The sequence below is a fragment of the Bradyrhizobium manausense genome (genome assembly GCF_018129685.1).
Taxonomy (GTDB): domain Bacteria; phylum Pseudomonadota; class Alphaproteobacteria; order Rhizobiales; family Xanthobacteraceae; genus Bradyrhizobium; species Bradyrhizobium manausense_D.
In genome coordinates this window covers 335783-391888 of sequence record NZ_JAFCLG010000003.1, presented here as the reverse complement: position 1 = coordinate 391888, position 56106 = coordinate 335783, and the positions used below count along the sequence as shown (strand labels likewise).

The following is a 56106-nucleotide window of genomic DNA, read 5'->3' as shown; positions in this document are numbered from 1 at the left end:
GCAGCGCCCGATCATCGGTGACGAGACGGACGCGAAAGCCGCGCCGGATCAACTCGACGCCGAGCGCCTCGGCCGGAAACAGATGGCCGCCGGTGCCGCCCGCGGCGAGAAGAATCAGAGGGGATTGGTCCATGGATCACGTTTTACAGTGTCTCCCCCGTCATTGCGAGCGGAGCGAAGCAATCCAGAATCCCTCCGCGGGGGCAGTCTGGATTGCTTCGCTGCGCTCGCAATGACGGCTTACGCGTAACTCCGCATCGCCTCGGCGTGGCCAATCGACTCCACCTCGGTGCGCGGACGCAGCCGCGTCAGGGCCAGCATCATGCCGACGCCGTAAGCCAGCGACACGATCGAGGAGCCACCATAGGAGATGAACGGCAGCGTCATGCCCTTGGCAGGGATGAGTTGGAGGTTCACCGACATGTTGATCGCCGCCTGCACGCCGAACAGGATCGCAAGACCCGACGCCGCAAAGCGCGAGAACATGTCCTCGTTGGCATAGGCGCGCGACAGCGTGCGGATCACGACGAAGGCGAACAGCGCCAGCATGGCAAGGCACAGGACGATGCCGAACTCCTCGGCGGCGACCGCGAACACGAAATCGGTGTGACTGTCCGGCAGGCTGCGCTTGGCGATACCCTCGCCCGGTCCGAGGCCGAACCAGCCGCCGTTGTAGAAAGCCTCCATCGCGGTATCGACCTGGAAGGTGTCGCCGGAGGCCGGATTCATGAAGCGCTTGATGCGGCCGGCAACGTGCGGGACGAACAGATAGGCGCTGAACAGGCCGGCCGCGCCAATGCCGGCGAGGCCGAACACCCAGATCATGCGCATGCCCGCGATGAAGAACAGCGAGCCCCACACCATCAGGATCAGCATGGTCTGTCCGAAGTCCGGCTCCATCACCAGCAGCGACACCAGCATCAGCAGCAGCACCAGCGCCATCGAGGTCGCCGGCATCTCCGGCCGCTTGGTCGATTCCGCGAACAGCCAGGCCGCGATGACGACGAAGGACGGCTTTGCGATTTCGGAGGCCTGGATGTTGACGCCGAGCAGCGTGATCCAGCGGCGCGAGCCCTTGACCTCGGGGCCGATGGCGAGCGTCACCACGATCAGGATGATGCTGAGCGTGAAGATGATCAGCGCGGAACGGCGGATTGCGCGCGGCGACAGGAAGGAGACGCCGAGCAGCACCATGAAGGACGGCGCCAGGAACATCACGTGCCGGCTGAAGAAGTGGAAGGGATCGAGCCCGATGCGGGTCGCGACCGACGGGCTCGCCGCCAGCGACAGGATCACGCCGGTCAGCATCAGCAACAGGATCGCGCCGAACAGCGGCTTGTCGACGGTCCACCACCACTCGGAAAAGGGGGTGCGTTCTTCACGGGAGAGCATGGGCGGCCGCTTTCGGACAGAGATAGTCCATTGGTCGCCGAGGTTGGTTACCGCAGGGTTAAGGAAGTGGGGATGATTGGAGATGATCTCCGCTGCCGCGGCAAAACACGCTGTCATGCCCCGGCTTGACCGGGGCATCCAGTACGCCGCGGCCTCTCGGCTCAATCATGACCGCCTCTGGAATACTGGGTCGCCCGGTCAAGCCGGGCGACGACAGCGGAGATTGTGACGGCGAGCTTCGCTACACACCGCTGGTCGATGCCAGCGCGCTCACTCGTAATTGATCGTGACATCCCCCGCGCGCGGATCGCGCTTGTAGATCTCGGCTGCCTCCGGAATGAAACCGACCCTGACCGCCCGCTCGCTGCTCCAGGCGCCCACGACCTCGAGATGCCCACGCACGCTGACAAAAGTCGGCGTGCTCTCGGGCGAGAATGTCCGGCCTCGGGCGACGATGCTGGCTTGCGTGCTGTCGGGCACCGTCGCGCCGCACGACTTCCAGACCACGACGACCAACTGACTGCCACTTGGCGAGGCGAACAACTTCTGGCGAACGACGCGGCACGCACCGAATTGGTCCATGACATTGTCGATCAGCACGACGCAGAGGAAACCGATGGGAATAGCGAGAGCGGCGACGACAATTGCGATCCGGCGTCGCCGCGACATTCTCACACCACCGGCTTCACGCCCGGCAGCGCCTGCACCAGTTCGCGGAACCTGGTGCCGCGGATCTCGAAATTGCGGTACTGGTCAAAGGACGCGCAGGCCGGCGACAGCAGCACCACCGGGTCCTTCAAGCCCGATGCTTCCGCATCGCGCGCAGCGTGCTCGACCGCGACATCAAGGGTCTGGCTGATCTCGTGCGCGACGGTGCCGAGCGTTCCCGAAAATTCCTGCGCCGCCTCGCCGATCAGATAGGCCTTGCGGATGCGGGGGAAAAAGCCGGACAGGCTGGTGATGCCGCCCGCCTTGGGCTTGCCGCCGGCGATCCAGAAGATGTCGGCGAAGGACGACAGCGCATGCGCGGTGGCATCCGCATTGGTGCCCTTGGAATCGTTCACGAACAGCACGTTGCCGCGGCGGCCGACCTGCTCCATGCGATGCGCCAGGCCGGGAAAACTGCGCAGGCCGTTCTGCAGCACATCGAGGCTGATGCCCATCGCAAGCGCGGCCGCAGCGGCGCACGCGGCATTCTGCGCATTGTGCAGACCGCGCAGCGAACCGATGCCGCCGAGCGTGGCGATCTCGCTGCGGGCGCCGCCCGAGGTGCGCACGATGGTGCCGTGCTCGACATGGATGCCTGACGCCAGCGGATTCCTGACGGAGATGCGCACCACATTCCTGCCGGCACGATCGAGCCGGTCGGCGATGTCGCGGCAATAGCCGTCGTCGACGCCGACTATGGAAGTGCCGCCGGCCTGCACGGCCGCAACGAGGCGCTCTTTCACTGCCGCGTAGTGCTCGATCGTGCCGTGGCGATCGAGGTGATCCTCGCTGACATTGAGCAGGATACCGACGGACGGATCGAGCGAGGGCGTGAGGTCGATCTGGTAGGACGACATCTCGATCACGTGGACGCGGCCCATTCCGGGCGGCTCCAGCGACAGGATCGCGGTGCCGATATTGCCGCCCATCTGGGTGTCGTAGCCGGCAACTTTCGTCAGATGCGCGATCAGCGCCGTCGTGGTCGATTTGCCATTGGTGCCGGTGATGGCCACGAACGGCGCGTCGGGCGCGTGCCGCCGCCGCTCGCGGCAGAACAGCTCGATGTCGCCGATCACCTCGACCTCAGCCTCGCGCGCCTTCAGCACGCTCCAGTGCGGCACCGGATGGGTGAGCGGCACGCCCGGCGCGAGCACGAGCGCCGCGAAATTCGCCCAGGAGACGTTGCGCAGATCGGCGCTGATGAAGCCGGCCTGCACCGCCTTGGCGACGTTCTCGGTATTGTCATCGGCGGCGATCACCTCGGCGCCGCCCGCTTTCAGCGCGTGGCAGGAGGCAAGTCCCGAACCGCCGAGGCCGAACACCGCGACCGTCTTGCCGGCAAAGGAGGTGACCGGGATCATCGATCGATCACCGCAGCTTCAGCGTGGACAGGCCGGCGAGCGCCAGCATCACCGAGATGATCCAGAAGCGGATCACGATCTGTGGCTCGGTCCAGCCGAGCTGCTCGAAATGGTGGTGGATCGGCGCCATGCGGAAGATGCGCTTGCCCGTCAGCTTGAACGACACCACCTGCACGATCACCGAGACCGCCTCCAGCACGAACAGGCCGCCGATCACGGCGAGCACGATCTCGTGCTTCACCGCGACCGCGATCGAGCCCAGCATGCCGCCGAGCGCGAGCGAGCCGGTGTCGCCCATGAAGATCGAAGCTGGTGGGGCATTGAACCAGAGAAAACCGAGCCCTGCTCCCAACAGCGCGCCGCAGAGCACGGCGAGTTCGCCGGTGCCCGCGACGTATTTGATCTGGAGATAGTCGGCGAACACCGCGTTGCCGGCGAGATAGGCGATCATCGCAAAGCTCGCGGTCGCGATCATCACCGGGACGATGGCGAGGCCGTCGAGACCGTCGGTGAGGTTCACCGCATTGCCGGCACCGACGATGACGAAGGCGCCGAATACGACGAAGAACCAGCCGAAATGCAGCACGGTGTCCTTGAGGAAGGGGATCGTCAGCGCGGTCGAGGCGGGATCGCGGTTCAACCGCACCAGCGCATAGCAGGCGACCAGCGCGATGATGGCCTCGATCAGAAGGCGCAGCTTGCCGCCGAACCCGCTCGTGGTCTGCTTGGTCACCTTGAGGTAATCGTCGTAGAAGCCGACGAAGCCGAAGCCGAGCGTCACCGCAAGCACGATCCAGACATAGGGATTGAGCGGATTGCACCACAGCACCGTGCCGACCGTGAGGCCGGACAGGATCATCAGCCCGCCCATGGTGGGCGTGCCCTTCTTGGCCAGATGCGATTGCGGACCGTCGGTGCGGATCGGCTGGCCCTTGCCCTGCCGGATACGCAAATGGTCGATGATCCAGGGCCCGAACAGGAACACGAACAGCGCGCCGGTGACGATGGCCCCGCCGGTGCGGAAGGTGATGTAGCGGAAGACGTTCAAAACGGTGCGCACTGCACCGAAACCCGGAAATGTGTTGGAGAGCTCGATCAGCCAGTAAAACATTCAGTCGGTCCTATGGCGCCTTTCGCGCATGACATTCGCGATGGCCTCGACGTGTCTCACGCCCCTTCGCTGATCTTCATCGTGGGTCGGGCGACCCTGGAGAAACCGGACGACGGCGCGCCGCAAGGGGCGGGATTCGGGAACTGCGCCTTCCAAGCAGTTTACGCCTTTGCCTGCAAGGCGGCCACTAGGCCCGGGACAAACTTGTTGACCCAAAACATCTTCTTGCTGCCCTTGACAACCACGACATCGCCTGCCTTCAGCAGGCTGGCGACCTCGCCGGCTTTCAGCGTCGCAGGATCGTCGTGCCAGCCGAGGCCCTTGCCGGCGGGAAGCACGTCGTAGAGGTGACGCATCAGCGGCCCGACGCAATAGATGCCGTCGATGCCGTCGAGATGCTTGGCAAGGCCGGTGTGATAGCCCGGCGCATCGTCACCCAGTTCCAGCATGTCGCCGAGCACCGCGATGCGGCGGCCGCCTGTGACGTTGCGCGCCTGCAGGCTTTGCAGCGCGGCGGCAATGCTCGCCGGATTGCCGTTGAAGCTGTCGTCGATCACGGTGACGCCGCCGGCCGCCTGCTCCACACCGCGACCGGTCATGATGCCGACGCGGTCGAGCTTGATCGCGAGCGTCGCGACATCGAGATGCGCGGCATGGACGGACGCCAGCGCGGCGAGCGCATTCTGCACGCGGTGCGGCGCGCCCGGCGTCAGGCTGAAGGCGATCTCCTTCTTGCCGATCGCGGCCACGACCTGCCAGCTCTCGCCATGCGGGGCATGCGCGACCTCATGCACCTCGGCCTTCTCGCCGAAGCGCACCACCTTGCCCTTCCAGTCCGGCGCCTTGATGCCTGATGGCAGCACCAGCACGCCGCCCTCGGGCAGTCCGAGCGCGATCGACACCTTCTCGCGTCTGATCGCATCGAGCGAGCCGAGCTTTTCCAGATGCACCGGCTGGACGTTGACGACGAGCGCGACGGTCGGCCGCGTCAATTCGCTCAGCCGCGCGATCTCGCCCGGCTGGTTCATGCCCATCTCGACGACCCAGAGGCTGGCATCGGGCCGGGCATTGCACAGCGTCAGCGGCACGCCCCAGAAATTGTTGAAGCTCGAGGGGCTGGCATAGGCATTGGGATAGGCCGCCAGGAATTCCTTCGTGCTGGTCTTGCCCGCGCTGCCCGTCAATCCGATCACCGGGCCCTTGAAACGCGCGCGCGCGGCGCGGGCGAGGCCCCAGAGGCCGTCGATCAGCGTGTCCTTCACGACGATCTGTGGAATGCGGATGCCCGCGATCTCGTGCGGCACGATCATCGCGGCCGCGCCGGATGCCTCCGCCTTGTCCGCGAACTCCCAGCCGTCGCGCGCGCTGGCGAAGGCGGAGATGAAACCGCCGCTCGGCGTGCCCGATAGCGCCACGAACAGGCTGCCCGGCTTCACCAGGCGGCTGTCCTGGGTGACGAAATCGATCGGGGCATCCGGGAACGATCCTGTTGCGCCCAGTGCACGCGCCACCTCGGCAACCGTCCATAATGGCCCGCTCATGCGCCCCTCGCTGCTAACGCGGCGGCAACCGCTTCGTGATCACTGAACGGCAGGACCTCGCCGCCGACGATCTGCCCGGTCTCGTGGCCCTTGCCGGCGATCAGCAGCGCATCGCCCTCTTCCAGCTCCTCGATCGCAGCGCGGATCGCGGCCGCACGGTCGCCGATCTCGCGCGCGCCCCTGGCGGTGGCGAGAATCGCGGCACGAATGGACTCCGGCTTCTCGCTGCGCGGATTGTCGTCGGTGATGATGATCCCATCGGCATTCTCCGCCGCGATCTCGCCCATGATCGGACGCTTGCCGGCATCGCGATCGCCGCCGGCGCCGAACACGACGATCAGCCTTCGTTTGGCGTAGGGCCGCAGCGCCTGCAGCGCCTTCGCCAGCGCATCGGGCTTGTGCGCGTAGTCGACGAACACAGGCGCGCCGTTGCGCTCGCCGACGCGCTCGAGCCGGCCCTTGGCGCCTTCGAGATGTTCGAGACTTGCGAACACATCGGTGGCATCGCTGCCGGTCCCGATGGCGAGGCCGGCCGCGACCAACGCGTTCTCGATCTGGAATTCGCCGACCAGCGGCAGCCGGACCGTGGTGCGCCTGCCGCAATGTTCGAGCTCAAGGACCTGCGAGAAACCGTCGACCGCGGCGCCGGAAAGCCGAATGCCCTCGCCCGCCCCGTCCCCTTTGGAGCCGACCGCTATCACGCGCAGGCCGCGCGAGGTCGCGGCCTCGATCGCCTCGGTCGAGCACTCATGATCGGCGGAGATCACCGCGGCACCGCCCGGCGGCACGAGCTCGCGGAACAGCCGGAGTTTTGCCGCGAGGTAATGCGCGACGGTCGGATGGTAATCCATGTGGTCGCGCGTGAGATTGGTGAAGCCGCCGGCGGCAACGCGCACGCCATCGAGACGATATTGATCGAGGCCGTGGGACGACGCCTCGAACGCAAGATGCGTGACGCCCTCGCGCGCGATCTCGTCGAGCTGCCGGTGCAGCGCGATCGGATCAGGCGTGGTCAGCGAGCCATAGACGGTGCGCTTTGATGAGACGAGACCGATGGTGCCGATGCTGGCCGAGGCATGGCCGAGCCGCTCCCAGATCTGGCGCGTGAAAGCGGCCACCGAAGTCTTGCCGCTGGTTCCGGTGACCGCGGCGATCGTCGCAGGCTGGCCCGGGAAAAATCGTGCCGCAGCGAGCGCCAGCGCGCGGCGCGGATTGTCGACGGCGACGAACGGCACCTTGCAGCCATCGGGGGCATGATCTCCGACCACGGCGACCGCACCGGCCGCAATGGCCGCGTCGATGAAGCGCGCACCGTCGGTCTTGCTGCCGGCGAGTGCGAAGAAGAGATCGCCCGGCTTGACCACGCGGCTGTCGAGGGCAATGCCTGTTACCTCGAGCGCAGTAATTGCGGGCTCGAGCGCGGCATCATTGCCCAAAACGTCCTGGACTAAGAGATCACGCAGCTTCATGGTCTTCCAGTCGCCGTGTCCGGCCGAATCCAGAGGGAAATCCCCGACTCAGCAGCGACTACGGCCCACCCGATTGATTACTGGGTTGTCCTGGATGTCGCAAGAATAAGGCGGTCCGCGGGCGGCAGGTCGTAGCGGGGCTCGATGCCGAGAAGCGGTCCGATACGGGTAATGACGTTGCCCGCGGTCGGAACGGCGTTCCAGCCCGAGGTGATGAAGCCGTAGGTTTCCTTCAGCGGCTGCGGCTCGTCGAGCATAATCAGGAGCTGGTATTTCGGCTTGTCAGCCGGCAGGATCGCGGTGAACGCGGTCAGCACCTTCTTCTTGGCATAGCGGCCGTTGATCACCTTTTCGGCGGTGCCGGTCTTGCCGCCGATATAATAACCGGGAACATTCGCCTTCTTGGCGGTGCCGATCTCCGCGTTCAGTCGCATCAGGAACCGCATCTTGTCCGACGTCTCGGGCTTGATCACGCGCTTGGCGATCGCCCGCGCCTCGTCCTCGGAGCGCTTGAGGAAGGTCGGCGGAATCAGAAGTCCACCGTTCGCAAGCGCGCTGACCCCCATCACGGCCTGCAGCGGCGCGACCGCCATGCCGTGGCCGAAGGCGATGGTAATGGTGTTCAGATCGCTCCAGCGGCGCGGCAGGATCGGCGAGGCGCTCTCCGGAAGCTCGGTGCGCAGCCGCTCCGTCTGCCCCATCTTGCGCAGGAACGCCTTGTGCGCCTCCACGCCCTGCGACAGCGCGATCCGCGCCGCACCGACGTTGGAGGAGAAGGTGAACACCTCTTTCATATTCAGGAAGCGGCCCTTCGGCTCGTCGTCATGGATCGCGAACTTGCCGTAGTGCAGCGGCCCGCGCGCATCCCACAGCGAATCGAGGCCGTACTTGCCGGTGTCGAGCGCCATCGCAAGCGTGAACGCCTTGAAGGTCGAGCCCATCTCGTAGACGCCGGTGGTCAGGCGGTTGATGCGGTCGGGGTCGTGCGCTTCCTTCGGATTGTTCGGATCGAAATCGGGCACCGAGACCATCGCGATGATCTCGCCGGTGTTGACGTTGGTCACGAGGCCGGAGGCCGCCTTGGTGTGAAACTTTTCCTTGGCCTTCAAGAGCTCGTCACGCAGCGCATGCTCGACGCGCAGATCGACCGACAGCTCGATCGGCTTCTGCAGCCGGTCGATGGCAAAGCCGGCGCGATGGAGATCGGCGAGGCCCTGATTGTCGAGCCACTTCTCCATGCCGGCGATGCCCTGGTTGTCGATGTTGACCAGACCAATGAGGTGGGCGACCTCGTTGCCGGTCGGATAGACGCGCTTGTTCTCGCGCAGGAAGCCGATGCCGGGAATGCCAAGCTTGTGGATGTCCTGCTGCTGCTTCGCCGTGATCTCGCGCTTGAGCCAGACGAAGCCCTTGCGCGACGACAGGCGCTCGCGCACCTCTGCCTCGTCGAGGTCGGGCACGGTCGCGGTCAGCAGCTCGATCGCCTCGTCCTTGTCGATGATGCGGCGCGGTTCGCCGAACATGCTGGCCGCCTTGACGTCGGTCGCGAGGATCGCGCCGTTGCGGTCGACGATGTCGGGCCGCGCGGTCGCCACCACCTCCTGCGCGGCGGCGCGCCGCGCTCCATGCGCGTCGGCGCCGACCGCGAACATCACGAGCCGGCCGCCGATCAGGGCGTAGACGGTTCCAAAGGCCAGCATTGCGAGGCCTACGCGCGCGCGCGCCTTCGCGGCGCGATCGACGTTGCGCCCGTAGAGCAGGCTGCGGATCAGGCGCTGGCGCCAGGGTTCGGTAGGTTTGGCCGGAGGCGTACCGCTCATTGCTTGTCCTCGGGCTGAGGTACGGAGCCCGTCACGCTATCGGGATCGCTCGCGGCTTCGATGGTGTTGATCATGGACCCGATCGGATCGGGCTCGCCCGGCCTGAACATCCGCGGCGGACGGTCCGGCAGGTTCTTCAGCGAGTCATATTGCGTACCGTTGACGGGCTTGAGCGGCAGATGCCGCTCGGCGAGGCCTTGCAGGCGCAAGGGCGCATCGAGCCTCGCCCATTCGGAGCGCAACACCGCGATCGCATCGCGCTGCTCGCGGATCTCGGCATGCAGCCGCAGCACCTTCTCGGTACGCGCGGTGGAATCCATCTTGATCCGGTAGACATAGGCGGCCGCGAAGATCAGCGCGCCGATGACGAGAAGGTGGATGAAGCGCATCTGCTAGCCGCCCCTCATCACGTCGGAGAGCTGCGGCCAGGACGACGGCTCCTCGTCACGATGCGCGGGCGCCGCGGTGCGCTCGGCGGCGCGCAGCTTGGCGGACCGGGCGCGCGGATTGCGCGCAACCTCTTCATCGCCGGCGATCACAGGCCGCCGCGTCAGCAGCTGGAAGCTCGGCGCTGTCTGCGCCACCTCCGGCAGATGCCGCGAGCCGCCGCCGGTCTTTGAACGCTCGGAGAGGAAATTCTTGACGATGCGGTCTTCCAGCGAATGGAACGAGACCACGACCAGACGACCGCCGGGCTTGAGCACGCGCTCGGCGGCGGTGAGCGCGCTCTGGAGCTCCTCGAGCTCTTCATTGACGAAGATGCGCAGCGCCTGGAACGTCCGCGTCGCCGGATGAATGTCGCCCGGCTTGGAGCGCACCACGCGGCCGACGAGATCGGCGAGCGCGCGCGTGGTGGTGAACGGCGTCTCCTGCCTGTCGGCCACGATGGCGCGGGCAACGCGGCGCGAATGCCGCTCCTCGCCGAAGAGATAGATGATGTCGGCGAGATCGCTTTCCGAGGCGCGCGCGACGACGTCGGCGGCCGTCGGCCCCGTCTGCCCCATGCGCATGTCGAGCGGACCGTCGAGACGGAACGAGAAACCGCGACCAGCCTGGTCGAGCTGCATCGAGGAGACGCCGACATCCATCACGACGCCGTCGACGGCATCGACACCCTGCGCGGCGCAGACTTCGGCGAGATTCGAAAACCTGTCTTCGACCAGCGTGAGCCGGCCGCCCGAGCGCGCAACCAAGTCGGCGCCGCCGGCGATCGCGGTGCGGTCGCGATCGATCGCGATCACCCGGGTTCCCGGCACACCGAGGATGGCGCTTGTGTAGCCGCCAGCGCCAAAGGTGCCATCGACATAGATGCCGCCCTCGCGCGGCGCGAGATGCGCGATGGCCTCGCGGCCAAGCACGGGAATGTGCGGCGCGTCGCTCATGCGACGCGCCTGGCTTGCGCGCAGGTAAAATCGGGGGCGAAGCAGCCCATCACGCCTCGAATAATTCCATGTCGCGGCGGTTCCACGACAAAGCCCCGGTACAGTCGATGCGCCGAGCCCGGCCCCAGGCGGCAGACCCGGTGTTCCCAGCGGAATATGTCGGGCAACCATGGGATTTCGAGCCAGAAACGCTTGTTGGCCGCCTCAGGACGCGGGTCGGCTCTTCACCTCTCAGTAACGGCGCTTAGCGTTAAGAAAGCGTTGATCGGCTCGTTACATCTCGAAAAGGTCGGGGAACGGTGATGCCTCATCCACACACTGGCCCAAAATGCACCCGTTAACCGACCTGCGCGATTGCGCGGACCGGAGGGTAAAGGAATAGTAAAGAGAAGGGCTTGCTCCACTCTTCGTCCGATTCCGAGTTGTTTATGCCGTCCCGTTCGTCCACGCCGCCAGGAACTGATTCGAAGCGTCAACGCGTTCTCCCGGTTCCCAAGACCGCGGCGCACCTGCGGACGTTCGAGCCGGATTCGTCGATCGTCTCCGACATCATCCCCTCGCCCAACCATGGCGAGCGCAGCAAGGGACGGCAGCCCGACATGATCCTGCTGCACTACACCGGCATGCCCGACGTCGAGGGTGCGCTGGCGCGGCTGTGCACCGCGGGCACCGAGGTGTCGGCCCATTATGTCGTGCTGGAGGATGGCCGCATCGTGCAATGCGTGCCGGAGTCGCGGCGCGCCTGGCACGCCGGCGTCTCGTCCTGGGCCGGCGAGGACGACATCAATTCCTGCTCGATCGGGATCGAGATCATCAATCGCGGCCACGATTGGGGCTATCCGGACTATCCGCTGCGCCAGATCGCAGCCGTCATCGCGCTGTGCCGCGGCATCATTCTCCGCCGCAAGATCACGCCGCAGCGCGTGCTCGGTCATTCCGACGTTGCGCCCGCGCGCAAGAAGGATCCCGGCGAAAAATTTCCCTGGCACTCCCTCGCCAATTCCGGCGTCGGTCACTGGGTGACGCCGGCACCTGTCGTGCGCGGCGAAAGCCTGATGCTAGGCACCATCAGCGACGAAGTTCTGAGCCTGCAGCAGGCGCTCGCACGCTATGGCTATGGCGTGCCGCTATCGGGCAAGTACGACGCAGCTACGATGGAAGTCGTGACCGCCTTCCAGCGCCACTTCCGCCCCGCGCGGCTCGATGGTGTTGCGGATCACTCGACATTGTCGACCCTGCAGGCGTTGCTGGCGAGCTTGCCGCCGGAAGGGACGGCTGTCGCGTCGAAGTGACGGCGCTAAAGCGCGATGGAGTCAGGTTCGATCGACGTCCGGGATCACCTCTCCCCGACGGGGAGAGGTGATCTGAGCTCTCGGTTCGCATCAATTCAACCAAAACACATCATGCTTTAGCCGTCATCGTGCAATGTGTGCGACTACTCCATCTCACGCACACGCCGGGCATAGAGCCGCCGCAACGGCTCGAGCTGCGTGGCTTCCGTTGCCAGGCGATAAGCCTCGCGCGCATCGTCCTTGCGACCGAGCCGCCGCAACAAATCGGCACGCACCGCCGGCACCATGTCGTAGCCGCCCAGCCCGCCGCGTGCGGCGATCGCGTCGACCAGGTCGAGCGCACGCGCCGGACCGTCGACCATCGAGATCGCGGCGGCATGGTTGAGCTCGATGACCGGCGACGGGCTGATGCGCAGCAGCACTTGGTAAAGGCCGGCGATCTGCGGCCAATCGGTCTGCTCAAAGCTCGGCGCACGGGCATGCAGCGCGGCAATCGCGGCCTGCACCGCATAGGCCTGCGGCCGGCCCGGCACACGCAACGCGTCATCGACGAGACGCAGGCCTTCCTCGATCTGCGCGCGATCCCAGAGTGAGCGGTCCTGCTCCTCCAGCAGCACGATGTCGCCGGCCGCGGTTTCGCGCCCGGCGCGGCGCGCATCGTGCAGCAGCATCAACGCCAACAGGCCCTTGATCGCGGCGCGATCCGGCATCAGGCGGTCAAGCAGGCGCGCAAGCCTGATGGCTTCGGCCGCGAGATCGGGCCGCATCAGGTCCGTGCCTGAGGTCGCGACATAACCCTCCGTGAAGACGAGATAGATCACGGCGAGCACACCGTCGAGCCGTGGCGCCAGCGCGTCGCGCTCGGGCACTTCATAGGGAATGCCGGCGAGCCTGATCTTCTGCTTGGCGCGGACGAGGCGCTGCGCCATCGCGTCCTCGCCGACGAGGAAGGCGCGCGCCACCTGCCCGGCGGAGAGGCCGCAGACGGTACGCAGCGTCAGCGCGACCTGAACCTCGGCCGCGAACGCCGGATGGCAGCAGGTGAAGATCAGCCGCAGCATGTCGTCGTCGAGCATCGCGGGCGGTTCGGCCGGCGCCTCTGCATTGAGCTCGAGCTCGTGCAGGAGCGCCTGCTGCTTGCCGCGAAACGCCGCCTGGCGGCGGATGCGATCGATCGCCTTGTTGCGGCCGACATTGACGAGCCAGGCACGCGGATTGTCAGGGAATTCGCCAGCCGACCAGCGCTCCAGCGCCACCGCGAACGCATCCTGCAGCGCGTCCTCGGCCAGATCGAAATCACCGACGAGGCGGATCAGGGTGGCCAGCGCCCGCCCCGCCTCGTCGCGGAAGATCTTGTCGATGTCGGCCGGGCAGATCACTTGTAGATCATGACGGGCCGGACCTCGATCGAGCCCCGCTTGGCTTCGGGAATGCGCGCCGCCAGCGCAACGGCATCGTCGATATCCTTGGCTTCGACCAAATAATAGCCGCCGAGCTGCTCGCGCGTTTCCGCGAACGGACCGTCGGTGGTCATGGTCTTGCCATCCCGTACGCGCACCGTGGTTGCCGTCGTCGTCGGCTGCAGCCCGTCGCCGGCCTTGAAGTGGCCGCTCTGGATGATCGACTGCGTGTAGGCGCCGTACTCTCCCGCCAGCTTCTGACGGTCCGCAGCGCTCATCTCGGTCATGTAGTTTTCGTTCCGGTAGATCAGCAGCAGATATTGCATCGCTTAACTCCTGTGGTTCGGGGGGTCACCGACATCAGTCGAACGGGCCAAGCCCCGAACGACATCCCCCGCGGAATTATTTTCGAGATCATTTGTAGATCATGACCGGCCGGACCTCGATTGAGCCGTTCCTGGCGCCGGGAATGCCCGCAGCCAGCGCGATCGCCGCATTGAGGTCCTTCGCCTCGACGAGGTAGTAGCCGCCGAGTTGCTCACGGGTTTCCGCGAACGGACCGTCGGTGGTCAGTATCTTGCCCTCGCGGACACGAACCGTGGTCGCGGTCGATGTCGGTTGCAGTCTATCCCCGGCCTTGAAATGGCCGCTCTGGACGATCGATTGCGTGTAGGCGGAATATTCCGTCAGCAGCTTCTGGTGGTCTGCAGGCGTCAACTGGCTCTGTTGCGCTTCGTTGCGGTAGATCAGCAGCAGATACTGCATTGCGTAAGCTCCTGTTGTCCGGCGGGATCGCCTGCATCCAGTCGAGCCGGGTCCGCGCCCAACGACATCTTCAGGATAAATTATTTACGCTGCCGCGTGCCACGATCTCTGCTTGACGAAACCGTCACAAATGCCCATTGCGTAACCGTCAGTCGGCCGGACGGCCGCTCCGGCACGGGCTGAAAGGCCGCCGGGGAGGAAAGTCCGGGCTCCCTTGACATACGGTGCCGGATAACGTCCGGCGGGGGCGACCCCAGGGAAAGTGCCACAGAGAACGAACCGCTCCCTCCTCGGAGGAAGTAAGGGTGAAAAGGTGCGGTAAGAGCGCACCGCGGGTCCGGCAACGGGGCCGGCATGGTAAACCCCACCGGGAGCAAAACCGAATAGGGACGGCGTAGCGGGCTGTTCGCGAAAGCGATAACGCCGCGGGGCGATGTCAGGCCCGCTGTCCGGGTAGGTTGCTCGAGACCATGTGCAAACATGGTCCCAGAGGAATGGCCGTCACGTATCGCTTGCGCAAGCAGGCGGTGCCCTACAGAACCCGGCTTACAGGCCGGCTGATATCTTGCAACGAGGGGTCTGGCGCAAACGCGCCGGGCCCCTCACCATTTTCACGGTGTCATTCCACGATTTCGCTTAACACAGCCATCAACGCCTCCGGCGCCGTCACATTCGGCGCGTGGCTGGCGTCGAGCTCGAAATAGCGCCAGCCATCTTCGCTCTTCGCGCGCCGTGCGAACTGCCCGAACACGTCGCCCGGCGGCGTGCGTTTGCAGTAGATGTAGCTGCGCGGCATCGTGGGCTCGCCATACGCGAGCTTCAGCTTGGTCTCGAAACATTTGAGCGGCATGTTGATGCGGCGCGCGTTGAGCCAGTCGAGATCAGCCTGCGGCGTATCTGATGGCGGCGGGTTCGGCGGGATGCGATAGCCGTCGGCAGCGGCGGCCGCCTTGCGCATCGGCTCGCGTCCACCCTCGTTGAGATCGAATAGCGACTGGCCATCGCGCGGCACGAACGCGTCGAGATAGATCAACTGTGTCACGCGCTCACGGGCGCGATCGGCAACGCCGGTGGCGACCATACCGCCATAACTGTGGCCGAGCAGAACGAGATCGTTGAGATCTTCGAACTTGATGACGTTGAGCACGTCCTGGATATGCGTCTCGAGATCAATAGCGGCACTGGCCAGATGTGAGCGCTCGCCGAGTCCTGTGTAGGTCGGCGCAATCAGGCGATGACCGGCCTGCGCCATCAACGGATGCATCTTCTTCCAGGACCATCCGCCGGACCATGCGCCATGACAGAGCAGGAAGGTTTTCGCAGGTGCGGCCATCGGCGTTTCCATCGTTCTTGTTCTGATGCGATGGAGTGTAGCGATGGCCTGCGCGATGTAAACGCCGCCAAGGAGTTCAGGCCGCGCGCGGCGCCTTGACGAACACCGGCGCGCGCTGGCCGGCGTCGCGCCGCAGCTTGCTCGCCTCGAAGCCGTGCATGCCGATCTGCCATTGCAGGCCGACGATGGCGCCCTTGGTCGGTTGCAGCAGCGCCAGCGAGGCCAACAGCGTCACCGGCAGCCACACCGCCAGTTGCAGCCAGACGGGCGGAGCATAGGCGGTCTCGACCGCGAGGATCGCCGGCACCACGAGATGGCCGACCACGACCATCACGAGATAGGCCGGGAAGTCGTCGGCGCGCTGGTGAAAAAGCTCCTCACCGCAATGGTCGCAGCTGTCCGCGACCTTCAGGAAACGGCCGAACATATGCCCTCGGCCGCAGTTCGGGCACTTGCCGCGAAACCCACGCCACATCGCCTTTGCCAAAGAGATTGAACCGGCCGCCATGACGACACCTCTTCCGTTTTTCTGATCCATACAATAATATCTCGTATCCATACATTCAAAGGATATGGGCCTAAATTGCATGGATTGGACGCCTACAATCTCGGAGCTGTCAGGGCCGCGCTACCAGCGCATCGTCGAGGCTATGGAGGCGGACATCGCCGCCGGACGGCTGGTGCGCGGCCAGCAATTGCCGACGCAGCGCGCTCTCGCCAAGGCGCTCGGCATCGACCTGACCACGGTGACGCGCGCCTACACCGAGGCGCGGCGCCGCGGCATCATGGAGGCGCGCGTCGGCCAAGGCTCCTTCGTGTCGGAAACCAGCGCCCGCCGTGCGGCCGACCTGCCGCAGCCTGTTACGATCGACCTGTCGATGAACGTGCCGCCGCATCCGCTGGAAGCGCAGCTCGACGAGCGTATCATCGCCGGCCTCGAGGCCATTCGCGCGCAATCAGGTCTGACCGCATTCCTGAATTACCAACCGCCCGGCGGCAGCGCCCATGAACGCGAGGTCGCCGCGCGCTGGATGCGCACCCGCGTTCCTCACGCCCACGCCGACAAGCTCGTGATCTTTCCGGGCGCTCAGACGATCCTGTTCAACCTGCTCGTTCATCTCGCGCGGCCGGGTGACATTGTGCTGACGGAGGCGCTCACCTTCCCCGGCATCAAGGCCGCGGCGGCGCAACTCGGCGTCAAGCTCGTCAGTGTCGCCATGGACGACGGCGGCATCCTGCCCGAGGCATTGGCGAAGGCCTGCCGCACGCACAGGCCCAAGGCCGTCTATCTCATTCCAACGCTGCACAATCCGACCACGGCGACGCTTGCCCCCGAGCGACGCAGCGCAATCGCAAAAATCATCCGCGATGCCGACACTGTTCTGATCGAGGACGATGCCTACGGGCTGCTCGACAAAACGGCCTCTCCGATCGCAAACCTGATCCCCGAGCGGACATATCTTGCGACCACGCTGTCGAAATGCATCGCACCGGCATTGCGCGTCGCCTACCTGCTGACGCCTGACAGCGACGCGCAGCTTCAGATGCGCGGGCATCTTCAGGCCACGGTGCAGATGCCGGCGCCGCTGATGGTCGCGCTTGTGACCCACTGGCTCGAGACCGGCGTTGCCGACCGGATCATCGCTGCGATCCGCAACGAGGCCGTCGGCCGCCAGCAATTGGCGCAGCGCGCGCTGAAGGGCTTCCAGTTCCAGGCCAGGCCCGCCGCCCATCACCTGTGGCTGCGCCTGCCGGACGGATGGGGCCGCCGCGAGGTCACCGCGCAGTTGTTACGCAATGGCCTCGCCGTCGTGGCCAGCGACTCCTTCGCGGTCGATGGCAACCCGCCGCATGCCGCGCGGCTCTCGCTCGGCGCCGCGCGCAATCGCGCGGAGCTCACGCAGGCACTTCGGATTCTCACCGGCGCGCTGCAGCGGCCCGCCGATACCAGGCAGATCGTCTAAAGCATGATCGGGGATCTAACCACCTCGTCTCACACTGTCGAGAAATTGCTCTCGTTCGCCGGGCGCATAACCCTGGGAAGCGCCCGGATAGAGGTCGTTGTTTTCACCGTAGGGTGCCGAGCGGATCGTCGGCCCGGAGGGCGTATAAGCAAAACTCGAGGCGGGGCCTGTGGCGATCCCTCCCTGATCGGGACGAATGGCGTGCTGCCGGTGCGCGTGGTGCACCGTGGCCGCATTCGCAGAGCCCGCCAGGGCAATCAGAAAGTTCAACGCCAAAAGAGAACGCATCGCTTTTTCTCCTATCGAGACTTGCGGATCAGCGTGCTGGGCGCGTCGAGCCGCGACAATCGAATGCTATGCGGGTTATCCATGCGTGTCGTTCGATAATGCCCGACTTTGCAGGTCGCGCTTGCAGGCGGCATGCATTGACCGCCACGCCCGCGGCTGTGCTATGCCCGGTGCGTGATCACGAACTCGCGACAACAGGAACTCCAGGGGTGGAAACCTTCACGATTGCGCTGCTTTTGTTCGGCGCGTTGGCCGGCGGCTTCGTCTCGGGGCTGGCGGGATTCGGCACGGCGCTGATGGCGCTCGGCATCTGGCTCTACGTGCTGCCGCCCTCGCTCGCAGTGCCCTTGGTGCTGATCTGTTCGGTGATCGCGCAGACCTCGACGCTGCCCTCGATGTGGAAGAGCTTTGATCTCTCGCTGGTGTGGCCGTTCCTGATCGGCGGGCTGATCGGCGTGCCGATCGGGACCACCCTGGTCGCCTCCGCCGATCCGAAGGTGTTCAAGCTCAGTGTCGGCGTGTTGTTGCTGATCTTCTCGAGCGCGCTCTACCTCAACAAGAGACAATTCGCCGTCACCTTCGGCGGGCGCATCGCCGATGGCGCGGTCGGCTTTGCCGGCGGCATTCTGGGCGGGCTCGCTGGACTGTCCGGGCCGCTGCCGATCCTGTGGGCCAATATCCGCGGCTGGAACAAGCACGAACGACGCGGCATCTTCCAGCTCTTCAATTTTACGGTGCTCGCCACCGCGCTGGTGTTGCAGACCGCGTCGGGCCTGGTCGCCTTCAAGGTGGTCTGGCTCGCGATGGTCGCCTTTCCCGGCACGCTGATCGGCGCATGGGCCGGCGCGCGCGTCTATCACGCGCTCAGCGACAAGCATTTTGGCGATGTCGTGCTCGGCCTGCTGTTCCTGTCGGGCGCCACGCTCGTCTGGAACAGCATCGGGGCGCATTAGAACATGATGTGTCTTGGTTGAATCGATGCGAACCGAGAGCTCAGATCACCTCTCCCGCAGGGAGAGGTGATCCCGGACGCCGATCGAACCTGACTTGATCGCGCTTTAGTGACCGGCAGGCGTGCCTCGCTACGCAGGCTCTCGCACCGCAGGTGCCGCGAGCTCGGGCGGCGCTGGGCTGGGAGCCTCCTCCCGGCCGCCCGTCACCAGGCGCTTCCTGAACTCGCGGCGCAGCAGCCACAGGCTCTGGACGGCCTGCAGGGTCGTCGCCGCGTTCGAGAGATACCAGACGTACTCGATCCGAAAGCCCGGCCGCGTCGACAGAAGGATCGCCGGCACGGAGTAGGTGAGCACGCGCGTCGCCGAGCTCCACAACACCGGCTTGGTGTTGCCGAGCCCCTGGAACATGCTGGAACAGCTGAAGATCAATCCCTGCGCCACCATGTTCAGCGAGATCATCTTCAGGAACAGCAACGCGACCTGCATCGTCTCCGGATCGTTCGAGAAGCCGGCCAGCAACCATCCGGGCTGAAGCTGCGCGAGCATCGTGAGCGCGACCATCACGACGGTCGCGATCAACGCCGCCCTGACGAAGGTTTCCCGCACCCGCTCATAATTGCCGGCACCGAAATTCTGGCCGGCAATCGGCCCTGCCGCGAGAGTCACGGCAAGCGCGGGCATCTGAATCAAGCCTATGACGCGCGTGCCGATGCCAAAGCCCGCCTGCGCCGCCGGGCCAAGGTTCCGCAGCACATAGTAGACCGCGGCCATGAAGATGAAGATCATCACGAACTCGCCGCCCGCGGGCAGGCCGACATTGAGGATCCTTTTCCATTGCCGCAATTGCGGACGCCATTGCGCGGGATGGAATGCGACGTAGCGCTCCAGCTTGAGAAAATAGGCAAGGAGCATCAGGGTGCCGATGGCGACCGCGATCGAGCTCGCCAGCCCTGCGCCGGCGACGTCGAGCGGATAGCCGGTGCCCCAGCCCGAGATCAGCACCGGCGCCAGCGCGATGTTAAGGACGACCGCGAGAACCCGCACCAACATGGCGGGGCGCACGATGCCGGTCGCGCGCAGCGCGGATGCGGTCACTTGCATGACAAATTCCAGGGCGAGCGCCGGCATGAACCACAACAGATACGTGGTTCCCGCCTCGATCGTAGCCTGGTTCGTGGCGATCGACCGCATATAGGGACGCGATAGCGTCGCTCCCGCGGCCAAGGTCAACAGGCCGAACAGCACCGACAACATGGCCGCCTGGTTGAAGACCAGATTGGCGTCGTCGCGATCCTTGCGGCCGACCGCATGCGCGATCAACGCAACCGTGCCGACACCGAGCATCTGCATCAGCGCGTTGATGAGAAAGCCGGCATTGCCAGCTGCGGCGACGCCAGCCACAGCGGCATCGCCGAGCTCCGACACGAAGTACAGGTCGACCAGCTGGCAGATCATGATCGAGACCATGCCGGCCATGATCGGCGGCGCCATGGCGAGGATGTGGCTCACGATGGAGCCGCGCGTCAGGTCCTTCATCTCATCCCACCTTCGGCGAGGTGGCGGCGGGACATTTGCCCCGCAGCCCCGCCTCATTCCGCTGCTGCGATATGCCCGAGCTCCACGACCTGGCGCTCGAACAGGCTGCGATAGATGCCGCCTGGCTTGCCCGCGAGCATGGCATGCGTGCCCTGCTCGACGATCTCGCCGCGGTCGAACACCAGAATGCGATCGAGGCTCTTCACCGTCGACAGCCGGTGCGCGATCACGATCGAGGTGCGGCCTTTCATCAGCCGCTCCATCGCCTGCTGGATCAACGCCTCCGATTCCGAATCGAGGCTTGAGGTTGCCTCGTCCAGGATCAGCACCGGCGCATCGGCCAGGAAGGCGCGCGCCAGCGCGACGCGCTGTCGTTCGCCGCCCGACAGTTTCACCCCGCGCTCACCGACCAGCGTGCCGTAGCCCTTCGGCAGGCGCAGGATGAAGTCGTGCGCATTCGCCAGCCGCGCCGCGCGCTCGATCGCTTCGAGGCTGGCACCGGGCCGGCCATAGGCGACGTTCTCCGCCAGCGTGCGGTGAAACAGGATCGGCTCCTGTTGCACGATCGCGATCTGGCTGCGCAGCGATTGCTGCGTCGCCTTTGCGACGTCCTGCCCGTCGATCAGCACACGCCCATCCGAGACGTCGTAGAGCCGCTGCACCAGCTTGACGAAGGTCGTCTTGCCGGAGCCGGAGCGGCCGACGAGACCGACACGTTCGCCGGCGCGGATCGTGAGCGACAATCCGTCATACAGCGGCGCGCGATGGCCTCCGTAGTGGAACGTGACGTCGTCGAACACGATCTCGCCGCCCTCGATCGCGATCGGTCGCGCGCCTTCTGCGTCCGCGATGCCGATCGGCTCGTCATGGATCGCCACCAGCTCCTCCATGTCGTTGACCGAACGCTGGAGGTTGTTGATGTGCATGCCGACGTCGCGCAGATAGGCGTGGATGACGTAATAACTCGTCAGCACGTAGGTGACATCGCCGGGCGAGGCATGCCCGTACATCCACAGCAGCACCGAGCCGCCGATGACGGACCCCCGCAGGCACAGCAGCAGCGAGAACTGCGCCATGGCGGTGTAGTTGTAGCGGAGCCAGGTCCGCCGTACCCGCACGCGCCAGCGCTTGATGACGCGGGCGAGCCGCGCATCCTCGCGCGCTTCCGCGCCGAACGACTTCACCACCGCATTGCAGGTCAGTGCATCCGCCAGGGTGCCGCCGACCCTGGTGTCCCAGGCATTGGAGACACGTGCGGCCGGCGCGATGTAGCGCGTCGAGAACAGCACCGTCATCGTGACATAGACAGCAGCGCCGAGCGCGATCACCGCGCCGAGCGAGGCCCAGTGCACGCCGAGCAGGATCATCGATCCGATCAGCACGACCAGCGACGGCAGCAGGGCCAGCAGGATCGTGTCGTTCAGCAGGTCAAGCGCCCACATGCCGCGCGTGATCTTGCGTACGGTCGAGCCGGCGAAGGCGTTGGCGTGCCAATCGGTCGAGAAACGCTGCACGCGCAGGAAGGCATCCTGCGCGACATCGGACATGGTCTTCAGCGTGAACGGCACGATCACCTGGAGGCCGGTCAGGCGAAACACGATCGAGGCCGCACCGAGCACGACGATGCCGCCCAGCGCCACCAGCGCGGCGTGGCGCGCTTCGGGATCGGACGGGCCGCGCGTCAACGCGTCGATCAAATGCCCAGAGAAGACCGGCATGAAGAGGTCGGCGACGGTCGCGCCCAGCAGACCGGCGGCGATGGCAAGCGTGCGGCCCGGCTGCTTCAGCCAGTGCCGGAACACGAAGGGCAGGACCACGCGGATCGCCGCGGGCTTTTTTGACAAAGCGGTCATGGCATCATCCGGCCGCTGTCGGCGCGGGCCGGCTCCATCAATGGACGCAAGCCGGCCGCCAGGGCCGAGACAGCGTCACTTAAAACTGACTTTGACTTGGGAAGCGGAGCGATCGGGACTGAAAACCCGATCGAAGCTGGCGGAAGCGGCCTCTAGCAGGCCGAAAACGTACCGAGCCAGACCATCATCGAGCGCGGGAACGCGATCTGCGAATGCGACGAAATCATGCAAATCTCTCCCCGGTTCGATGAAATGAGATGCGCTTTATAGATGTGGCATTTGCCGTTTGCAACGGGGCCCGCGCGAGATCACGCACGAGTGTTGCATTTTGGTGCGGGGCGCCTTGGCGTGCTCCGCGGCCGCCCCAATCTCCGCTGTCATCCTCCGCGAAAGCGGGGGATCCAGTACGCCGCGGCGGATGTGGCGAGAGCGAGGTCTCTAACGCCGGCCTCTGGAATACTGGATCGCCCGGTCAAGGCCGGGCGATGACATCGAGTGTGTGGCTCGTCCGACCGCAAAACCGCGCTCAATGCGCGTCGCCGCCGCCGCTGGTCATCGGCGCCGGCTTGTTCAGCAATGTGACCAGCAGGCTGAGGCCGAGATAGAACAGCGTCAGCATGAAGAAGGCATCGCCATAGCCCATCACCGAGGCCTGGCGGTGCACGATCTGGCTGAGCTGCTTCATCGCCATCAGCGTGGAATCGCCGAGCCCCTGGAACTTCTGCTGGAGCATGGTGAGGGTTTCGGTGGCGGTCGCATTGCCCCAGGTCACGCGCTCCTGCAGCCGCGTGATGTGCAGATCGGTGCGGTCGTTGAGCACGGTGTTGATGACGGCGAGGCCGACCGCGCCGCCGAGATTGCGCATCAGGTTGAACAGGCCGGAGGCGTTCTTCACCTTCTCAGGCGCCAGCGTGCCGAGCGCGACGTTGTTGGTCGGCACCATTGCGAACATCATGCCGATGCCGCGCAGGATCTGCGGCACGAGCAGCTCGTAGAAATCGTAGTCGCGCGTGATCCAGGTCATCTGGTAGGAGCCGATCGCGAACACGATGAGGCCGAAGGCGATCATGTAGCGCATGTCGATCTTGACCATGAGGCGCCCGACCAGCGGCGCGATCAGGAACATGGTGATGCCGGAGACGAACATGGTCTCGCCGATCATCAGCGCGCTGTAGCCGCGCACCTCGGCGAGGTAGCGCGGATAGATGTAGGTCAGGCCGTAGAGGCCGATGCCGATACAGAATTGCAGCGTGGAGCCGACGGCGAAATTGCGGTTGGTGAAGGTGCGCAGATTGACGATCGGCTCGGCCGCCGTGAACACGCGCCAGAAGAAGGCGATTGCCGAGATCGCGCAGATCCAGGCGCAGATCGCCACGGACGTATCCTGCATCCATTCATATTGCGGGCCTTCCTCCAGCACGTATTCAAGCGTGCCGAGGAAACCTGCCATGAAAATCAGCCCCCACCAGTCGAAGCGGTCGAGCAATTCGAAATGCGGTTCGTCGAAATCGACCAGCGCCCATACGCCGAGGGTGATGCCGATGCCGGGCACGACGTTGATGAAGAACAGCCAGTTCCACGACATCAGGTCGGTGATGTAACCACCGACCGTCGGACCCACGGTCGGCGCCAGCGTGGCAACAAGTCCGATGATGGGACCGACGATGTGGAATTTCGAACGCGGGAAAACCGTATAGGCCGAGGCGAACACCGTCGGGATCATGCCGGCGCCGAGAAAGCCCTGCAGTGCGCGCCAGAAGATCATCTCCTCGATGGTCGTGGCGAAGCCGCAGAGCAGGCTCGAAATCGTGAAGCCCGCCGCCGAGATCGCAAACAGCAGCCGCGTGCCGAAGGCGCGCGACAGGAATCCCGACAGCGGGATCGCGATGACTTCGGCGATCAGATAGGCGGTCTGAACCCAGGAGACCTCGCTCGCGCTCGCCGACAGGCCGGCCTGGATCTCACTGAGAGACGCCGAAACGATCTGGATGTCCAGGATCGACATGAACATCCCGAACACCATGATGATAAAGGCGATCAGCCGTTTCGGCGCGATGCGCTCCGACGCGGCTGATGCCATCATGGCAGGTGAAGCAGTCGTGGCGTTCGCCATGGTCTGACCTCGCAGCGCTCGAGAGGCGCGCTTACTGCGGATGGATCATGGTGGGATCGTCGAGATCGACCTCGCTGTCGGCGTCGGCGGCGCCCTTGTTGGTGTCGACGCTCGCATAGACCGACATGCCGGCGCGCAGCAGGTTCTGCCTGGCGACCGATTTCGGCACGCGGATACGGACCGGCACGCGCTGCACGATCTTGGTGAAATTGCCGGTGGCGTTGTCGGGCGGCAGCAGCGTGAACACCGAGCCGGAGCCCGCTGCGATGCTGTCGACGACGCCTGAGAACTTGCGCATGCCGTAGGCATCCACCTTGATCGTCACCGGCTGGCCGGGACGGATGCGCTTGAGCTGCGTTTCCTTGAAATTGGCGTCGATATAGACGTCGTCAAGCGGCACGACATTGCCGAGCCGCTGGCCGACCGCGACGAAGTCGCCGGCGTTGACGAGACGGTTGGAGAAAATGCCGTCGACCGGCGCCCGCACCGCCGCGAAGGAAAGATCGCGCTCGGCCTTGGCAAGCGTGGTCTTGAGCTCGGCGAGCTGCGCCTGGGCTTCGACCTGCTGCGCCTTGGCAACGTCGACATTGCTCACCGCAACGTCGTAGGCGGCCTGCGCGGCCTTGACCGCGGCGGCGCCCTGGTCGCGGCCGGCTTCCGAGCTTTCGAACGTGGCGCGCGAGGCAAAGCCCTTGCTGCTCAGCGCCTGCTGGCGCTCATAGTCGAGATCGGCGCGCTTGAGACCGGCTTCCGCCGAGACGAGCTGCGCTTTGGCCTGCGCGACCTGGCTGTCGAGCGCCGCGATCTGGCGGCCGATGCGATCGATGGTGGCCTGCTGGGTCGCGATCCGGGTCGCCGCGGCGTCGACCGCGATCTTGTAGTCGCCGTCGTCAATACGCATGACGATGTCGCCGGCATGCACCGGCGTGTTGTCTCCGGCCAGGATCGAGGAAACGTGGCCGGCCACGCGCGCGCCCAGCATGGTGTTGTTGGCGCGGACATAGGCATCGTCGGTCGCGACATAGAAGCGGCCGATGAGCGTGTAATAGCCGGCATAGCTTGCCGCCGCGAGCGCCAGCACCAGGCCAATGCCCATCATGACGAATTTGCGCTTGCCGGATTTCGGCGCGGCGGCGGGCGCGGACGCAGTCGGGGCCGGCTGGTCGGTCACGGGCTTCTCCGGCGCCTCGCTGGGGCGGCGCTTGGTCTCCTCGGCCACATGAGAGCGCAACTGCTCGGCGAGAACAGCGGATTTCTCGGGTGCAGCCTCACCATTCGCCATCGTCGTCTCCACCGCTTCCTGGCGAAGGACGCGCGCAGCCTGGTCTCTCGATGTGGCCATAAGGCCTCCCCAATAAAAACGCGAACCAAGGCAGCCGTTCGCACGGCCGCCATCCCGCTCGCCCATCCCAAATACCATTGACCGAACGGTTCGGTCAATATACTTAATATTCCCGGCAGGACACTACTGGCCCGAATCCTTTAATTGGGTTTCTTGCTTCGCACCCGATCCAAAAACCTTCAGAGACGCTGAACCAATGGTTGTAGCCGGCCGCGAACAACTGCAGATCTTCCAGGAGGAGGACAGCTCCAAACGCCGCCAGATCCTGGCCGGCGCGCGTAAGGTGTTCATGGATCTGGGTTTTGACGGCGCCAGCATGGGCGAGATCGCGCGGGCGGCCGGCGTCTCCAAGGGCACGCTCTACGTCTACTTCGCCGACAAGAGCGCGCTGTTCGAAGCCATCCTCGAGGAGGAAGCGCTGTTCCACGGCCAGGTCGTGTTCAATTTCGACCCCTCGCGCGATGCCGAGACCACGCTGAAGGATTTCGGCCAGGCTTATCTCCATTTGCTCTGCCGGCCCGGCGGCGGATCGGCGATCCGCACCGTAATGGCGATCGCCGAGCGCATGCCCGACGTCGGCCGCCGCTATTATGTGCGGGTGCTGGAGAAGACCATCAGCCGGTTGTCCGACTATCTCAAAGCCCATGTCGGCCCCGGTGATCTCGCGATCGACGATTGCGACCTTGCGGCATCGCAGTTCATGGAATTGTGCAAGGCCTCGCTCTTCCTGCCGCTCGTCTTCCAGGCCGCGCCGCCGCCGTCGGAACAGCGCATGACGGAAGTGATCGACAGCGCGACACGAATGTTCCTCGCCGCGTACAAGGCGAAATAGTCGGACGCCCGCGACGCATTGCGCCTGCTGGGCCGGCGCAATTATAATGGGCTTCATGCCCCGTGATCTTCGCCCGCCGGTCGATATCCTCCATTACGAGATCGTCCAGGAACAGGCCTCAGCGCTTGGACGAATGGGCCGCGCCCTCGAACAGGCGCTCGCGCAATTGCGCGAGTTCGACGCCGCCCACGCAGAGACGCCGGCCTCCCTGCAGCAAGCGCGGCGCAAGCTGGTGATGGCAGCCGGCCAGGCACTCTGGATGTTCGTCGTGCAACGCGAGGCAACGGGCCTGCGCGACAGCCGCCACATCATGCGGACTTACAACGTTCCCGCCGAAGTCCAGCTCTGCATGGGGCTGGCGCCGCCAACAGACACCGCAAGACACAGGTCATGATCGCGCCCGGCCGCCATCGCGCGCTTGTGAACGACGCCTGGAGCGAGCTGGCTGCCCGCACTGCGATGGCAGACATCGTTGCCGATGCTGTCGCTGATTTCGATCCAGAAACGTTTTGGCCCGGTCACCCCGGCGACGATGGAGCCGGAGACGGCAACCCCAGCTTCTATTTCGGCGCGGCAGGTGTCATCTGGGCGCTCGACTATCTGAATCGTGTCGGCGCCAGCCCCGTCGCAAAAGACTTTCGTGCGAGCCTGCCGAAGCTCCTCGAACGAACGACCGCCAAATTCGAGCGCGATTCGCCCGCCGGCTACGCCAAGCACGGCTCGCTACTATTCGGCGACATGGGCGCCGGGCTTGTCGCCATGCGCCTTGATCCGACACCCGGCCTGGCTGATCTCGTCTACACGCGGGCCGAAGCCAATGGCGGGCTCCCGATCCGCGAGCTGATGTGGGGCATGCCCGGATCCATGCTGGCTGCGATCCACATGGCCGAGATGACGAAGGAGCAGCGATGGCGTGGCCTCTTCGAAATGCAAGCCGCCCGGCTCCTGGATGATCTTGAAGACTCGCCACAAGGTCGGCTCTGGACCCAGGATCTCTACGGCGCCAAGGACCGCTGGCTCGGGCCTGTGCATGGCTTCGCCGGCAACGTCATTCCGTTGCTGCGTGGTTGGGACTGGCTGACACCTGGACAACGGGCGCTCGTGGCCGATGTGGTGCCGCAGGCCTTGGCGGCGAATGCGTGGACGTCCGAGGTCGGAACAAATTGGGGCGCGAGAAGCAAGCGCGAGACTCCACCGACCCTGTGCCAGCACTGCCACGGCGCCCCCGGCATGGTGACGGCATTCGCCGACGCGCCGTTTGCGATGCCAGACTTTGACGCGCTTCTCCTGGAGGCCGGCCGCTTCACCTGGGCCGCCGGTCCCCTGACCAAAGGTTCGAACCTCTGCCACGGCACCGGCGGAAACGGCTACGCGTTCCTCAAACTTTACCGCCGCACCAACGATGCTCTCTGGCTCGACCGGGCACGCCAATTCGCCATGACGGCCATCGTCCAGTATCGCGGCTCCAAGACCGCCGTCGGCCGCGGACGCTATTCGCTTTGGACCGGCGACGTCGGCCTAGCGATCTATCTTTGGGACTGCATCACCGCAGAGCCGCGCTTTCCTACCATCAACGTGTTCTGATCGGAGCTACGACTTGTCGAGAGATCGGTTTGGGAGCAGCCGTACATTGATGTGTACTGCAGGGAATGGTCCGGACGGTTGCGGCGGCGCGCGCTGAGCAGATTCAGAAGGTGAACAGAATGGGTGCGCACCATGAATAGCGATCTGTTTGCTCGGTGTCCTCAACTCCTCGTCCAACATGGCAGTTGCTCTTGTTGAGATCATGGCGCCGACTTGCGCCGACACTGGGTAAGGCGGGGGTGCCTTGGGAGTCGGCATTCGATGAAAGAGCTCGGCGCTGCATGCCGAGTACGCCGCAGTGCTCAGTCTCTCGCCACATTCCCGGTCAGTTCGGCTCCGTACTCAAGTCTGCTGCGCTTTGGCCAACAGTCGCCAACGGCGTCATTTGACGCTGTTTGGCTCTCAGGAACGCGTGCGCCGGAAACGCGATGAAGGAGCCGAAGCCGAAGGCCAGATGCAGCCATTTGGCCGATCGTTGCATCACCTCGTCGCCGTAGTAGAGCACGAGCGCAGTGATGCCAAGAACGCTCATGACGATGATGACCGTCACGCCCGTCATAAGATTGCGGCGACGCAACCAGCCCGAGCGGACGTGAACGGGGAGCAGCGAACCGATCCCCACCAGCAGCGCATAGGCCGAAGCGCCATGCAAAATCAGCAGCAGATGTGCCCAATCGCCTGGATCGTCCGCGACAAGATCATGCACGATGAACCACAACAGGCCGGAGAGGCCCACCGTGATGGTGGAGGCGAAGATCGCCAGCTTTTGCCAGAATCCGAGCCGCACGGTTCACGCCGCCTCGTGTTCGATCGTGTCGTCGCGGGTGATGAAGGCGGTCGCGCCAAAGGCAGCGAAACAGGGGGCCGCAGGATCGCCGAGCTGAATGAGAACTTTGGTCAGGGCGTCCGCGACCAAGCAAGTCGGGGCAACGACGGAGAAGGCGCAGCGCTGCAGCTTCGCGGCCGGCACACCCGCCGTCCCTCCGCGCTTGCCGACCGTCGCAAGCGCCGCTGACGTGGCGATCGCGGCATTGCGCAACAGGCCGACACGCACCACGCGGGTGTTGGTCTCCGGACAGCGGATATAGACCGTCTGGGGCGCAGGGCCGATGGTCCGCATGTCGCCACCGGCATTGACTACGGCCTCCCGTACGCTGCGCGCGCGCAAGATCGCAATGGCGCGATCGACGGCAAAGCCCTTGGCGATGCCGCCGAAATCGATCGCGATCGGTGCCGAGAAGCGAAATCGATCGTCTCCGAGGTGCTCGACGGCGGCAAACGTCCCGCTTTCGACGTGATCCAGACCTCGGGACGGGAGGACTCCGCTCTGCATCAGTTCATATCCAACCGCACAATCGAACAGGCCGCCTGTCGCCTCAAAGACCGTTCGTGCCCAGTGCAGAACTCTGGCGGTCCAGCGATCGACAACGACTGGACCGGACACCGCGTTGCGGTTGAGCCGCGATACGTCGCTGTCCGGTTCGTGAAAGCTCATCAGCCGATGTACCCGCGCAATCGCCTCGAACGCGGCGTTCACGGCCCTCTCCAGGTCGCGTTCGGCAAGGCCGGCCGCTTCGATCTCGACGAAAGTTCCAAGCAGCGGGCGTGCGCGTTTCATCCATGTCCCTTCAGGCTGGACTGGTATCTTTGCAAGACCCGCTTGACGCCGTCGGAAATATGCTTTGACGACAGCGTCGCGCCGCTGATGTTCTTAATGTCGGCGCCGAGTTGCAATGGCGAGTTCGCGCTCTTGCCGACGAACTGCGCGCGCCAGGAGGCGTCGCGCACCTCATAGCCGTAGGATTCCCTGTAGTCCATGATCTCGATCTGCTTGACGGTTCCATTCGGGTTGGTGCCGATGGCAACGGTAATGTCCTCATGTTTCCCGACTACCTTTTCGACGACGAACAAGCCGCCGTTGGACGTTCGCCAGACGTTCGGCTGGCCCGCGCTGGTGAACGTGGCACCCGGGAAGATCGCCCGCTGCGCTTGCTCGACGGTGAAATACGTCGTGGCATAGGCCGAAGTCGAAATCGCTGCGACCGGAAGCCAAACCCAATGACTCGCTTTCATGATTCAGCCCCTCAGAACGTGTAGCCGGCCTTCATCCGGAAACGGAATCTTTCGAAATCGTTGTCCCCGATGTAACCGTTGACCAGAGTGCCCGGCACTGTGTCCGTATGACTGCTTGCCCAAGGCATCTGCCAGAGCGCCGTTGCGGTCAAGAAGAAGCGTTCGCCGCCATAGTGCAAGGTGGGTCCGAGATAGTAGCCGTTGTTCGACTCGTGATTGAACCAAAAGCTATTGACCTCGTGTTCGTTGATGAATTCGAAGCCCGCCGACCAGTTCGGCATAAATCGGTAGGAGACCGCGAGACCGAAATTGATATCGGTCTCCATGCCCCAGCTTCTGGCAGAAGTGGGATCAGTGGGATCAGCCAGCGTGTTGCGGAATTCTGGCGCCCAGGTGAAGTTGAACGCCACGGTCAGGAGATCGTCCATGAAGTTCTTCTGGACGATGATCTTGTTTTCCAGCTCGAAGAAATTCTGGCCCACCGTCGGCTCGGTGTACAGCGCAAGCCCAATGCCGTCGGTGTAGGGACTGAGGATCCGGTAAATCAACTCGCCCGAGACACCGGTGAAGCGCTTTGCCTTGAAGAAATCGTCTGGGCCGGCCGCATAATCGGAAAACTGTTCCGGTGGTGTCGTCGCGCCGAACGGACCGTTGTGATAGGCCTGCGTCCAGGCATAGTTGAGATAGATTGCGGCTTGCAGGTTGCTGGCGAGACCATATTCGAACTCCGTCCGCCCTTCGATCTGGTCATAGGTGCCACTGTTCTTCCGATGCCGCCATGTCACCCATTGCTCGACCTCCTTGCCGCCCTGCGGGAGGAGATCGGTGGTGTAGACGAAGGCGAACGTGGACTCTTCGGCGAAGGCGGCTGAAGCGGTTAGCGACAGCATCGCCGCAAGCGCGCCCGCACAGATCGCGCGGCTGCAGCCTGTAGGCGCTCGTCTCACGACTTCGGAGCCGCCTCGTTCCCCGACCCGTGGCAACGCCAACGACCAGGACGCAAAAAGATAGATTCTTCCAACCATCGCCACCCCCTTTTGGGCTTTGTGCCAAGACCTCTGTTTGTGGCTGGCTTCCTCCACGCTGGCGGAGGTGGCTGGCTGAAAACTGGACTGTTCCATTTGCGCGGGCTCGAATTCCCCAATTCTCGCCCGCTATTTCGTCAGAATGAGCTTGCCTGCAGCTGTCAGCTGCAGCCGATAGATCTCCTCTTCGTGTCTGATCACCAGTAGCCTTTGGTCCCCCAGGAGGTCTCTGCTGCTGATCGTTCGCGGCGCCCTCCCGGCAGGCGGCACAGCGGCCGATCCGCCATCGTCACCCGATTTGTCGACCATCGAATTCCCATACCTCATCGATATCCGCAGACGGCTGTCGGCAAATTCGTCCCTCTGAACGCAAGTCTGTTCAGCCCTGCAGAGTCCCACTCCCGGGTTGGCCACCCGGCGAGCAATTGCGCGGCTCGGCTTTGGAAATAGACTGCCGAGTGAAGTTGAGACAACATGCCTCAGCTAGAATCCATCTAATGAGGAGCTTGACGCGACAGCTTCAATTCCGGACGGATCAGCTGGCTTGCCCAGCAAGATCAACAAGATGCCGTTCGCAAAGGACAATGAAGCAACGCTCCGTGGCCGGCGTCGATCGATTTGGAAATGATCTAAGTGCGAGCACAAGCCCTAAGCGAGCGCGAAGGCGCGCGCCAGGTCAGGAAATGCACTACGATTTCTCTGACGTTGACTCTGCTGAGGCGACTTCAGCGCACCGGGTGGTTTCGCGCGCTAGGCTAGTCGTCCGAGAACTCGTCTTCCTCGTTGATCTTCTCGTGCTTGCCGCCCTTGCGCGCACCGAGCGCGCCGGTGACGTAGGGATCACGCGAATTGGCGTAGGGACTGCGGCCACCCGCGCGCGCGGCAACCTCTTCTCCGGAAACCGCGGCGGGCTGGCAGATCAGGCGGCGGCTGGCGCGACGCATCAGATCGACGTGGATGTGATCGTAGTGATAGACGTTCGAGCCCGGCGCCAGCACCGTGGTGAAATGCGCGCACGCGCCGGACTGGACGTCGCGCAGAAAGCCCTGCTCTTCCGGCATGCCGCGCCAGCCGTCCTTCACCGTGATGCGGCGGCCGTCGGCAAGCGTGAAGGCGGCGATGTCGAGCGCGTTGCCGAAGGCGTGCTCGGAGATATGGGCATGCGGGTTGCCGTTCATGCCGCGGCAGGAATAAGCGGAGATCTGCTTGATCTCGACCACGCGGGCCCCGAACCAGCGCATCGCAGACGGCTGCACGCTGTCGGCGAACCAGCGGTCGAGCTCGGACACGATCGGACAGGCCAGCGTCGCCGTCGGCTTCACCGCGACCGGACCGACGGCGGTGACGGGATCGCCCTGCGCAGGACCCAGCCGCGGCAACGGCTGTTGCGCGGGCGCCTGCGAATACGGCGCCGTCTGCCGCGCCGGATAGCTCGGCGCATTCATGTAGCGTGAGGCGCCAGCGGCATCGGTGCCCTCAGGCGGCAGGTCGATCTCGTCTTCCTGTGGCGCAACGCCGGGCGCGCTCAGCGACACCGGGCCTGAAGATGCCCCATAGCCGGCAGGCTGGCGCACCGCGCTCTCGGGATAATTCGACCGCTGCGGATAATTGGAGGCCGGATAGTTCGATTGCCGCTGGCTCACCGGCCAGCGCGGCTGGTTGCCGACATTGCCGGGCGGCCGCAGCTCTTCATCGGCGAAACCGTAGCTTCCGGAGGGATCGCCGATCGCAGCAACCTTCAGCGGGAACTCGGCGCCGCACATGCCGGGGCCGGAGATCGGATCGATCCGGACGATGTCGGCACTCTCTTTCACGGCGCCCGATTTCAGGCACGCCGCTTCGGCCTCGGCTCGCCACGGTTCACGTTCGGCCTGGAAAAAGCCGCGTCCGCAACCCGCGAGCGAAACGAGGACGATGGAGCCGACGAGATACAAACGAACTCCGCGCGTCATGCGCGCACGTTCGGTGAATTTGCTTAAAGACTCTTCAACGTGTCGATTTCAGCCTTCCTTAACCATGCCGGCCGCGCGCAGCCCGTCGCGGTGGTGGCGAGTGCCATCAGTAGTTCGAGCAGTCCGATCCGGTGATGCCGCCGATCTTGAAGCTGCGGCACATCATGCCGGGATTGTCAGGATCGGGATAGCGATCGTCCTTCTCGTGACGTGTATAGTTGAAGCGCCATCCGCGAGCACGCATGCAGCGCTTGTACTCCGCCGATGTCGGCGTGCCGTTCTTTGGTGCACCCAACTGCGCGTCGCAGAAGGAGCCGTCGATCTTCAGCGCGTCGTCGCCGCGCTTCTGTTTCAGAACATTGGTCCAGATATCGGTGTCGGCGCGGGCCGAGATCGCGCTGCCGATCAGCAGCGCTGCGATGAGGCCAACACATTGGCCAAGACTCTTTCCAAGACTCTTTCCAGGACGTTTCATGTGCAATCTCCTTGCGCCGTCGGCCATCGGTCGCGCGCAGGGCGAATGCGGGTTCGGTGGGAGCGGATTACAAATTCGACAGGGAAACGACTGGTTTCCGTCTTCCCTTGTCTGGGCAGCCGCTCCGGCGGATCGAGGTGGCCGTTGTGACGTCCATCACAGAGAGCCGAAGCCGTCAGGCATAGGGTCGAACCACATCCGGTCCAGCGCCGACTTCAGTCCATCTCGGGACCCACACAATTCGGAGGTTGTCATGAACAAGCTCACCATCGCCGCCGCTCTCTTCCTCGCCTCGACCGCCGTCGCGCATGCCGGCAATTCGATCTCCTTCCAGATCGAAGGCCAGAACATCCGCATCGAGACGCCGCGCAACTGCGCATCGCTCGATTGCGTCACCATCGTGGCGCCGGGCCTGTCGAGCAAGCCGATCAAGCTGAACAACATCAACCTCAACGGCCTTGGCTCCAAGGACGATGACAACACCACGCCGAGCACGACATCAGCGCAGCCCGCGCCGCCTCCGGTGCAGCAGCCGCCCGTGCAGCAGGTGCCGGCGCTTGTCACCGCGCCAGCCGCACCCGCTGCTCCGCCCGCCGCCCCGACCGTTGCAGCTGCGCCGTCCGCCGACACGACCACTCAGCCTGCGCCCGTCGCGCCGCCTGCTCCGGTGACCGCGCCCGCACCGGTTGCCACAGCTCCTGCTGCGCCGGCGCCCGTCACACCCGTCCAGGCCGCGAGCACGCCGATCGGCGTGTGGGCGACCGAAGAGAACAAGGGCAACGTTCGCGTCGAGCAATGCGGCACCAATCTCTGCGGCTACGCCGAGAAGACCAACGAGCAGATCCTGATCAACATGAAGCCCGACGGCGGCAAATGGAGCGGCCGCATCCACGACCCCAATTCCGGCCGCAACTACGATTCGACGATCGCCATGAAGGGGCCGAACGCGATGCGCGTGCAGGGCTGCGCCTTCGGCGGAATGTTCTGCGGCGGCCAGACCTGGAAGCGGGTCGGCTGACGCCCGGAGCGGAAACAGACACAATCCTTGTCATGCCCGGGCTTGTCCCGGGCATCCACGTTCTTCGTCATGCACAACAAGGCGTGGATGGCCGGGACAAGCCCGGCCATGACGCTGTGGAGATATCTGACGGCATGAGAACGTTTGACTGTCCCCTGCGAAAGATGTTCATCCGCCGTTCAGCCGGCTCCGGTTGAAATCGGTCGATCCTGCCTCGCGCTCTCACCGGGACCTCATTGTGGCTTTGATGGTGGCTTGGCGCCGCTTCGTGTTAGCTTTGCCGTTGCTGGCGCTGCCGCTGGCCGGCGCGGACAATGCATGCGCGTCCGACGCGATTGAGCTCGCCCAGGCCCAGCCGCAGGCACAGGCAACGCCCGCACCTTCCGCGACTCCGTCAGCTTCGCCGACGCCGGCCGCGGATGCGCAAGCCACCGCCGTCGAGCCCATCGGCAACGTCGCGACCGTGACGGGCATCGCGACCGTGGTTCGCGACAAGAATTCCTATCCCCTGAAGGTGCGCGACGACATCTATCTCAACGACGTCGTGCAGACGTCCTCGAACTCCTCGCTCGGCATCACCTTCAACGACGCCACCACGTTCAATCTCTCCGCCAGCGCCAAGATCACCATCGACAACTACGTCTATGAGGACGGTGGCCAGCAGAATTCGGCGATCTTCGACATCGGCAAGGGCACGGTCGCCTTCGTCGCAGCGGCAGTGGCGAAAACCGGCGACATGAAGATTGCGACCCCGACCGCGACGCTCGGGATCCGCGGCACCACCGGCGTCGTCGACGTGCCCGCGGGCGGCGCGGCCGCGAGCAACGCCGGCAACGTCAACATCAAGCTCTATCCCGACCCGGACGGCCGGGTCGGTCATATCGACGTCAACGACCGCGCCAGCGGCACGCGGCTCGGCGCGCTGACGCAAGGATCGAGCGGCTTTGCGATTCGGCCGGGTACGGCTGGGCCGGGCGGTCCGCGCTTTGCCGCGGTGCCGATCACCATCCCGCCGCAGCAGCTCGCGCGCGACCGCGGTATCGTCAGCCAGGTGCATGCGGCGCAGACCACCGGCCGCCAGATCGTCACCGAGCAGCGCGACTTCCGCCGTGCCAACCCGGCAGCCAGCAGCCGCATTCCTCGCCCGGCGCAGCCGCCGCAGCAACAGCCATTGCGTCCGAACCCGGCGCCGACCCAGCAGCAGCCGCAGCGGCCGAATGGCCAGCCGGGGCAGAACAACCGTCCGGGTCAGCAGCAGCCAAGCCAGCAACCGGGCGCGCCCAACCGTCAAGGTCAGCAGACGCCGCAGCGCCAGGGACAAGGACAAGGCGGCGCCGCGCAGCCGGGCACGCCACGCACGGGCCAGGGTCTGGGTCAAGGTCAGCGGCAGCCGGGCCAGCAAGGCACCGGGCAGCCGGCCGCCCAGCCGCGCACCGGACAAGGCACGCAGCCCGGGGCTGCGCCGCAGCGACAGCCACAGCGCAACGGACAATCTCCGCAAGCGCCTGGCGCCGTCGTGCCTCCGCCGGGCACGACGTCACAACCGCAATCGCCGCGCACGGGATTGCAACCCGGCACGCAGCCGACGGTCCAGCCGCAACAAGGCGCCGCACCGCGCCAGCCCGGTGTCCAGCAACGCCTGCCCGGCGCTCAACGCCCAGCCGCGCCGCGTAAGCCTCCGCCGGCGCCGAAGGAAAAGAAGAAGCGGTAGATCGTTGAGCCTGCCGGCACCGTCGCTGGGCGCATCCTCCGCTCTCTCATCCGTCATTGCGAGCGCAGCGAAGCAATCCAGACTGTTTCCGCGGAGGCAGACTGGATTGCTTCGCTGCGCTCGCAATGACTGCGGAGAGAGAGCGCGCTCCGCTCCGTTCGCATCAACGCGAGGATGCGACTGTGAGTGGCGCGCGATGAGCGCTCACGCCTCGCCGCGCAGCCAGGCTCTAACCTTCTGCAACAGGCCATGCCGGAATGCGTCGACGGACGCGGCCTCGGCCGGTGTCAGAGTCTGCAAGGCCGCATCGATATCGTTGGCCGCCAGCGTGGGCGTAGGCTCCGGCGCGGGTGACGTGGCGAGGCCCGCCGCGGCGATCGCGATAGGGCCGACCTGGGTGAGGAAGGCGCGCTCATATTCGCGCGACAGGCGCGCGAGCGCGTCGTCCAGCGTCACCCAGTCGACCGCCTTGACGTCGTTCATCAGCTTGCGGACGGGACCACCCTCAGCCTCCATCCGCCAGAAATGCACGACTTTGGAGCGCCCGCCCGACTGGTACACGAGCGTGCCCAGAAATTCGTGGATGGCGACGTCGTGGCCGGTCTCCTCGAGCACCTCGCGGTGTGCGGCCTCCTTCGGCGTTTCGCCGTCGTCGAGCTTGCCCTTGGGCAAGACCCATTCATTGCGCTTGCGCTGACGCACGATAGCCATCAGCGGCGTGTCGCCACGCCGCAGCACAATACCACCCGCCGCCAGTACCGGCGCCCGCGCCATCACAAGTCCCGTCGTCTCGTCTGGTCCCCGCCGAAGATATAGACGCCCGACGCGGCGGAATGAAGACTACTTCCTGCAAAGCAAGGCTTGCCCTGCCTGGATACGCGTCCCCTCGGCAATGCCATCGCAGAACGAAAAGTCACCCGGCGCAAGGATGATGATGGTCGAGCCGTGCTCGAACCAGCCGAGCTCCTCGCCCTTGGTCACGTTGACATCGCAGGGGAAATTGACCGGCCCCTTCGTCTGTGCGTTCAACACCATGTCGAGGAAGTGAAGCCGGATGCTCGCAACCAGGATCGCCGCCACCGGCACCAGTGTCACGGCCTCGCCGGTCGCCAGATGCGTGCGGATCACCGCGCGCTCGTTCTTGCAGAACAGGCGTTCGACCCGCTTCAGTGCGATCGGGTTGACGTTCCAGACGTCGCCATGGATCAGCGTGACGCGCTCGATATGCGCGTCGTACGGCGCATGGAAGCGGTGATACATGCTCGAGGTCAGCCGCAGGGTCACGAAGCTGCCGTTGCGATGCTGCTCGACCAGCGCGGGGTCGCCAAGCAGGTCGAGCAACGAATAGGGCGCCCCCTTGACCTGGAACAGCTCGGTGTCGGCGATCCGGCCGTGAGCACCGACGATACCGTCCGAGGGGCTGGCAACCACGGCAGCATCCGGATCGAATGGCCGCAGGCCCGGTTTGAGTTCCCGGGTAAAGCAGTCGTGCAGGCTCCTGAAATGGTCCTTCTTCGCCTCCGACAGATCGAGGTCGGAGAACAGCTTCCACAGCGCGATGGAGCCGTCACGCACCAGCGGGTTCTCGATCTTGGAAAACCAGCCCATGAAGCGGGTCAGCGCCGCGCGGGGGATGCGGTTGGTCAACAGGAAGTTGAGGTCTTCCTGCTGGGTGAAAGAGGCGATGAAGGCTTTGACTGTCATGAATCTGTCAGCTGGTCCGGTTAGCGCTTATTGTCATGGAAACGACACTCCCGATTCTCTCATTTTCCGTGGCCGCCGCAGCGTCCGCTGCCGCTGTCCTTCCGAAGATCAAGGCGCGGGTCGAGTTGTCCCGCGCCAAGCATCGCTCGCTCGCCGGACACTCCAAGATGTCGCGCCGGGTGGCAAAGCTGCTGCCGTTCTACGAGTTCGAAGGTGACAAGTATTTCGGCTGCGACGGCGCGCCCGACAACGTGGTGAAGCAGCGCAGGGACGCCTTCTTCCGCCTCGCGAGCATCTACGCCGATCGCTACCCCAAGGGCCGTGCGATGACGAAGGAGGCCGCCGAGACGATCTCCGACCTCAACTTCACCGAAAGCTACCGCGTGCCTTTCCAGTTCTCGCGTCTGGTCCGCGAGCATCTGGGCACCTCGACCTTCATGGACTCCTCGAGCGGCGTCACCGTCACAGACGTCGACGGTAACACGTTCTACGACCTCACCGGGTCCTACGGCGTCAACATCTTCGGCAACGACTTCTACAAGGAGTGCATCGAGGGTTCCGAGAAGCGCGCCCACGCGCTCGGCCCGGTGCTCGGCCCCTACCACCCCGTCATTCTCGAGAACGTGCAGCGGCTCTGCCAGATCTCGGGCCTCGACGAAGTCTCGTTCCACATGTCCGGCACCGAGGCCGTCATGCAGGCCGTCCGCCTTGCGCGCTACCACACCAAGCGCACGCATCTGGTTCGTTTCGCCGGCGCCTATCACGGCTGGTGGGGCGACGTGCAGCCCGGCGTCGGCAATCCCATTCCCGCGCACGAGACCTACACCCTGTCCGAAATGTCGGACAAGACGCTGCACGTGCTGCGCACGCGCAAGGACATTGCCTGCGTGCTGGTCAACCCGCTGCAGGGCCTGCATCCGAACAGCAACGCGCCCGGCGATTCCTCGCTGGTCGACAGCTCGCGCGGCGGCAATTTCGATCGCGCGGCCTACACCGCGTGGCTGAAGAAGCTGCGCGAGGTCTGCGACGAGCGCGGCATCGTGCTGATCTTCGACGAGGTCTTCGTCGGCTTCCGCCTCGCCGCCGGCGGCGCCCAGGAATATTTCGGCGTCAAGGCCGACATGGTGACCTACGGCAAGAGCCTCGCCGGCGGCCTGCCGGTCGGCGTGGTCTGCGGCAAGAAGGAATTGATGCGCCGCTTCCGCGACGATCGTCCCGCCGACGTCTGCTTCGCCCGCGGCACCTTCAACTCGCATCCCTACGTCATGACGGCGATGGACGAGTTTTTGAGCCGGCTCGCCAGCCCGAACTTCCGCGCCATCTACGATGGCCTCGATGCGACCTGGAACGGCCGGGTCGAGAAGCTCAACAAGATGATGAGCGACGCAAAACTGCCCGTGCAGTTTGCGAACTTCTCCTCGATCTGGACCGTGAAATACACCACGCCGTCCCGCTACAACTGGATGCTGCAGTACTATCTGCGCGCCGAAGGCCTGGCGCTGAGCTGGGTCGGCACGGGCCGGCTGATCTTCAGCCTCAACTACACCGACGCCGACTTCGCCGAGGTCGCCGATCGCTTCGTCCGCGCCGCCGAGAAGATGAAGGCCGATGGCTTCTGGTGGCACGATGGCGTGCTCACCAACAAGACCATCAAGCGGCAGATCCTGAAAGAGATGATGGCCAAGCGTTTTGGACGCTGAGGCTTTTCCTTCCGCCACCACCGTCATTCCGGGGCGATGCAAAGCATCGAACCCGGAATCTCGAGATTCCGGGTTCGGCTCTTCGAGCCGCCCCGGAATGACGACGGAATTCGCAGTCCCCAAGACGTGGATGCCCGGCACAAGGCCGGGCATGACGCAACCATCAGGCATCGGAGTGGGTAAGGGCTGCGCGCTCAGGCGTGCTGCTCTTCGAGCGTCGGCTCATCGATAAAGCCCAGCGTGTGCTCGGGGTTGAGGTGCAGGCCGGGATCCATCAGCTCGCCGCGCATCAGCGCCAGCGGCGCGTTGCGATAGAGCATCAGGTCGTGGAACGGGTCGGTCAGGATCTTGGTCATCCAGACGAGGCCGGTCTCGACGTCGCGGATGAAGAACAGGTGCACGGTGCGGAACAGCAGTCCGCCGCCGCCGATCACGAGCCAGATCTTGGCCACCTGCCGCATGAAGTCGGCCGCGCTGGCCCAAGGCGTGAACAGGCCGAACAGCGTCGGATCGACCACCAGCACCAGCGGCGACAGTGCCCAGATCGTCATCAGCACGACCTTGCGCTGCAGATTGTAGCCGACCTTGATGTCTTCCTTGTACTCGTGGGTGGCCTGGTTGATGTGGTCGTAATCGTGCGGCTCGAAGAAGAAGTGGCCCGCCTGGCGCGAGGTCATCGAGACCAGCCAGCCGACCAGCGCCGAGATCATCGGATCGACGAACAGCCAGACATAAGCAAAGAGGAAGCTCAGCGCGCTGACGAAGTGCAGGCTCTGATTGATGCGGCTGTGGTGATAATAGCGATGGTCGTCCCAGCGCTGGATTCGCAGCTGCTCGAGGTAATTCTTGATCATGATCTCCCCCAAAATGCTTTCGGGTTCAGGATTTACAGGGATTCGATGTACGCTGTGTGACATCATCATTTTGTCATATGACGATATGCAGCGACGCGGTGACGCACGCGAACGCGTGAGCGGCGGACGAAAGCCGCCGCTCCTGCAGCCTTGCTCAGGCTGCCTTGGCGATGTCGACCTTGCGGAAACGCACAAGCGAGAAATGGCCGAGCGGCGGAATCAGGCGGCGTTCGGCGAGCTCGATGCCCTTGGCGCCGGCGAGCCATTGGGCATAGCGCGACCAGGCGAACTCGGCCGTGCGGAAGCCGAGCGGACGCACCACCGGCTGAAGCTTCTGCTCGATGAAACGGCGCATGCCGGTGTCGGCGCTGACGCGGGTGAGGATGATCAGCTCGCCGCCCGGACGCAGCACGCGGGCGAATTCGTCGAGCGCCTTCTCCGGATTCGGCACGGCGGTGACGACATATTGCGCCATCACGACGTCGAACGAATTGTCGGGGAATTCGAGCTTCTCGGCGTCCATCACCGCAAGGCCTTCGACGTTCTTGAGGTTGCCTTCGCTGACGCGGCGGCGGGCCTTGTCGAGCATCGCTTCCGAAATGTCGGTGCCGAAGATGCGCAGATTGGGGGCATAGAGCGGCAGCGAAATGCCCGTGCCGACGCCGACCTCGAGCACGCGACCGCCGATCTTGTTGGTGGCTGCGATCGCGGCCTGGCGGCCCTTGGCGAACACACCGCCGAACACGAGATCGTAAACGGGCGCCCAGCGGTCGTAGGCCTGCTCGACCGTACCGCGGGTGAGGTCGAGCTGCTGGGTGCCGTCAAGGTTCATGATCTTAGCCATCGATGAGGTTCTCGCTGTGGGTCAAAATGATGGATCAGCCACGCACTGGCCGCCGCGCCATCACGGGCGAGGCGCGCAGGACGCGGCTGGGCTGCAGTGAGGTGAGATTGCCGACGAACTGGCGCGCGCTGTTCTCCCAGGAGCGCTCCAGTGCGAAGTTGCGGCAGGTCTCGCGCGACATGGTCAGCGCGCGCAGGCACGCGGCGCGCAGGTCGTTGTCGATCGCGCCGACCGGATGATCGGCGATGACGTCCTTCGGTCCCGTCACCGGAAACGCCGCCACCGGCGTGCCGCAGGCGAGCGCTTCGAGCTGCACCACGCCAAAGGTGTCGGTGAGGCTCGGGAATACGAAGACGTCGGCGGCGGCCAGATGCGCGGTCAGATCCGCGCCCTTCTTCTCGCCGAGGAAGACGACTTCAGGGTACTTCTTCTCCAGCGCCGCCTTCTGCGGACCATCGCCGACGACGACCTTGGTGCCGGGCAGATCGAGCGAGAGGAATGCTTCGAGGTTTTTCTCGACCGCGACGCGGCCCATGGTCATGAAAATCGGGCCCGGCAGGTCGAGCTTGGCGGGGGAATCAGGATGGAACAGCTCGGTGTTGACGCCGCGCCCCCAGAAGCCGAGCCGCTTGAAGCCGCGCCCCGACAGCTCCTGCCGGAGCGACGGCGTCGCCACCATGGTCATGGCCGCGGCATCATGGAAGTGGCGCAGCACGGCATAGCCGACGGCAACAGGGATGCCGGTCCGCACTGAGACGTATTCGGGAAAACGCGTCGTATAGGAGGTGGTGAAGGCGAGCCCGTTGCGGCGGCAATAGGCGCGCACAGCCCAGCCGATCGGGCCTTCGGTGGCGATATGCAGGGCCTCCGGCGCGCACCTCTCGATCCGCCGCGCGATCTCTTTCCCGTTCGGCAGCGCAATGCGAATGCCCGGATAGGTCGGCAGCGGCCAGGACCTGAAGCCCTCGGGCGTCAGGAAATCGATCTCGACGTCGAGGGCCTTGGCGGCGGCGGCCAGCGAGGTCAGGGTGCGGACCACACCATTGACCTGCGGATGCCAGGCGTCAGTCGCGATTAATACCCGCATGGGGAAATCCCGAGAGTTTGATGATTCTCAGGCATCGACCATCAACGAAGGATATTTCAGGCGTGTGACGTCACATAAGTGTCGGCCCACTGTTTTGTTCGTTAACGAGCCCCTACAGCCACGAAACTGTCATGAAACAATCCTTGCCGCGATGAAACCGTTTTCGGTTTTCCGCGCAAACGTCCCGAAACTTCTTTGCGTTAGGAATTTAAGCAACGAAGCACCGAAACGGTGCCGGGGACCTAAGAAACCCAAGCAAACAGGGGCGACCAATGTTCAATCTGGACACGATGAAGGCGTTTTCGCGCGCCGTTGCTTTTGGCGCCGTGGCGATCTCGGCGATCGCATTGACCGGCCCGGCCAACGCCGCGCCTGTGCAGCTTTTCCCCTTCTTTCAACCGCTGCCGATGATGACTGCGCCGCAGCCGGTCGAGCCTTATCAGCCCTATCAGGCGCCGGCCTATCAGGCCGCACCGTCCGACGATCAGGACGCCGTCGAGACGCCGGCGCGCTTCCGCCGCCAGACCGTCAGCTATTCGACACGTGAAGCCCCGGGCACCATCATCATCGATACGCCCAACACCTATCTCTATTATGTGCTCGGAGGCGGCCAGGCGATTCGCTACGGCATCGGCGTCGGCCGCGATGGCTTCACCTGGTCCGGCACGCAATCGGTGACCAAGAAGGCGGAGTGGCCGGATTGGACCCCGCCGCCGGAAATGATTCAGCGCCAGCCCTATCTGCCGCGCCACATGGCCGGCGGTCCCGGCAACCCGCTCGGCGCCCGCGCCATGTATCTCGGCGGCACCGTCTACCGCATCCACGGCACCAACGCCCCCGACACGATCGGCAAGCACGTCTCCTCCGGCTGCATCCGCCTGACCAATGACGACGTCTCCGACCTCTACTCCCGCGTCAACGTCGGCACCAAGGTGATCGTGCTGCCGATGACCGAGCGGCGGGCCGAGCTTCGGTAAGCAACGCGCGCGATTGAGATGCGAACGGCCCCGGCGATATCGGGGCCGTTTTCGTTCGGGGCCCGGTGAGTGCGGCCATCCTTCGAGACGCCCGCTAAGGCGGGCTCCTCAGGATGAGGTCGGAGTGTGCGGCTTGATGCTTGCGGCAAGCCATGGATACCAGTTAGCCTCATCCTGAGGAGACCGCGCAGCGGTCGTCTCGAAGGACGAGGCGTTCACGATGACCCACGGCGCGTGGCTCTACATTCTCAGATGTGCCGATGGCAGCTACTACATCGGAACGACGCGCACCGAGCTCGACATTAGGATCGCGCAGCACAACGCGGGCACTTTTGCCGGCTATACAAAGTCACGCAGACCCGTGACGCTAGTGTTCTCGCAATGGTTCGACCGCATAACCGACGCGATCGAGTGCGAAAGAAAAGTCAAGAAATGGGGTCGCGCCAAGAAGGAAGCCTTCATGCGCGGCGATTTTACCGAACTGCGTGAATTGGCAAAGCGCAGATCTCACCATCCTTCGAGACGCCCGCCTGCGGCGGGCCCTCAGGATGAGGGCTGAGTGCGCGGCGGCACGTTCGCCGAAGCTCGGATGCAGTTGAGCCTCATCCTGACGAGCTCCTGACGAGCCGCGTCAGCGGCGTCTCGAAGCACCAGGCGGGTGCGCGATGGCCGCTTACCTTGCGCTGCCGCGCCGCCCCGAGATCAGCCGCAGCCATGCCGCCGAATGAAACGCGCTCATCAGGAGATACATCGGCACCATCCCGCCCAGCGACAGCCCGTCACCGGCGGAGCAGAGCATGTCCGCCGAGCCGCCGCCGAGCACGGCCGTCAGCACGGCCATGATCGCGAAGGTCGGGCTGGCCGCAAGACCCAGCCATCGGGCGAGGCTGGATGCGGCCACCCGGCCATCGCGACCGCCATCGGCGGCCGCGTTGACTGAGCAGATCTCGCTCATTGCGCGCCCGGCGCACGGAGCGCGATCTCGCCCGCGTCCGTGATCTCGACCCACTTCTTGTCGGGCTCGCTGCCAGCCTCATAGCTGTCGTGCCAGTTCCACCATTTGTAGGTCGGGGTCTGCGGATAGCCGGCCGGCGAGTCCTCCCAGATTTCCTGGCGGCCGAGCGGCGTGATGTCGAGATAGTTCCAGGTGCCACCCATCTGCTCGTCGCCGCGGCTCTTGATCAGATAGGTGCGGAAGATGCGCGTTCCGTCGCGGAAGAACACGTTGGTGCCGTGCCACTCGTCGACGCCGAAATCGGCATCGAAACTGTCGGTGATGGTGACCCATGGATGGGTCCAGCCCATCCGCTGCTTCAGCCGCGCGATATCCGCCTGGGGGGCGCGCGAGGCGAACACCAGCGTGGTGTCGCGGGCGTTCAGGTGCGAGACATGGGCGACCTGGTCGGCCACCATGGAGCAGCCGCGGCAGGCATGGTCGGGCCAGCCGAACACACCAGGCTCGAAGAAGGCGCGGTACAGGATCAGCTGGCGCCGGCCCTGGAACAGATCGAGCAGGCTGGCCTTGCCCTGGGGCACCTCGAATGCGTAGGTTTTGGTCACTTCCATCCACGGCATGCGCCGGCGTTCGGCAGCGAGTGCGTCGCGGGCGCGGGTATGCGCCTTTTCCTTCACGAGCAGGAGCTGGCGGGCAGCCTCCCACTCCTGCGGCGAGACCACCGGCGGTGTTAGCATGGCACCCTGTCCGTTGGTCGCTGCTTTGTTTGCTGATGTCATCATGGCTCTCCAAATCTCTCGCTCACCGCACATCGTCGGCGGTAAGCAAATCCTCGCACCGAGATGTTGCGCGGTGGGAGTAACAAGTGTGGCGGGATTTTCATGGAGTCGCTGATCACGGCCGCCGCGCGCGCGCTCGAGGCCGGCGATCCGCTCGGCGCGCTGAACCGCGTCGCGTTGCGCAACGATGCGCCTTCGCTGGCGCTGCGCGGCATTGCGATGGCGCAGCTCGGCGATCTTGCAAAGGCCAAGGCCCTGCTGCGCGGCGCCGCACGCGCCTTCGGGCCGCGCGAGGCCGTCGCGCGCGCCAGGTGCGTGGTGGCCGAGGCCGAGATCGCGCTGGTCTCGCGCGACCTGAACTGGCCGGCGAAAACGCTCGCGGCGGCGCGGGCAACGCTTGCAAGCCATGGCGATCTCGCCAATGCCGCGCATGCCGGCCATATCGAGGCCCGCCGTCTGCTCCTGCTCGGGCGGGTCGATGAGGCCGAGCGGACGCTGGTCGAGATCAGCGCCTGCCCGCTTCCGCCCGCATCCCAGGTCGTTCGCGAACTCGTGGTCGCCGGCATCGCCATCAGGCGGTTGAAATCGAAGGAGGCGCGCAACGCGCTCGACCTGGCGGCAATGGCTGCGCGACAGGCCAAAATTCCGACGCTCATGGCCGAGGTCGACAGCGCGAGCCTCATCCTGAGGACGCCGGCCGCGCGCCTGATCGCGCGGGGCAGCGAGCATCCGCTGCTGCTCGGCGAGGTCGAGCGGCTGGCGACCTCGACAGCGCTCGTCGTCGACAGCTTTCATCATGTCGTGCGGCGGCAGGGCACGGCCGTGCCGCTCGGAACGCGGCCCGTGCTGTTCGCGCTCGCGCGCCTGCTGGCGCAGGCCTGGCCCGCCGACGTCTCGCGCGAGGCGCTGATTGCGGGCGCGTTCCAGGCCAGGCACGCCGACGAATCGCACCGCGCGCGATTGCGCGTCGAGATCGGACGGCTGCGCACCCAGCTCAAGCCGCTGGCGGAGATCAGCGCCACGAAGCAGGGGTTTGTGCTGGCGCCGCGGAAGACGCGCGACGTCATCGTGCTGGCGCGTCCCGTCGAGGAGAAGCACGCCGCGGTTCTTGCCATTCTCGCCGATGGCGAGCCCTGGTCGAGCTCGGCGCTCGCGCTGGCGCTCGGGATGAGCGCACGCACGGTGCAGCGGGCGCTTGAGGAGCTGGCGCGGTCGAACAAGGTGCAGTCGTTCGGACACGGACGGGCGCGCCGCTGGATGACCCCGCCAATTCCCGGATTCCCGACAGGCTTGTTACTCCCCTCGCCGCTGCTGAAGACGTAACATGATTGATCGCCGCACAGGGACCACGCCAAGAACAGCGCCGAGAGCAGTGCCAAGGACGACACGATGAAGCGATCAGCCGCCGAGATCATCCGCGAATACGGGCCTTTTCCTGATGTCAAGGCCGTGCACGGCGTCACCTATGACGGCACTCATGTCTGGTTCGCGTCCGGCGATAAGTTGAATCGCCTCGATCCGGCGAGCGGCAAGATCGCACGCTCCGTCGACGTCGCCGCACATGCCGGAACGGCGTTCGACGGCCAGCACCTGTTTCAGATCGCGGAAGACCGCATCCAGAAGATCGACGCGGCGAGCGGCGCGGTCGTCAGCACGATTCCGGCGCCCGGTGGTGGCGGCGATTCCGGATTGGCCTGGGCGGAGGGTTCGCTCTGGGTCGGACAATATCGCGACCGCAAGATCCATCAGATCGATCCCGACACCGGCAGGATTCTCCGGACCATCGAGAGCAATCGCTTCGTGACCGGTGTGACCTGGGTCGACGGCGAGCTCTGGCATGGCACCTGGGAAGGCGAGGACAGCGACGTCAGGCGGATCGACCCCGAAACAGGCAAGGTGCTCGAGCAGTTCGACATGCCGGAGGGGACGATGGTCTCCGGCCTGGAATCCAACGGCGGCGACCAGCTGTTCTGCGGCGGCGGCGACAGCGGGCGCGTGAGAGCGGTTCGCCGGCCAAAACGAAGCTAGCTGGGCGCGGCTAGCCGCGTGCAGCCGACACGCGCAAGGAGCAACGCCACGGCCGCTTCCGTTAACCCATTTGCCCCAATTCCACCCCACCGGTGCGCACTAGCGCCCTCCTCGCCTGCCCTGTAAAATCCTCCCCGGGGCGGCCAGGGGGATTGATGCGTCTGACGTTGAATTTGAAGACAATCGTGATCGCCGTTGTGGTGCTCGCCGCGTCGTTTTTCATCAGCCTGAAGGCGATGGACTGGCTCGCGCCCCGCGCGACGAATTCCGCGCCGCCGATCGCACAACTGCCGCCGCTGCCGCCGGTGTCCAAGACCTCGATCGTGGTGGCCCCCGTCGCGATCGCGCTGTCCGCAATCCGTGAGCAGGCCGAGAAGGCCTCGCCGCGCAATTTCGCCGGCAAGGCCGAGAACCCCATCTCGCAGATTCTGCAGGATGCCGATATCGGCTGGAACGCCGCGCGCGGACCGATCTCGGCAACCGGCGACAAGGACGTGCTGACGCTGTCGACCCCGATCACCGGCAAGCTGAACGTGACCGGGTCGCTGTCGTCGAAGGCCACCGGTGCGCTCGGCGAAGCACTGGGCAGCGTGCTCGGCGGCGATGCGGCGAAACGCATCGGCGCGGTCAACATCAAGAATCTGAACGCAAGCGCCGAGATCAGGGGCAACGTGATCGTCACCGCGCGCCCAAAGCTCGCGGCGGCCTGGCATCTCGAGCCGAATTTGGGCGCGCAGGTCAATATCGGCGACACCAACCTCAACGTCGCCGGCGCTAAGGTCAACGTGCCGGCGCAGGTGAAGCCGCTGATCGACAAGACGGTCGGCGAGCAGCTCAACGTCGTCGCCGAGCGCATCCGCAACGATCCCAGCCTGCGCGACAACGCGAAGGTGCAATGGGCCAAAGCCTGCCGCTCGATCCCGCTGCAAGGCACCGGCTCGTCGGCCGCGCTGCCACCGCTCTGGCTCGAGATGAAGCCGACCCGCGCCATCGCCGCTCAGCCGCGCGTCGATGCGCAGGCGGTGACGCTGCTGCTGGGCCTCGAGGCCGAGACGCGTGTGACGTCGACGCCGACCAAGCCGGACTGCCCGTTTCCCGACAAGATCTCGATCGTGCCGCCGACCGGCACCGGTGTGAATATCGGCGTACCGATCGACGTGCCCTTCACCGAGATCAACAGGCTGATCGCGGCCCAGATGGTCGGCCACACCTATCCCGAGGACGGCTCCGGTCCGGTCGAGGTCACCGTCAGAGACGTCAACGTGGTTCCGTCGGGCGAACGGCTTTTGATCTCGCTGCTGGTGCGCGCCAAGGAGAAGAAAAGCTGGCTCGGGCTCGGCGCCGAGGCGACCGTGCACATCTGGGGCCGTCCCATGCTCGACCAGGCGCAGCAGACGCTGCGGCTCGCCGACATCCAGCTCGCGGTGGAATCCGAGGCGGCCTTCGGCCTGCTCGGCGCCGCCGCCCGCGCCGTGGTGCCGCAGATGCAGCAGGCGCTGGTGCAGAAGGCGACGCTCGACCTGAAGCCGATCGCCGCCAATGCGCGCGAGAAGATCGCGGCTGTGATCGCCGACTTCCAGAAGAGCGAGGACGGCCTCAAGGTCGATGCCAATATCTCCACGCTGACGCTCGCCGACATCGCCTTCGACGCCAAGACGCTGCGCGTGGTCGCGGAAGCCGGCGGCACATTGAACGTGTACGTGACCAAGCTGCCCGGGATGTAGCGCGTTCTTGCACGGAATCCGCGCGGCCCCTTATCGCTTGCATCGCTGGCATTCTCGTTGGAGGATGCTAAGCTGATCGCCGCAACCTCGAACGAGGTGCCGACAGCATTGTAGGGGACGAGGATAACATGGAAGCCGGCATGGTCATGCCTGCGCCGGCACTGGTGCGCTTTTCCGGCATTCAGAAGACCTATGATGGCGAGCACCTCGTGGTGAAGAACCTCGATCTCGACATCAAGAAGGGCGAGTTCGTCACCCTGCTCGGCCCCTCGGGCTCGGGCAAGACGACCACGCTGATGATGCTGGCCGGCTTCGAGGTTCCGACCCGGGGCGAGATCTACCTCGCGGACCGGCCGATCAAGAACATGCCGCCGCACAAGCGCGACATCGGCATGGTGTTCCAGAACTACGCGCTGTTTCCGCATCTGACGATCGAGGAGAACGTCGCCTTTCCGCTGTCGGTCCGCAACACGAACAAGGCTGAAACGCAGGAGCGCGTCAAAGCGGCGCTGCGGATGATCAAGATGGAGACCATGGCGCAGCGGCGCCCCGGGCAGCTCTCAGGCGGTCAGCAGCAGCGCGTGGCGCTCGCCCGCGCGCTGGTCTTCAATCCGCAGCTCGTGCTGATGGACGAGCCGCTCGGCGCCCTCGACAAGCGCCTGCGCGAGCAGATGCAGCTGGAGATCAAGCAGCTGCACGAGACGATGGGCATCACCGTCGTCTACGTCACCCACGACCAGAGCGAAGCGCTCACCATGTCGGACCGCATCGCCGTGTTCAACGACGGCATCGTGCAGCAGATCGACAGGCCCGACGCGCTATACGAGCGTCCGGTGAACAGCTTCGTTGCCAATTTCGTCGGTGAGAACAATGTGCTCGCCGGTACCGTCGAGACGGTCGACAAACAATATTGCCGCGTCGCGCTGTCGGCCGGCGGCAGCGTCATGGCCCGCGCGGTCAACGTGTCGGGCGCGGGCACTGCCACCTCGCTCTCGGTGCGCCCCGAGCGGGTCGTCATTGTCCCGGAAGACACTTCCAGCGACGGACCGAACCGGCTGCCGGCCAAGGTGCAGAACACCATCTATCTCGGCGATCACGCGCTGGCCGTGCTCGAGGTCGCGGGCAACGCAGAGTTCATGGTCAAGCTTCAACCGGGCGCGCATGACAGCCTGAGATCAGGCGATAGCGTCTTCATCACGTTCCGCCCCGAGGACTGCCTCGCGCTCGATCCGGTTTGATTGATCGGACAACTTCACGCAACTGACATGAAGAAGGAACAAGGACCATGCTGAATCGCAACATTGCTCTGGGTTTCATCGCGGCGTTTGGCGCCAGCGCGGCGCTGGCCACATCAGCGCAGGCGCGTGACCTCACCGTCGTGTCGTGGGGCGGCGCCTATCAGGATGCGCAGAAGAAGGTTTATTTCGAGCCGTTCAAGAAGGCATCCGGCATGCCCATGAACGATGAGTCCTGGGATGGCGGCGTCGGCGTGCTGCGCGCCAAGGTGCAGGGCGGCGCCGCCACCTGGGACGTCGTCCAGGTCGAGAGCGACGAGCTCGCGGTCGGTTGCGAGGAAGGCCTGTACGAAAAGCTGGATTATTCCAAGATCGGCGGCGAGGCCGCTTATATCCCGCCCTCCGTCAATCCCTGCGGCGTCGGCGCCATCCTTTACGACTTCGTGCTCGGCTACGACAAGGACAAGCTCAAGGATGCGCCGAAGGGCTGGGCCGACTTCTTCGACACCAAGAAGATCCCGGGCAAGCGCGCGTTGCGCCAGGGCCCGAAGACCACCCTGGAGATCGCACTCATGGCCGACGGTGTCGCGCCAAAGGACGTCTACAAGGTGCTGGCGACCGACGAGGGCGTCGATCGCGCATTCAAGAAGCTCGACACCATCAAGGGCGACCTCGTCTGGTGGAAGGCCGGCGCCCAGCCGCCGCAATTGCTCGCTTCCGGCGAGGTGGCGATGACCTCGGTCTACAATGGCCGCATCGACACCGCGAACAAGAACGACAAGAAGAATTTCGGCATGGTGTGGGACGGCGCGCTGTTCACGCTCGACAGCTGGGTCATCCTGAAGGGCAGCCCGAACAAGGACGCCGCCTACAAGTTCCTGGACTTCGCGGGCAAGGCGGAGAACCAGTCGAAGCTCTCGGAGAATATCGCCTACGGCACCTCGAACAAGGACGCCGCCGCCCTGATCCCACCCGCCGTCCTGAAGGATCTGCCGACCGCGCCCGACAACATCAAGAACGCGGTCGAGATCAACGTCGCCTTCTGGCTCGAGAACATCGACAAGCTGACCGAGCGCTTCAACAAATGGGCCGCGAAGTAGCGCGCGAGCGAAATGGCGCTGAGGGGACGATGTGGCGCATATCTCGCCTGCGGCGCATCCTTCGAGACGCCCGCCTACGGCGGGCCCTCAGGATGAGGTCTCAGTCTGCGGCGGTCGCCCAACATGCACCGCTATCAATGAGCCTCATCCTGAGGAGACCGCGAAGCGGTCGTCTCGAAGGACGAGGCGCTTGCTCGAGCCCTTCCGCAAAGCCATTTGCGGTTGCCCGACTTGAGATGGTGAAAGATGTCCGGTCAAGGAGGCTCACCTCATGACAGCAGCTTCCCTCACCAGCGCCGATGCCCCGATCGAGGTGCCGCTCAAGCGTCGCCTGAAGCAGGCCGAGCGCGCGCGCCAGCTCAAGGCATTGGCGCTGGTCGGACCGCTGCTGCTGTTTCTGCTGTTCACCTTCGCAGGCCCCATCGCGGGGATGCTGTGGCACGCGATCGATGACCACGAGGTGCGTCAGGTTCTGCCGCAAACCGTCGCGGCGCTCGCCAAGTGGGATGGCAAGGACCTGCCGGACGAAAACGCCTACGCCGCGCTGGCAGGCGACATCCAGTCGGCGCGCGAAGCCGGCACCATCGCCGTCGCAGCCAAGCGGCTCAACTACGCCCAGAACGGCTTTCGCACGATTCTGACCAGCACCGCGCGCAATCTGAAGGCAATGCCGGAGCCAGGCAGGGCCAGGGAGACACTGGGCAAGATCAACCCGGCCTGGCGCGAACGCGCGACATGGACGACGATCAAGGACGCTGGCGGCCCGATCACCGGTTTCTACCTTCTGGCGGCTCTCGACCTGACGCGAAATGCAGATGGCGCCATCGTCTCGGCCTCGCCGGATCAGGCCATCTACCGCGATGTTTTCGGCCGCACCTTCCTCATCAGCCTCGGCGTCACCTTGCTCTGCCTGATCCTCGGGTTTCCGGTCGCCTATCTGCTCGCGGCGCTGCCGGCGGGCCGGTCGAACCTCCTGATGATCTTCGTGCTGCTGCCGTTCTGGACCTCGCTCCTGGTCCGCACCTGCGCCTGGATCGTGCTGCTGCAGAGCAACGGCATCGTGAACGACAGCCTGCACTGGCTCGGCATCATCGATGAGCCGCTCCGCCTGATCTACAACCGCTTCGGCGTCTGCGTGGCCATGACTCACGTGCTGCTGCCGTTCATGATCCTGCCGCTCTACAGCAGCATGAAGGCGATCTCGCCGGCTTACATGCGCGCCGCCGCCTCGCTCGGCGCGCCGCCCCTCACCGCCTTCCTGCGGATCTATTTGCCGCAAACGCTGCCCGGCATCGGCGCAGGCAGCCTGCTCGTTTTCATTCTCGCGCTCGGCTACTACATCACGCCGGCCCTGGTCGGCGGCGCCGCCGACCAGATGATCAGCTATTTCATCGCGCTCTACACCACCGAAACCGCCAATTGGGGCCTCGCGTCGGCGCTGGGTGCAGTGCTGCTGCTCGCCACCATCCTGCTCGCCCTCGTCTACGGCAAGCTGGTGCAGGGTCAGCAGGTCACGGGAGGGATGAAGAATTGAGCGACGCTTCCTCCTTGCGCACACCCAGCCAGCGCATCGCCTGGACCGCGACCATCGTGATCTCCACGCTGGTCTTCATCTTCCTGATCGCGCCGATCCTGGCGATCATGCCGCTGTCCTTCAGCTCGGGCTCGTATCTCACCTATCCGCTGCCCGGCCTGTCCTTGCGCTGGTACGACGACTTCATCACCTCGCCGCGCTGGATGAATTCGCTGAAGAACAGCATCATCATCGGCGTCGCCTCGACGATGCTGTCGATGGTGCTCGGCACGCTGGCGGCTCTTGGCCTCGCGCAGTGGAAGAGCAGGTTCAAACCGCTGGTGCTGGCTTTCGTGCTGTCTCCGGTCGTCGTGCCCGGCGTCATCACCGCGGTCGGTCTCTATTTTTTCTTCGCGCCGATCGGCCTCACCGGCAGCTATCTCGGCCTGATCCTGGCTCACACCGCGCTGGCGACCCCCTTCGTGGTGATCACGGTCGGCGCGACGCTGCAAAGCTTCGACACCAACCTTGCCCGCGCCGCCGCCTCGCTCGGAGCCTCGCCGCTCGAGGCGTTCCGCCGCGTGATCCTGCCGCTGATCCTGCCGGGGCTGGCATCAGGCGCACTGTTCGCCTTCGCGACCAGCTTCGACGAGGTCGTGATCGTGCTGTTCATGGCAGGTCCCGAGCAGCGCACCTTGCCGCGCGAAATGTTCAGCGGCATTCGCGAGAACATCAGCCCGACCATCACGGCCGCCGCGGTGATCCTGACGACGGTCTCGGTCATCCTCCTCGCCACGCTCGAAGGCCTGCGCCGGCGCAACGAGCGGCTCAAGGGCGGCAGCGGCTAACCGCCCCACCGTCATTCCGGGGCGCGCCCTTTTGGGCGCGAGCCCGGAATCCATTCATCTACCCTCGCTGCAGCACGATGGATTCCGGGCTCGCGCTACGCGCGCCCCGGCATGACGGAGCCCCCTACTTATTCTCAATTTTTTTCAGGCCCTCCCGCCTTTGCCCCCGCGAAGGTTTGTCGCTAGAACAGTCCCCGCAACAAGACCCCAACAACAACACTGAGGGAGACAATCATATGCAAAAACTCATCGCCGCCGTCGCGGCCGGCTTCGCCATTGCCGCGAGTTGCGGCACGGCGCAGGCGCAGATATCGGACAACGTCGTCAAGCTCGGCGTGCTCACGGACATGTCGAGCCTTTATGCCGACGCGACCGGCAAGGGGTCGCTCGCCGCGGTCGAGATGGCCGTTGCCGATTACGGCGGCAAGGTCGCCGGCGTTCCGATCCAGGTCGTCTCCGCCGACCACCAGAACAAGCCCGACGTCGGCGTCAACATCGCCCGCAACTGGTACGACAACGACAAGGTGGACGCGATCCTGGACGTGCCGACCTCGTCGGTCGCGCTGCCGATCTCGGCGCTGACGCGCGAGAAGAACAAGATCCATATCAATTCCGGCGGCGGCTCCTCCGACATCACCGGCGTCGCCTGCTCGCCCAACACGGTGCACTGGACCTACGACACCTATGCCCTGTCGAACGTCGCAGGCAAGGCGATGGTCAAGCGCGGCGAGGACACCTGGTTCTTCGTCACCGCCGACTACGCCTTCGGCATGGCGCTGCAGCGCGACGCCGCCAACGTCGTCAAGGAGAGCGGCGGCAAGGTGCTCGGCGAGGTCCGCCACCCGCTCAACTCCTCCGACTTCTCCTCCTTCCTGCTCCAGGCCCAGGCCTCCAAGGCCAAGGTGGTCGCGCTGGCGAACGCCGGCGGCGACACCACCAATGCGCTGAAGCAGGCCGCCGAGTTCGGCCTGACGCAGGGCGGCCAGAAGATGATCGCGCTGCTCATGGAAATCACCGACGTTCATTCGCTCGGCGCAAAGTCGACGCAAGGCCTGATCATCACCGACGCGTTCTACTGGGACACGAACGAGGAGACTCGCGCCTTCTCAAAGCGTTTCAACGACAAGGTCGGCCACATGCCGACCATGATCCAGGCCGGTCTCTATTCGGCGACCATGCACTATCTCAAGGCGATCGAAGCCATCAAGAGCGATGAGGCGCCGAAGGTGATGGAGCAGATGCGCAATACGCCGGTCAACGATTTCTTCGCCAAGAACGGCAAGATCCGCATCGACGGCCGCATGGTCCACGACATGAGCCTGTACGAGGTGAAAAAGCCGGAAGAATCCAAGGGCGAGTGGGACCTCTACAAGCTGATCGCCACCGTGCCCGGCGACGAAGCCTTCCGCCCGCTCGACAAGGGCGGCTGCCCGCTGGTGAAGTGAGATCGTCTCCCTCTCCCGCACCCTGCCATTTCCTCATCCTGACAGGGTGAGGATCGACGTCTTGCAATAACGGCAGAAGAAACGACACGACAACGCGCCCGGTGAAAACCGGGCGCGCTTCGTTCAGGCACTCACGTGACCTGGATTATTCGGAGTACTTGAACTCGGGCATGTTCTTCAACTCGTCCTTGGTCGCATTGAACACGGCGTGGTCAGGATACCATTTCGACGAGGCTGACGCTGTGGTCGCGGTCGTCGTCGCAGCGGGCTTGTCCATGCCGGTCGCTGCACCCGTCGTCGTGGTCGCAGCCGGCTTCGCGTTCGGGTTCGTGCCGGTATAGGCGACGGCCTCGTTGACGAATTTCAGCTTCTCATAGGGCACGGCGACGAGATGCTCGCCCATGCCGAGGAAACCGCCGACGCCGATCACGGCGATCTTGACGTTGCCGCTCTTGTCCATCAGCAGATCGTTGATCGAGCCGATGTTCTCGTTGGCCTCGTTATAGACCTTGACGCCGTCCATCTTCGAGGTCCGCCACTCACCCGACGCGCTCGTCGTTGTGGTGGTCGCGGTAGACGCGGTTGGCGACTTCTCGGTGGTCGCAGTCGGGTTTTGCGCAAACGCAACGGTCGCAAGCAAAGCGGTGCCGGCAAGGCCGGCGGCGATTGATTTCATCAGCATGGTTGTCCTCTCCTTCAGCAGAAAACTTGTGCGGGGAGAACAGCCACGATCACGCACGGTTCCTCGCGCGCGGCAATTTCGCTGCGCCATTCCGGCATTGCAGCGCGAGGAAAGTTCCTGTCGAGGAACGTGCGAAACGCACGGTTCCCCGCCGACGATCTTGCGCCCTGGGATATCGCAAGATCGCGGCGAGGAACGCGCCGACCTCAGTCGCTCCGGTCAGCTCTTGTAGTCGATCAGCAGCGCGGAGAAATCCGTGCTGTTGGAGGAGCTCGTCGTTCCATTGGCACTGTAGGACGCGTTCGACGAGGACTGCGACTGCTGCAGCGCCTGGAGAA

General features: G+C 64.8%; 55 protein-coding genes and 1 other RNA gene (2 of these 56 only partly in view). 20 read left to right on the top strand and 36 right to left on the bottom strand.

The window, feature by feature from the left end; translation table 11 throughout:
* The 10 genes from murG to rsmH form a co-directional block, all read right to left on the bottom strand.
* Window positions 1-133: the 5' portion of an undecaprenyldiphospho-muramoylpentapeptide beta-N-acetylglucosaminyltransferase gene (murG, locus tag JQ621_RS12220; RefSeq protein WP_212234943.1), read on the bottom strand. The gene continues 968 nt to the left of window position 1, outside the view; only the first 133 of its 1101 coding nucleotides appear in the window; it begins with the start codon at window positions 131-133; its stop codon lies beyond the left edge, outside the window.
* A gap of 107 nt (window positions 134-240) precedes the next feature.
* The gene (ftsW, locus tag JQ621_RS12215) at window positions 241-1392 is read right to left on the bottom strand and encodes a putative lipid II flippase FtsW (RefSeq protein WP_212234942.1); all 1152 of its coding nucleotides are present in this window, start codon (window positions 1390-1392) and stop codon (window positions 241-243) included.
* Between the two features lie 270 nt (window positions 1393-1662).
* Window positions 1663-2061 carry a hypothetical protein gene (locus JQ621_RS12210; RefSeq protein WP_212234941.1) on the bottom strand — a complete coding sequence of 133 codons (399 nt, stop codon included), beginning with the start codon at window positions 2059-2061 and terminating at the stop codon, window positions 1663-1665.
* A gap of 2 nt (window positions 2062-2063) precedes the next feature.
* Window positions 2064-3461: a UDP-N-acetylmuramoyl-L-alanine--D-glutamate ligase gene (gene murD / locus JQ621_RS12205; protein WP_212234940.1), complete on the bottom strand. Its 1398-nt coding sequence runs from the start codon at window positions 3459-3461 to the stop codon at window positions 2064-2066.
* Window positions 3462-3468: 7 nt separating this feature from the next.
* Complete coding sequence (gene mraY / locus JQ621_RS12200; protein ID WP_212234939.1) at window positions 3469-4572, bottom strand: phospho-N-acetylmuramoyl-pentapeptide-transferase; 1104 nt, start codon at window positions 4570-4572, stop codon at window positions 3469-3471.
* A gap of 161 nt (window positions 4573-4733) precedes the next feature.
* Window positions 4734-6113, bottom strand: a complete 1380-nt coding sequence (locus tag JQ621_RS12195; RefSeq protein ID WP_212234938.1) for a UDP-N-acetylmuramoyl-tripeptide--D-alanyl-D-alanine ligase — start codon at window positions 6111-6113, stop codon at window positions 4734-4736.
* Window positions 6110-7582 carry a UDP-N-acetylmuramoyl-L-alanyl-D-glutamate--2,6-diaminopimelate ligase gene (locus JQ621_RS12190; protein WP_212234937.1) on the bottom strand — a complete coding sequence of 491 codons (1473 nt, stop codon included), beginning with the start codon at window positions 7580-7582 and terminating at the stop codon, window positions 6110-6112. Before JQ621_RS12190 ends, JQ621_RS12195 begins: the two co-directional genes overlap by 4 nt.
* A 77-nt stretch (window positions 7583-7659) precedes the next feature.
* Window positions 7660-9402, bottom strand: coding sequence for a peptidoglycan D,D-transpeptidase FtsI family protein (locus JQ621_RS12185; RefSeq protein WP_212234936.1), 1743 nt, complete (start codon window positions 9400-9402; stop codon window positions 7660-7662).
* Window positions 9399-9791: a cell division protein FtsL gene (gene ftsL / locus JQ621_RS12180; RefSeq protein ID WP_212234935.1), complete on the bottom strand. Its 393-nt coding sequence runs from the start codon at window positions 9789-9791 to the stop codon at window positions 9399-9401. Before ftsL ends, JQ621_RS12185 begins: the two co-directional genes overlap by 4 nt.
* A gap of 3 nt (window positions 9792-9794) precedes the next feature.
* Entirely contained in the window at window positions 9795-10784 is a 990-nt protein-coding gene (gene rsmH / locus JQ621_RS12175; protein WP_249125191.1) for a 16S rRNA (cytosine(1402)-N(4))-methyltransferase RsmH, read from the bottom strand.
* A 428-nt stretch (window positions 10785-11212) separates the two neighbouring features.
* On the opposite strand from rsmH, the gene JQ621_RS12170 reads away from it, so the two are divergent.
* Window positions 11213-12076 (top strand): N-acetylmuramoyl-L-alanine amidase, encoded by an 864-nt coding sequence (locus tag JQ621_RS12170; protein ID WP_212234933.1) that lies wholly within the window; start codon window positions 11213-11215, stop codon window positions 12074-12076.
* A 143-nt stretch (window positions 12077-12219) separates the two neighbouring features.
* Here JQ621_RS12170 and JQ621_RS12165 read toward each other — a convergent pair whose 3' ends face one another.
* From JQ621_RS12165 to JQ621_RS12155, 3 genes are all read right to left on the bottom strand, one after another.
* The gene (locus tag JQ621_RS12165; protein ID WP_212235028.1) at window positions 12220-13452 is read right to left on the bottom strand and encodes an RNA polymerase sigma factor; all 1233 of its coding nucleotides are present in this window, start codon (window positions 13450-13452) and stop codon (window positions 12220-12222) included.
* Window positions 13452-13802: a YciI family protein gene (locus JQ621_RS12160; protein WP_212234932.1), complete on the bottom strand. Its 351-nt coding sequence runs from the start codon at window positions 13800-13802 to the stop codon at window positions 13452-13454. The genes JQ621_RS12165 and JQ621_RS12160 overlap by 1 nt, the downstream gene beginning before the upstream one ends.
* A gap of 88 nt (window positions 13803-13890) precedes the next feature.
* Entirely contained in the window at window positions 13891-14241 is a 351-nt protein-coding gene (locus tag JQ621_RS12155; protein WP_212234931.1) for a YciI family protein, read from the bottom strand.
* 148 nt (window positions 14242-14389) lie between these two features.
* Between JQ621_RS12155 and rnpB the strand changes: the two genes are divergently transcribed.
* Window positions 14390-14806: RNase P RNA component class A (gene rnpB, locus JQ621_RS12150), an RNA gene on the top strand.
* Window positions 14807-14860: 54 nt separating this feature from the next.
* Here rnpB and JQ621_RS12145 read toward each other — a convergent pair.
* Both JQ621_RS12145 and JQ621_RS12140 read right to left on the bottom strand, forming a co-directional pair.
* Window positions 14861-15574 carry an alpha/beta fold hydrolase gene (locus JQ621_RS12145; RefSeq protein ID WP_212234930.1) on the bottom strand — a complete coding sequence of 238 codons (714 nt, stop codon included), beginning with the start codon at window positions 15572-15574 and terminating at the stop codon, window positions 14861-14863.
* Between the two features lie 76 nt (window positions 15575-15650).
* A complete protein-coding gene (locus JQ621_RS12140; RefSeq protein WP_212234929.1) occupies window positions 15651-16112 on the bottom strand; it encodes a DUF983 domain-containing protein in 462 nt (153 codons plus the stop codon).
* Between the two features lie 49 nt (window positions 16113-16161).
* Between JQ621_RS12140 and JQ621_RS12135 the strand changes: the two genes are divergently transcribed.
* Window positions 16162-17538 carry an aminotransferase-like domain-containing protein gene (locus JQ621_RS12135; RefSeq protein WP_212234928.1) on the top strand — a complete coding sequence of 459 codons (1377 nt, stop codon included), beginning with the start codon at window positions 16162-16164 and terminating at the stop codon, window positions 17536-17538.
* Between the two features lie 15 nt (window positions 17539-17553).
* On the opposite strand, the gene JQ621_RS12130 is transcribed toward JQ621_RS12135, so the two are convergent.
* Complete coding sequence (locus tag JQ621_RS12130) at window positions 17554-17826, bottom strand: hypothetical protein (protein WP_212234927.1); 273 nt, start codon at window positions 17824-17826, stop codon at window positions 17554-17556.
* A 209-nt stretch (window positions 17827-18035) separates the two neighbouring features.
* On the opposite strand from JQ621_RS12130, the gene JQ621_RS12125 reads away from it, so the two are divergent.
* Window positions 18036-18779, top strand: a complete 744-nt coding sequence (locus JQ621_RS12125) for a sulfite exporter TauE/SafE family protein (RefSeq protein WP_212234926.1) — start codon at window positions 18036-18038, stop codon at window positions 18777-18779.
* Between the two features lie 129 nt (window positions 18780-18908).
* Here JQ621_RS12125 and JQ621_RS12120 read toward each other — a convergent pair whose 3' ends face one another.
* The 4 genes from JQ621_RS12120 to JQ621_RS12105 form a co-directional block, all read right to left on the bottom strand.
* The gene (locus tag JQ621_RS12120) at window positions 18909-20315 is read right to left on the bottom strand and encodes an MATE family efflux transporter (RefSeq protein ID WP_212234925.1); all 1407 of its coding nucleotides are present in this window, start codon (window positions 20313-20315) and stop codon (window positions 18909-18911) included.
* Window positions 20316-20368: 53 nt separating this feature from the next.
* Entirely contained in the window at window positions 20369-22168 is a 1800-nt protein-coding gene (locus JQ621_RS12115) for an ABC transporter ATP-binding protein (protein WP_212234924.1), read from the bottom strand.
* A gap of 526 nt (window positions 22169-22694) precedes the next feature.
* Window positions 22695-24281: a DHA2 family efflux MFS transporter permease subunit gene (locus JQ621_RS12110; RefSeq protein WP_212234923.1), complete on the bottom strand. Its 1587-nt coding sequence runs from the start codon at window positions 24279-24281 to the stop codon at window positions 22695-22697.
* 31 nt (window positions 24282-24312) lie between these two features.
* Complete coding sequence (locus JQ621_RS12105) at window positions 24313-25623, bottom strand: HlyD family secretion protein (RefSeq protein WP_212234922.1); 1311 nt, start codon at window positions 25621-25623, stop codon at window positions 24313-24315.
* A gap of 196 nt (window positions 25624-25819) precedes the next feature.
* On the opposite strand from JQ621_RS12105, the gene JQ621_RS12100 reads away from it, so the two are divergent.
* The 3 genes from JQ621_RS12100 to JQ621_RS12090 are packed head-to-tail and all read left to right on the top strand — an operon-like array spanning window position 25820 to window position 28039.
* Complete coding sequence (locus JQ621_RS12100; RefSeq protein ID WP_212234921.1) at window positions 25820-26455, top strand: TetR/AcrR family transcriptional regulator; 636 nt, start codon at window positions 25820-25822, stop codon at window positions 26453-26455.
* A gap of 55 nt (window positions 26456-26510) precedes the next feature.
* Entirely contained in the window at window positions 26511-26849 is a 339-nt protein-coding gene (locus JQ621_RS12095) for a DUF6665 family protein (protein ID WP_212234920.1), read from the top strand.
* The gene (locus JQ621_RS12090; protein ID WP_212234919.1) at window positions 26846-28039 is read left to right on the top strand and encodes a lanthionine synthetase C family protein; all 1194 of its coding nucleotides are present in this window, start codon (window positions 26846-26848) and stop codon (window positions 28037-28039) included. Before JQ621_RS12095 ends, JQ621_RS12090 begins: the two co-directional genes overlap by 4 nt.
* 325 nt (window positions 28040-28364) lie before the next feature.
* On the opposite strand, the gene JQ621_RS12085 is transcribed toward JQ621_RS12090, so the two are convergent.
* The 7 genes from JQ621_RS12085 to JQ621_RS12055 form a co-directional block, all read right to left on the bottom strand.
* Window positions 28365-28826: a hypothetical protein gene (locus JQ621_RS12085; RefSeq protein WP_212234918.1), complete on the bottom strand. Its 462-nt coding sequence runs from the start codon at window positions 28824-28826 to the stop codon at window positions 28365-28367.
* Between the two features lie 3 nt (window positions 28827-28829).
* A complete protein-coding gene (locus JQ621_RS12080; protein ID WP_212234917.1) occupies window positions 28830-29657 on the bottom strand; it encodes an FAD:protein FMN transferase in 828 nt (275 codons plus the stop codon).
* Window positions 29654-30112 (bottom strand): FMN-binding protein, encoded by a 459-nt coding sequence (locus JQ621_RS12075; protein ID WP_212234916.1) that lies wholly within the window; start codon window positions 30110-30112, stop codon window positions 29654-29656. The genes JQ621_RS12080 and JQ621_RS12075 overlap by 4 nt, the downstream gene beginning before the upstream one ends.
* An 11-nt stretch (window positions 30113-30123) precedes the next feature.
* Complete coding sequence (locus JQ621_RS12070) at window positions 30124-31233, bottom strand: hypothetical protein (protein ID WP_212234915.1); 1110 nt, start codon at window positions 31231-31233, stop codon at window positions 30124-30126.
* Window positions 31234-31266: 33 nt separating this feature from the next.
* Window positions 31267-31446, bottom strand: a complete 180-nt coding sequence (hemP, locus tag JQ621_RS12065) for a hemin uptake protein HemP (RefSeq protein WP_212234914.1) — start codon at window positions 31444-31446, stop codon at window positions 31267-31269.
* A 446-nt stretch (window positions 31447-31892) separates the two neighbouring features.
* Entirely contained in the window at window positions 31893-33089 is a 1197-nt protein-coding gene (locus JQ621_RS12060; RefSeq protein WP_212234913.1) for an extensin-like domain-containing protein, read from the bottom strand.
* Window positions 33090-33195: 106 nt separating this feature from the next.
* On the bottom strand, window positions 33196-33564 hold the full coding sequence (locus JQ621_RS12055; RefSeq protein ID WP_212234912.1) for a hypothetical protein: 369 nt from the start codon (window positions 33562-33564) through the stop codon (window positions 33196-33198).
* A 253-nt stretch (window positions 33565-33817) separates the two neighbouring features.
* On the opposite strand from JQ621_RS12055, the gene JQ621_RS12050 reads away from it, so the two are divergent.
* Window positions 33818-34582, top strand: coding sequence for a DUF2147 domain-containing protein (locus JQ621_RS12050; RefSeq protein WP_212234911.1), 765 nt, complete (start codon window positions 33818-33820; stop codon window positions 34580-34582).
* Window positions 34583-34829: 247 nt separating this feature from the next.
* Window positions 34830-36293 (top strand): FecR domain-containing protein, encoded by a 1464-nt coding sequence (locus tag JQ621_RS12045; RefSeq protein ID WP_212235027.1) that lies wholly within the window; start codon window positions 34830-34832, stop codon window positions 36291-36293.
* Between the two features lie 204 nt (window positions 36294-36497).
* Here JQ621_RS12045 and JQ621_RS12040 read toward each other — a convergent pair whose 3' ends face one another.
* Entirely contained in the window at window positions 36498-37067 is a 570-nt protein-coding gene (locus JQ621_RS12040) for an NUDIX hydrolase (RefSeq protein WP_212234910.1), read from the bottom strand.
* A 66-nt stretch (window positions 37068-37133) separates the two neighbouring features.
* A complete protein-coding gene (gene asd, locus JQ621_RS12035) occupies window positions 37134-37997 on the bottom strand; it encodes an archaetidylserine decarboxylase (protein WP_212234909.1) in 864 nt (287 codons plus the stop codon).
* 35 nt (window positions 37998-38032) lie between these two features.
* On the opposite strand from asd, the gene JQ621_RS12030 reads away from it, so the two are divergent.
* A complete protein-coding gene (locus JQ621_RS12030; RefSeq protein ID WP_212234908.1) occupies window positions 38033-39697 on the top strand; it encodes an aminotransferase class III-fold pyridoxal phosphate-dependent enzyme in 1665 nt (554 codons plus the stop codon).
* Between the two features lie 194 nt (window positions 39698-39891).
* On the opposite strand, the gene JQ621_RS12025 is transcribed toward JQ621_RS12030, so the two are convergent.
* The 3 genes from JQ621_RS12025 to JQ621_RS12015 all read right to left on the bottom strand — a co-directional run bounded on the left by JQ621_RS12025 (window position 39892) and on the right by JQ621_RS12015 (window position 42482).
* The gene (locus tag JQ621_RS12025) at window positions 39892-40551 is read right to left on the bottom strand and encodes a hypothetical protein (protein ID WP_212234907.1); all 660 of its coding nucleotides are present in this window, start codon (window positions 40549-40551) and stop codon (window positions 39892-39894) included.
* A 154-nt stretch (window positions 40552-40705) separates the two neighbouring features.
* Window positions 40706-41395 carry a class I SAM-dependent methyltransferase gene (locus JQ621_RS12020; protein WP_212234906.1) on the bottom strand — a complete coding sequence of 230 codons (690 nt, stop codon included), beginning with the start codon at window positions 41393-41395 and terminating at the stop codon, window positions 40706-40708.
* 34 nt (window positions 41396-41429) lie between these two features.
* Complete coding sequence (locus JQ621_RS12015) at window positions 41430-42482, bottom strand: glycosyltransferase family 4 protein (RefSeq protein ID WP_212234905.1); 1053 nt, start codon at window positions 42480-42482, stop codon at window positions 41430-41432.
* A gap of 272 nt (window positions 42483-42754) precedes the next feature.
* Here JQ621_RS12015 and JQ621_RS12010 point away from each other — a divergent pair, with 272 nt between their 5' ends.
* Together JQ621_RS12010 and JQ621_RS12005 are read left to right on the top strand one after the other, a co-directional pair.
* Window positions 42755-43459, top strand: coding sequence for a L,D-transpeptidase (locus JQ621_RS12010; RefSeq protein WP_212234904.1), 705 nt, complete (start codon window positions 42755-42757; stop codon window positions 43457-43459).
* Window positions 43460-43679: 220 nt separating this feature from the next.
* Window positions 43680-44018, top strand: coding sequence for a GIY-YIG nuclease family protein (locus JQ621_RS12005; RefSeq protein WP_212234903.1), 339 nt, complete (start codon window positions 43680-43682; stop codon window positions 44016-44018).
* A gap of 114 nt (window positions 44019-44132) precedes the next feature.
* Here the strand turns inward: JQ621_RS12005 and JQ621_RS12000 are convergent, their stop codons facing one another.
* Complete coding sequence (locus JQ621_RS12000) at window positions 44133-44414, bottom strand: hypothetical protein (RefSeq protein WP_212234902.1); 282 nt, start codon at window positions 44412-44414, stop codon at window positions 44133-44135.
* Window positions 44411-45196, bottom strand: a complete 786-nt coding sequence (locus tag JQ621_RS11995) for a DUF899 domain-containing protein (protein WP_212234901.1) — start codon at window positions 45194-45196, stop codon at window positions 44411-44413. The genes JQ621_RS12000 and JQ621_RS11995 overlap by 4 nt, the downstream gene beginning before the upstream one ends.
* Window positions 45197-45295: 99 nt before the next feature.
* On the opposite strand from JQ621_RS11995, the gene JQ621_RS11990 reads away from it, so the two are divergent.
* The 8 genes from JQ621_RS11990 to JQ621_RS11955 all read left to right on the top strand — a co-directional run bounded on the left by JQ621_RS11990 (window position 45296) and on the right by JQ621_RS11955 (window position 55086).
* Entirely contained in the window at window positions 45296-46516 is a 1221-nt protein-coding gene (locus tag JQ621_RS11990; protein WP_212234900.1) for a helix-turn-helix domain-containing protein, read from the top strand.
* A gap of 66 nt (window positions 46517-46582) precedes the next feature.
* On the top strand, window positions 46583-47221 hold the full coding sequence (locus JQ621_RS11985) for a Vgb family protein (protein WP_212234899.1): 639 nt from the start codon (window positions 46583-46585) through the stop codon (window positions 47219-47221).
* 155 nt (window positions 47222-47376) lie between these two features.
* Window positions 47377-48945, top strand: a complete 1569-nt coding sequence (locus JQ621_RS11980) for a DUF4403 family protein (RefSeq protein WP_212234896.1) — start codon at window positions 47377-47379, stop codon at window positions 48943-48945.
* 128 nt (window positions 48946-49073) lie between these two features.
* On the top strand, window positions 49074-50183 hold the full coding sequence (locus JQ621_RS11975) for an ABC transporter ATP-binding protein (RefSeq protein ID WP_212234895.1): 1110 nt from the start codon (window positions 49074-49076) through the stop codon (window positions 50181-50183).
* A gap of 47 nt (window positions 50184-50230) precedes the next feature.
* The gene (locus tag JQ621_RS11970) at window positions 50231-51280 is read left to right on the top strand and encodes an ABC transporter substrate-binding protein (RefSeq protein WP_212234894.1); all 1050 of its coding nucleotides are present in this window, start codon (window positions 50231-50233) and stop codon (window positions 51278-51280) included.
* A gap of 271 nt (window positions 51281-51551) precedes the next feature.
* Window positions 51552-52814, top strand: coding sequence for an ABC transporter permease (locus JQ621_RS11965; RefSeq protein WP_212234888.1), 1263 nt, complete (start codon window positions 51552-51554; stop codon window positions 52812-52814).
* Window positions 52811-53641, top strand: coding sequence for an ABC transporter permease (locus JQ621_RS11960; RefSeq protein ID WP_212234885.1), 831 nt, complete (start codon window positions 52811-52813; stop codon window positions 53639-53641). The genes JQ621_RS11965 and JQ621_RS11960 overlap by 4 nt, the downstream gene beginning before the upstream one ends.
* A 236-nt stretch (window positions 53642-53877) precedes the next feature.
* On the top strand, window positions 53878-55086 hold the full coding sequence (locus JQ621_RS11955; protein ID WP_212234884.1) for an ABC transporter substrate-binding protein: 1209 nt from the start codon (window positions 53878-53880) through the stop codon (window positions 55084-55086).
* 145 nt (window positions 55087-55231) lie between these two features.
* On the opposite strand, the gene JQ621_RS11950 is transcribed toward JQ621_RS11955, so the two are convergent.
* A complete protein-coding gene (locus JQ621_RS11950; RefSeq protein WP_212234882.1) occupies window positions 55232-55768 on the bottom strand; it encodes a PRC-barrel domain-containing protein in 537 nt (178 codons plus the stop codon).
* 219 nt (window positions 55769-55987) lie between these two features.
* A protein-coding gene (locus JQ621_RS11945) for a hypothetical protein (RefSeq protein ID WP_212234880.1) crosses the window boundary here: on the bottom strand, window positions 55988-56106 show its 3' end. The gene runs 463 nt beyond the window's last position; only the last 119 of its 582 coding nucleotides appear in the window; its start codon lies beyond the right edge, outside the window; the stop codon is at window positions 55988-55990.

Bases quoted from the DNA above. Each gene is read 5' to 3' on its own strand.
- ftsW (WP_212234942.1), bottom strand. From the start codon at position 1,392: ATGCTCTCCCGTGAAGAACGCACCCCCTTTTCCGAGTGGTGGTGGACC.
- JQ621_RS12210 (WP_212234941.1), bottom strand. From the start codon at position 2,061: ATGTCGCGGCGACGCCGGATCGCAATTGTCGTCGCCGCTCTCGCTATT.
- murD (WP_212234940.1), bottom strand. From the start codon at position 3,461: ATGATCCCGGTCACCTCCTTTGCCGGCAAGACGGTCGCGGTGTTCGGC.
- mraY (WP_212234939.1), bottom strand. From the start codon at position 4,572: ATGTTTTACTGGCTGATCGAGCTCTCCAACACATTTCCGGGTTTCGGT.
- JQ621_RS12195 (WP_212234938.1), bottom strand. From the start codon at position 6,113: ATGAGCGGGCCATTATGGACGGTTGCCGAGGTGGCGCGTGCACTGGGC.
- JQ621_RS12190 (WP_212234937.1), bottom strand. From the start codon at position 7,582: ATGAAGCTGCGTGATCTCTTAGTCCAGGACGTTTTGGGCAATGATGCC.
- JQ621_RS12185 (WP_212234936.1), bottom strand. From the start codon at position 9,402: ATGAGCGGTACGCCTCCGGCCAAACCTACCGAACCCTGGCGCCAGCGC.
- ftsL (WP_212234935.1), bottom strand. From the start codon at position 9,791: ATGCGCTTCATCCACCTTCTCGTCATCGGCGCGCTGATCTTCGCGGCC.
- rsmH (WP_249125191.1), bottom strand. From the start codon at position 10,784: ATGAGCGACGCGCCGCACATTCCCGTGCTTGGCCGCGAGGCCATCGCG.
- JQ621_RS12170 (WP_212234933.1), top strand. From the start codon at position 11,213: ATGCCGTCCCGTTCGTCCACGCCGCCAGGAACTGATTCGAAGCGTCAA.
- JQ621_RS12160 (WP_212234932.1), bottom strand. From the start codon at position 13,802: ATGCAATATCTGCTGCTGATCTACCGGAACGAAAACTACATGACCGAG.
- JQ621_RS12155 (WP_212234931.1), bottom strand. From the start codon at position 14,241: ATGCAGTATCTGCTGCTGATCTACCGCAACGAAGCGCAACAGAGCCAG.
- JQ621_RS12145 (WP_212234930.1), bottom strand. From the start codon at position 15,574: ATGGCCGCACCTGCGAAAACCTTCCTGCTCTGTCATGGCGCATGGTCC.
- JQ621_RS12140 (WP_212234929.1), bottom strand. From the start codon at position 16,112: ATGGATCAGAAAAACGGAAGAGGTGTCGTCATGGCGGCCGGTTCAATC.
- JQ621_RS12135 (WP_212234928.1), top strand. From the start codon at position 16,162: ATGGATTGGACGCCTACAATCTCGGAGCTGTCAGGGCCGCGCTACCAG.
- JQ621_RS12130 (WP_212234927.1), bottom strand. From the start codon at position 17,826: ATGCGTTCTCTTTTGGCGTTGAACTTTCTGATTGCCCTGGCGGGCTCT.
- JQ621_RS12120 (WP_212234925.1), bottom strand. From the start codon at position 20,315: ATGAAGGACCTGACGCGCGGCTCCATCGTGAGCCACATCCTCGCCATG.
- JQ621_RS12115 (WP_212234924.1), bottom strand. From the start codon at position 22,168: ATGACCGCTTTGTCAAAAAAGCCCGCGGCGATCCGCGTGGTCCTGCCC.
- JQ621_RS12110 (WP_212234923.1), bottom strand. From the start codon at position 24,281: ATGGCGAACGCCACGACTGCTTCACCTGCCATGATGGCATCAGCCGCG.
- JQ621_RS12105 (WP_212234922.1), bottom strand. From the start codon at position 25,623: ATGGCCACATCGAGAGACCAGGCTGCGCGCGTCCTTCGCCAGGAAGCG.
- JQ621_RS12100 (WP_212234921.1), top strand. From the start codon at position 25,820: ATGGTTGTAGCCGGCCGCGAACAACTGCAGATCTTCCAGGAGGAGGAC.
- JQ621_RS12095 (WP_212234920.1), top strand. From the start codon at position 26,511: ATGCCCCGTGATCTTCGCCCGCCGGTCGATATCCTCCATTACGAGATC.
- JQ621_RS12090 (WP_212234919.1), top strand. From the start codon at position 26,846: ATGATCGCGCCCGGCCGCCATCGCGCGCTTGTGAACGACGCCTGGAGC.
- JQ621_RS12080 (WP_212234917.1), bottom strand. From the start codon at position 29,657: ATGAAACGCGCACGCCCGCTGCTTGGAACTTTCGTCGAGATCGAAGCG.
- JQ621_RS12075 (WP_212234916.1), bottom strand. From the start codon at position 30,112: ATGAAAGCGAGTCATTGGGTTTGGCTTCCGGTCGCAGCGATTTCGACT.
- JQ621_RS12070 (WP_212234915.1), bottom strand. From the start codon at position 31,233: ATGGAACAGTCCAGTTTTCAGCCAGCCACCTCCGCCAGCGTGGAGGAA.
- hemP (WP_212234914.1), bottom strand. From the start codon at position 31,446: ATGGTCGACAAATCGGGTGACGATGGCGGATCGGCCGCTGTGCCGCCT.
- JQ621_RS12060 (WP_212234913.1), bottom strand. From the start codon at position 33,089: ATGACGCGCGGAGTTCGTTTGTATCTCGTCGGCTCCATCGTCCTCGTT.
- JQ621_RS12055 (WP_212234912.1), bottom strand. From the start codon at position 33,564: ATGAAACGTCCTGGAAAGAGTCTTGGAAAGAGTCTTGGCCAATGTGTT.
- JQ621_RS12050 (WP_212234911.1), top strand. From the start codon at position 33,818: ATGAACAAGCTCACCATCGCCGCCGCTCTCTTCCTCGCCTCGACCGCC.
- JQ621_RS12045 (WP_212235027.1), top strand. From the start codon at position 34,830: ATGGTGGCTTGGCGCCGCTTCGTGTTAGCTTTGCCGTTGCTGGCGCTG.
- JQ621_RS12040 (WP_212234910.1), bottom strand. From the start codon at position 37,067: ATGGCGCGGGCGCCGGTACTGGCGGCGGGTGGTATTGTGCTGCGGCGT.
- asd (WP_212234909.1), bottom strand. From the start codon at position 37,997: ATGACAGTCAAAGCCTTCATCGCCTCTTTCACCCAGCAGGAAGACCTC.
- JQ621_RS12030 (WP_212234908.1), top strand. From the start codon at position 38,033: ATGGAAACGACACTCCCGATTCTCTCATTTTCCGTGGCCGCCGCAGCG.
- JQ621_RS12025 (WP_212234907.1), bottom strand. From the start codon at position 40,551: ATGATCAAGAATTACCTCGAGCAGCTGCGAATCCAGCGCTGGGACGAC.
- JQ621_RS12020 (WP_212234906.1), bottom strand. From the start codon at position 41,395: ATGGCTAAGATCATGAACCTTGACGGCACCCAGCAGCTCGACCTCACC.
- JQ621_RS12015 (WP_212234905.1), bottom strand. From the start codon at position 42,482: ATGCGGGTATTAATCGCGACTGACGCCTGGCATCCGCAGGTCAATGGT.
- JQ621_RS12010 (WP_212234904.1), top strand. From the start codon at position 42,755: ATGTTCAATCTGGACACGATGAAGGCGTTTTCGCGCGCCGTTGCTTTT.
- JQ621_RS12005 (WP_212234903.1), top strand. From the start codon at position 43,680: ATGACCCACGGCGCGTGGCTCTACATTCTCAGATGTGCCGATGGCAGC.
- JQ621_RS12000 (WP_212234902.1), bottom strand. From the start codon at position 44,414: ATGAGCGAGATCTGCTCAGTCAACGCGGCCGCCGATGGCGGTCGCGAT.
- JQ621_RS11995 (WP_212234901.1), bottom strand. From the start codon at position 45,196: ATGATGACATCAGCAAACAAAGCAGCGACCAACGGACAGGGTGCCATG.
- JQ621_RS11990 (WP_212234900.1), top strand. From the start codon at position 45,296: ATGGAGTCGCTGATCACGGCCGCCGCGCGCGCGCTCGAGGCCGGCGAT.
- JQ621_RS11985 (WP_212234899.1), top strand. From the start codon at position 46,583: ATGAAGCGATCAGCCGCCGAGATCATCCGCGAATACGGGCCTTTTCCT.
- JQ621_RS11980 (WP_212234896.1), top strand. From the start codon at position 47,377: ATGCGTCTGACGTTGAATTTGAAGACAATCGTGATCGCCGTTGTGGTG.
- JQ621_RS11975 (WP_212234895.1), top strand. From the start codon at position 49,074: ATGGAAGCCGGCATGGTCATGCCTGCGCCGGCACTGGTGCGCTTTTCC.
- JQ621_RS11970 (WP_212234894.1), top strand. From the start codon at position 50,231: ATGCTGAATCGCAACATTGCTCTGGGTTTCATCGCGGCGTTTGGCGCC.
- JQ621_RS11965 (WP_212234888.1), top strand. From the start codon at position 51,552: ATGACAGCAGCTTCCCTCACCAGCGCCGATGCCCCGATCGAGGTGCCG.
- JQ621_RS11955 (WP_212234884.1), top strand. From the start codon at position 53,878: ATGCAAAAACTCATCGCCGCCGTCGCGGCCGGCTTCGCCATTGCCGCG.
- JQ621_RS11950 (WP_212234882.1), bottom strand. From the start codon at position 55,768: ATGCTGATGAAATCAATCGCCGCCGGCCTTGCCGGCACCGCTTTGCTT.